Raw genomic sequence first — 57,671 nt, 5'->3', positions numbered from 1 at the left:
GCAGTGTTTAGCCTGAATCTTACTGCTGAACAAAAGACTAAAATTCAGGATATTTTTAAGACTGCCTATCCCCACCGCAAAGGAAAATCTCAAGATAATTCGTAATTTGTCATTCGTAATTATGATTGCATAATGGTTCTAGAAATTTCAAATGAATGGTTGTTTCTGCCGTTTGTACAGTTTTATCAAAACATAATTCAAGAATCATCTGTGAGAATTTAGAAGTAATTATCTGCAACTATGGATATTCGTCCCTTGATTGATTAAATTCTAAATTCTGGATACTGAATTCTTCTTCAATTAAAGTATGTTTAAACAAAAATTGCTCGTCAAGATAGAACTGGCTGTTATAGCCACAATCTTTGTAGGAACTAGTCTCTACACTTCCAAAGCTCTAGGTAAACCACAACCTAGTTCTCAAAAACTGGTGGATGAGGTGTGGCAAATCCTAGATAAAAACTATGTTGATGTCAGCTTTAACCATCAAGATTGGCAAGCAATTCGCCAGCAGTATCTTAACCGTTCCTATAGTTCCAAGAAAGAGGCTTATGGGGCGATTGAAGAAATGGTGGCGAAATTAGGCGATCGCTACACCGAGTTTTTCGACCCACAAGAATTTAAAGCCCTAAATAACGATATTTCTGGCAACCTCAGTGGCGTAGGACTGGAACTGGCACAGAATGAAAAAACTAAAGCCTTAACCGTTGTCGCCCCAATTCAAGGAACCCCTGCTTTTAAAGCCGGTATTTTGCCGGACGATGTAATTGTCCAAATTAACGGTCAAAAAACGCAGGGGATGAAAATTGACGATGCCGTGAAGCGGATTCTAGGGCCCGTGGGAACCAAGGTAGTACTTATGATTCAACGGGGCAATCAATCGCAAACTTACAAACTTACTCGCGCCAATATTGCTATCCATCCTGTAACTTACAACACGCAAACAACAGCAGCAGGCAAAATTGGTTACATTCGTTTGCCAGAGTTTACGCAAACTGCCCCCGCAGAGATGCATCAGGCAATTGAAGCATTAGAAAAACAACAGGTGCAGGGCTACGTTTTGGATCTGCGTTCCGATCCGGGTGGATTGCTGGATGCAAGTTTGCAAATTGCCAGTATGTGGTTGAAGCAAGGAGCGATCGTGTCTTTGGTAAATAGAGACCAAGTGAAAGAGAGCTACAATGCATCGGGCCATCCTCTCACCGACAAACCCTTAGTAATATTAGTTGATAAGGGATCTGCTAGCGCCAGCGAAATTCTGTCGGGAGCGCTACAAGACGACAATCGCGCCACCTTAATCGGGACTCGCACCTTCGGTAAAGGTTTAGTTCAAGCCGTAGAGCCACTAGAGGATGGTTCGGGGCTGAAACTAACGATCGCTAAATACTATACACCGAAAGGTCGAGATATCAATCATGTCGGCATTGCCCCAGATATTAACGTGGCATTAACCGAGGCACAACAGAAAGCCTTAGTGCAAAACCGAACCTTGGCGACATTAGCCGATCCTCAATATGCTAGCGCTGTTGCTGATTTAAGCAAATTGATTCAGTCTGGGGGGAATCATGTGAGTTTACAGCGTGGGAAATGAAGCAGGCAAGGGGCAGGGGACAGGGGGTTTTACCTCAATTGAAGATTCAGACCACTTTTGAATAAGCAGCTCCAAATTGAAAATTTGGTGAGGGTCTTAAACACAAGACCCGTCTGATCGCGGCAGGAAACAATGTTTCGACTCCCAACTCTTGGAGAGGCTGCACTTCGACTTCGCTCAGTGACCACGCCAACGACTACGCGGTAGTTGAATCTCGACTTCGCTCGATTACCGCGCAGTCGAAACTCAGGGTAAGTCGCTCAACAACCGAGCAGTTTTCCTCCTGCCTCCTGCCTTCCTTAATAAACACTGTTGTGAACAAGCTAGGAACTGTATCTTTCTATCATGTCAACCCGCAAAGCCCAACGACTTCAAATTTGTGAACCAGTCCCAGGTTTGCAAATCTTGGTTCAACTCAGCAACACTCCTTTAGTGCGGACAATCATAGCTATTGTTACCCACCATCAGCTAGCAATTGTCGGGTTTGTATTTGTTGCCACCTTGGTTTTTGCTATGCGGGAAAATGCCCCTTGGCTAACAGTACCTAAACAGGTAGCGATTGAATTCTTTTCTGCTGTATCCCAGTCACTAGCTGCTTTATTGGGTGTGTTAATTGTTTTCCTCACTTTTACTAGTCAGTTGATCGCTCAAAGGAGATATGAGGATTACTATACACTTCAAATTCAGATTGACCAACTGATTCGTTTAACTCAGTCTCTTCCCCCCGAACTCAATAATTTTGATGAAACTCTGATCGCACTGATTAACTATTTAGTTCCTTTACATTTAAAGGATTTCCCAATTTGGTCAAATAGCTCTCAGGTGTTATCTTGGGACAAGCTTTTAGATAATTTTAAGAATGAACACGAATTGACGCAAGTGCAGCAACAATGCTCTTTAGCTACCCATTTGCACCAACAACAAATTTTACTTGTCATCAATAACATGGAAGAAATACTGGAAAGATTTTCCCGGCTTTACAATCGCATCCTAGAGATGAGTCGGTTCATTCTCGCGATTGTCAAGCTGTCATTTCTTCTAGGAGTTTCCCTTGTATTTTTACTGCTATTTGGCATTATCGATTTGCAAAGGAAATTTCCCGATCTCAGCCTACCTGTAATTGTTTCATTAGCAATTTGGGTACTGATTGCTCTTTTGGAACTAGTACTTGATACCTGGTTTTTTTATAAAACCCTTTATGGTCCATCAAGTCACTATTTGCACTTTTTCCCGAATAAAAAATACCCCAATTAATAGAATAGGCAGAGGCTAACTCAACATGAGTAACTTAACATCATTCCCAGACACTAAAGCTGCTAACACAAGCAAAGCATCTCAATTTACAACTGATACGGTACGTGCTTATCTTCAAGAAATTGGGCGGATACCTCTGTTAACGCAGGAGCAAGAAGTTTTTTTTGCCCAACAAGTTCAGCAAATGATAAAAATACTTGCTGAATCCGAAAAACTGACTGTTGAATTAAATCGTACCCCCACACTGTCAGAATGGGCTGACCAGATGCAGTTAAGCGAACAAGAACTACTTCAAAAGTTAAATCAAGGGAAAAAAGCCAAGCAGAAAATGATGGCGTCTAATCTCCGGCTTGTGGTGTCAATTGCAAAGCAATATCAGAGACGGAACTTAGAACTGATGGACTTAATTCAAGAAGGTACTTTGGGTTTAGAAAGAGGAATTGAAAAATTCAATCCAACTTTAGGATACAGATTTTCAACCTACGTTTACTGGTGGATTCGTCAAGGAATTACCAGAGCGATCGCCCAGCAAGGACGAGCGATTAGATTACCCAGTCACATCAATGAAAAATTAAACAAAATTAAGCGCGTTCAGCGAGAGTTATCTCAAAAACTGGGTCGCGTTCCTACCACTACGGAAATTGCTCATGCACTTTCTTTAGAGCCTAATCAGATTCGACAATATCTAACTTTGGCTCGTCAAACTGTCTCTCTCGATCTTCAAGTTGGTTCAGAGAAAGATGTAAAGTTAGAAGATTTAATCGAAGATTATAGATATTCTCAAAATGGCTATACTACTGAGCAATCTCTCAATCAAGAGCTGGAAGACTTATTGTCAAATTTATCTAGTCAGCAACAAGAAATTATCAACTTACACTTTGGATTAACAGATGGAAATGAACTTTCTCTAGAACAGATTGGTCAGCGCATGGGTATTAGTCGGGAACGAGTCAGACAGATAGAAAAACAAGCTCTCCACCTTCTATATCGGCAACTAAGAAATAATAAGTAAACGCAGCTAAAAAAGTATCCCTTAAGATAATGAGATATTTTAAACATGATTACTTAAGACGTATTTATAAATATAATTTGTTTGATTTATAATAAACAAAATCATCATGATTTGACAAGGCACATCGAGCAAACCGGAAAAAACGAATTATTTAGATGTGCCGCCTCAAATGAAATTGGGATCGGCGGCAGTTGAGGTAGTAAAGGATTTCACGGTTTTTAATTAACTAAAATGCATTGGAGGTTCTGATGAACCATGAAATTTCTAACGATTTGACAGAGAACAGCATAGAACCAGAGCTACCGCGATCGCCAAAAAAGAAAAAGATTACTTTGATAATTTTGGGCGTGCTATTACTGGCTGGACTAGGTTTTTTTGGCATCTATGCAGGTGCAGCCAAGTCAGACAAAAGTGAAAAATCTGGGCGTAATAAGCAACAAGTTACACCTGTAACTGTGGCAATGGTGACACAAAAAACGGTTCCGATACAATTGCAGGCGATCGGTAATGTGCAAGCGGGGTCTACAGTATCGATTACGCCCCAAGCTAGCGGGCGGATTATTGGCGTTTATTTCAAGAAAGGTCAAGATGTGAAAAAGGGACAACTTTTGTTTACCCTAGATGACCGATCGCAAGCTGCTGCAATCCAGCAAGCTCAAGGTGTTGTAGCCAAAGACCAAGCCTCAGTACAACAAGCTAGAGATGCATTAACTAGAGACTTGGGTCAGGTAGACCAAGCTAGAGCCACTTTAGTCAAAGACCAAGCTTTAGTCCGACAAGCCGAAGCGAATTTAGCTAAAGATCGAGCGCAAGCAGAATTTGCTCAGGGACAGAGCGATCGCTATAGTGCGTTGTATAAAAAGGGCGCGATTAGTTTAGATCAAGCACAGCAATACGTTTCTAATAGTAAATCGGCGACAGCAACCCTACAAGCAGATCGAGAAGCGATCGCTAATGCTGAGGCTGTTTTGAAAAGCGATCGCGTGGCGCTGACTAATGCTCAGGCTGTTGTCAAAGGCGATCGAGCTGCGATCGCTAATGCTCAAGCTGTTGTCGTTTCCGACCAAGGAGCATTAGAAAATACCAAAGTGCAATTATCCTACGCCAAAATTTATGCGCCGATTGATGGTCGCGCTGGCAATATTTTGGTGACTCAGGGGAATGTGGTACAAGCCAACAGCACGACTCCACTTGTTACCATCACCCAAATTCGCCCGATTCAAGTTGCTTTTTCCATTCCTGAAACAAATCTGCCCCAAGTACAAAAGTATATGCAGAATGGCAAGCTGAAGGTAGATGTGACGTTCCCCGATAATCCATCTCGTTCAATACCAGGTGCTTTGACATTTGTCAATAATACGGTCGATAACACCACGGGGACAATTCAACTAATTGGTGACTTTGATAACACTCAGGGACACTTATTTCCCGGTCAATTTGTCAACGCAACGTTAACGCTGACCGAACAACCAAATGCAACGGTTGTTCCTTCCCAAGCCGTGCAGAATGGCCCCGATGGACAGTTTGTTTTTGTAGTTAAGCCAGATATGACGGTAGAAAACGTTCCAGTGACAGTTAGCAGCACCATTCAGGGGCTAGATGTGATTCAGAAAGGGCCGCAACCAGGCGATAAAATTGTCACCGATGGTCAAGCGAATCTCGTTTCGGGTAGCAAAATCCGCATCAAAACAGCCGGCAATGACTCAAATGCAGGTGGAAATTCCCCAAGAAGAGGAAGGGGGCAGGGGGGAGAATCTCCTAAGTCTGGTGGAGGTGAATCATGAACCTTTCGGAACCATTTATCCGCCGCCCGATCATGACGACTCTGGTGATGGCAGCGATTTTGATCTTCGGTTTCATGAGTTATCGCTTGCTGCCCATCAGCGATTTACCAAGTGTAGATTATCCCACAATTCAGGTAAGTGCTTCCCGACCGGGAGCCAGCCCGGAAACGATGGCAGCATCGGTTGCCCGTCCTCTAGAAAAGCAATTTTCCAGTATTGCTGGACTCGATTCGCTCAACTCAACTAGCACTCTGGGACAGACTCAAATTACCCTGCAATTTAACCTCAGTCGAAACATTGATGATGCGGCGCAGGATGTGCAAGCGGCGATATCGGGAGCATCGGGGCAAATTGCTGACGATTTACCCAATCCTCCGACTTACAGTAAGGTTAACCCCGCAGACCAACCGATTCTTTACCTTTACTTAGACTCTCCCACACTGCCGCTTTCCCAGGTAGATAATTATGCCGAGACTTATCTGGCGCAAAAACTATCTACAATCAATGGGGTGGCACAGGTAGCTGTTTACGGTTCCCAAAAGTATGCGGCTCGAATTCAACTCGATCCCCAGCAATTGGCAACGCGGCAAATTGGGCTAGATCAGGTGGCGACGGCGATTCAACAGGGTAACGTCAATTTGCCTACCGGCAGTCTTTCGGGAAATCACAAGAATTTTACAGTCCAAACTAACGGGCAACTTGAGGATGCGGCTGCTTATCGTCAGTTGATTGTCTCTTATAAAGATGGAATGCCTATCTATCTCAATCAACTGGGTAGGATTGTTGACAGTGTAGAAAATGACAAGGTGGCAAGCTGGTACAATAATACCCGCGCCATTATTCTCACCATTCAAAGACAGCCCGGAACCAATACGGTACAAGTCGTAGACACGATTAAGAAATTGCTCCCGGATTTGCGAGATCAGATTCCGGCATCAGTAGAAATTGGGATTCTCTATGATGCATCTCAATCGATTCGAGATTCAGTAGATGATGTCAGATTTACTTTGATTTTGACAATCGCTCTAGTTATCTTAGTAATTTTCATCTTTTTACGGAACCTCTCAGCCACGGTGATTCCCAGTTTGGCATTACCCGTTTCGCTGATTGGCACTTTTGCGGTGATGTATTTGCTGCACTACTCACTAGATAACCTATCACTGATGGCGTTGACCCTTTCGGTGGGTTTCGTAGTGGATGATGCGATCGTCATGCTAGAAAATATCGTCCGTCACATGGAAATGGGGGAACGTCCATTAGAAGCGGCGTTGAATGGATCGAGAGAAATTGGTTTCACAATTCTGTCGATGACACTTTCCTTAGTTGCAGTGTTCATCCCCATGTTGTTCATGAGTGAAGTGCTAGGACGATTATTTCATGAATTTGCTGTGACGATCGCAGTGGCAATTCTCGTCTCTGGTTTTGTGTCTTTGACTTTGACTCCGATGTTGTGCAGCCGTTTTCTGCGTCCCGTGGATCATGCTAATCAAAGTCGGTTATATCAAGCTTCCGAATATGTATTCGATCGCTTCCTCGGTTTGTACGATTGGAGTCTCAAAAAAGTCTTAAAATATCACCGCACCACGATGATTTTATCTGTCGTTCTATTGGTGGTGACAGTTGGGTTGTTGCTGGTAGTTCCCAAAGGCTTTATTCCTAGCGAAGATACCGGACAAATTACAGGCATTACCCAAGCAGCCCAAGATGCATCCTTTGATAATCTTGTTCAGCATCAGCAGACAGTTGCTAACCTGATTCGCGAAGACCCAAATGTAGATGCAGTCAACTCCAATATTGGTGCGGGAGCCAGTGCTAATGGCAGTGGGGCGGCAGTTGCAGCCAATTCTGGAAGTTTATTTATTCGGTTAAAACCGCGATCGCAGCGCCAGTTAGGAGCTGACGAAATCGTGCAAAATTTGCGAACCAAACTCGCCACAGTTCCAGGCATCCAAGTATTCTTACAAAATCCGCCAGCGATACCCATTGGCGCTCAACAAAGCACAGGACTTTATCAGGTTGCACTTCAGAGTTCTGATGTCAAACCCTTACAGGAATATGTTCCTCAACTTGTTCTCAAGATGAAGAACTTGCCAGAACTCCAGGATGTCAACAGCGATTTACAGTTTGCTTCCCAAATTCAAATTGACATTGACCGCGATAAAGCCTCAACTTATGGGATCACCGCCGAGCAAATCGAAAATACCCTTAGAAGTGCCTACGGTTCCTACCAAGTGTCAACTATTTATGCAGCGACCAATGAGTATCAGGTGATTTTGGAATTAGCACCGCAGTTTCAGCAAGATATCAATGCTCTGTTGACTTTATACATTAACTCCAGCACAGGAGTAGCAGTTCCTCTGAAGACATTCGCCAAACTATCTCAGGGAGTCAGCCCGTTAATGGTCAATCATAACGGTCGCATGAACGCTGCTACCATTTCCTTTAACCTCGCTCCCGGTGCGTCCTTGGGAAATGCCAACCAAAAAATTGCAGAACTGATCGATCGGGTGATTCCTAAAAGTATTAGCACCAGTTTTCAGGGTGCAAGCCAGGTATTTCAAAGTTCACTGCCGAGTTTGGGTTTATTGTTAGCGATCGCCATCTTAGTAATTTATCTGATCCTGGGTATTCTCTATGAAGATTTCATTCACCCAATTACAATTCTTTCTGGTTTGCCATCAGCCGGTTTTGGGGCATTGTTAACACTGATATTATTTCATGTCGAACTCAATGTTTACTCCTTTATCGGCATAATTCTTTTAGTGGGCATTGTGAAGAAAAACGGCATCATGATGGTGGACTTTGCAATTGAAGCCCAGCGAGAAGAAGGTAAAAAACCGTCCGAGGCAATTTATCAAGCCTGCTTAGTGCGCTTCCGCCCGATTATGATGACAACAATGGCAGCATTAATGGGAACCTTGCCGATTGCGATCGGATTTGGGGCTGGTTCCGAATCCCGCCGTCCTCTAGGTATTGCAGTTGTGGGCGGGCTAGTGTTTTCTCAGATATTGACTCTGTATTTAACACCCGTATTCTATATCTATATGGAATCGTGGCGGAAGAAGCTTAATCAAGTTAAATTCCGGCGGGTATTTTCATTTTCAAGTGGGCGATCGTAATGTTCAATAATGTGAAAACCAAGACTAAATCTGATTTTCTAAATTATGAATTAAACACTTATGTCAGATATTAAAGATGCATTAACCCGAATTCATTACTGGTTTCAAGAAAATCATCCAGCAAAGATTGCATCATTGGCATCAGGTTTAACTCCATTAGAAATAGATAATGTGTTGAGTACCTTATCTTTTCAAGTATCCCAAGAAGTTCGGGAAATTTATGAATGGTCAAATGGATACCCAATGGATAGCTGTGCAGATGATTGGATATTTTATCCTATGTTTCTTCTAAGTTTAGATTCAGCAGTGTCAGAAGCTAAAACTTGGGTGGAGGAACATGAAGAAATAGCCCTGATGTATAAGTATGCAGGTAAACCTGTCTTGCCAGTCTGTATGTCAGATATCGAGTTTTTAGCCGTTGTCGCGACAGATGATGAACAAACAACTTCTCCTGTAATTCATATCTCCGAAATTGTAGAAATTTCACTGCGATACAGTAATTTAACAGCCATGCTGTTGACTTTAGCAGAATCTTATGAGACTGGGGGATTATTTATCGATGGCAAAGGTTACATAGAGAAAGACGAGAAAAAGTATGCAGATGCATATCGAAAATACAACTCAAAAATTACAGACTTAGCTCTCGAAAGATTTCTGAAAATATTTCCTGAAGATTCCTCTTGGCAAACCGTACAACTACTTCATAACGATTTATATATGAGCAATAGCTATGGAATAGAAATTCCCCCAAATAATCTGAAAAATAAAGTAGTTAATACTCTTCTGAATCTGCTGCAAGACGAAAAATATGATTCCGGCTTTTCTGTAGTATTAGTACTCGAAGAACTTCGAGCAGTAGATGCCTTAATTCAAGGACTTCAACATCCTAGCAAATGGGTTCGGAGTCGGTCGGCATTTGCTTTAGGAAAAATCAAAGCATTTGAGGCTGTGGAGTTTGTATCGCAGCTTTTAGAAGATCCAGATCCAGTTGTTAAAGAAGCAGTGAAAGAGGCGTTAGATATGTTTAGAAATCAGAGATAAAGTTGTTGCACCTATTACAAATCGATCAAATTCACGTTGAAATTATATTTAGCGATGCCTAACGGCAAGGCTGCCGCCAACGCATCCTCACCACATTTCTGGGAGAACAAAACTCATGAACCTTTCAGAACTCTTCATCCGTCGTCCAGTCATGACCACTTTGGTAATGATGGGTATCCTCATTTTCGGTCTCATGAGTTATCTACTGTTACCCATCAGCGCCCTACCCAACGTTGAATATCCTTTTATTTCTGTCTCTGCTAGTCTCCCTGGTGCTACCCCAGAAACAATGGCATCTTCAGTCGCCGCACCGCTAGAAAGACAGTTTACCGAAATTGCCGGACTCAATTCCTTCAATTCCACCAGTTCCACAGGCAGCACTAACATTTCCCTACAATTTGACTTTAGCCGCAGAGTGGAAGATGCCGCCAAAGATGTACAGGCGGCGATTTCAGCCGCCGCCGGACAACTACCTGCCGGAATGCCTCACCCGCCTACCTATCGCAAAGTTAACCCATCTGTCTCACCGGTTCTTTACCTCTATATGTATTCTGAGACACAGCCAATCTCCACAGTAGATGAATACGCAGAGGTAACAGTTGGTCAGCCAATCTCAATGATTGATGGTGTTGCTCAGGTACAGGTCTATGGTCAACAGCAATATGCAGTCCGCGTCCAGCTTGACCCGCGAGAGTTAGCATCAAGGGGAATTGGTCTAAATCAGGTAAAAACTGCAATTCAACAGGGAAATGTCAACTTACCAACCGGCAGTCTCTCTGATACTTACAAAAGTTATACGATTCAGGCGAACGGTCAACTCACCGATGCTGACAGCTATCGCCAGCTAATTGTAACTTACAAAAATGGTGCGCCCGTGCGGCTCCAGGATTTGGGGCAGGTAATTGACAGCGAACAAAACGTCAAAGTCTCCAATTTGTACAGCGATCGCAAAGTAACAAATCGTCATTCTGTTGTTCTCGCTGTACAGCCGCAACCAGGTGCTAATACTGTAAATATTGTTGATGCCATCCAAGAACTTTTACCTACACTCCGCGAACAAGTTCCCAAATCCATTGAAATGGGGATTATGTACGATCGCTCCCAAACCATCCGAGCCTCTGTCAATGATGTGAAATTTACCTTGGTTCTCTCGGTTTGTCTAGTTGTCTTGGTGATTTTCTTATTTTTACGTGACATAACAGCTACCCTAATTCCCAGTTTGGCGTTACCTGTAGCAATTATTGGCACTTTTGCGGTGATGTATCTGTCGGGTTTCTCCCTAGACAACCTTTCACTCATGGCGTTGACCCTCTCTGTGGGCTTTGTGGTGGATGATGCGATCGTTGTGTTGGAAAATATCGTCCGCTATCGAGAAATGGGTGAATCTCCCCTAGACGCGGCATTGAAGGGATCGAGGGAAATCAGCTTCACAATTTTGTCAATGACCCTTTCCCTAGTGGCGGTGTTCATCCCGATTATGTTTATGAGTGGAATAATCGGGAAATTATTTCATGAATTTGCCGTGACGATCGCAGTGGCAATTTTGGTTTCGGGTTTTGTTTCCCTCAGTCTCACCCCCATGTTATGCAGTCGCTTTCTGCGTTCGCATCAACAAAGACCAAATCTGCTATATCGAGTTTCAGAACGGGCATTTGATTTACTACTGCGGGGATATGATTGGACTCTTAAGCCTGTCTTAAGATACCGCTTGATGACACTGATTGGTTCTGGCATTCTGCTGGTAATGACCGTCTATTTGTTCGTCATCGTTCCCAAAGGATTTATTCCTACAGAAGACACCGGACAACTGACGGCCAACACCAAAGGAGCGCAAGATATTTCTTTTGATGATATGCGCCGTCACCAGCAAAAGGTTGTTGATATCATTCGTCAAGACCCTAACATTGAAGCCGTTGACTCGATTGTGGGTGCAAGTGGGCCGAATGCGTCGGTAAACTCCGGGCGAATTACGATTCGGCTCAAGCCACGTTCTCAACGTCAATTGAATGCTGACCAAATCATTCAAGAGTTAACCCCCAAGTTGAGACGTGTAGTTGGGGTTAAAACCTTCCTCCGTTCTCCGCCAGCTATTCCCATCGGCGGACAACAAACCAATTCTACTTATCAATTCACCTTGCAGAGTTTGAATTTACAAGACCTGCGCCAATACGTTCCTAAACTTGTAGATAAAGTCAAAACCCTACCAGGACTCCAGAATGTTGACAGTGATTTACAACTCAGCACTCCTCAAATCCAAGTCAAATTTGACCACAACAAAGCTGCAACCCTTGGGATTACCGCTCAACAAGTTGAACAAACCCTCAGCGCCGCTTATGGTTCTAGCCAGGTTTCCACTATTTATACGCCAAATGACCAATTCTATGTAATCTTGGAAGTCAAACCGGAATTTCAACGAGATCCTAGCGCCCTATCGATGCTCTATGTGCAATCAAGTACTGGAAAACTTGTTCCTTTGAGTGCGATCGCTAATATTAGCCAGAGTGTCGGCCCGCTCACGGTTACTCACGTTGCTCAACTCCCCTCTGCAACTATCTCTTTTGACACACTTCCAGGAACGTCTCTGAGTCAAGCTACAGATGCCATCAAGCAAGCAGCCAGTGAGGTGCTACCCTCAACAATTACACCCAGCTTTCAAGGTTCAGCCCAAACCTTCCAACAATCCTTCAACGATTTAGGCGTGCTGTTGTTGGTGTCTATTGTAGTCATCTATCTGATTCTCGGTATCCTCTATGAGGATTTCATTCACCCAATCACCATTCTTTCTGGTTTGCCTTCGGCGGGTTTTGGTGCATTACTGACGCTGCTAATTTTCCAGGTTGATTTAAATCTTTACTCTTTCATCGGCATAATTCTCTTAGTGGGCATCGTCAAGAAAAACGGGATTATGCTGGTAGACTTTGCCATTGAAGCCCAGCGAAAGGAAGGAAAAAATTCCTTTGATGCCATCTATGCCGCTTGCTTGATTCGTTTCCGTCCAATTATGATGACGACGATGGCAGCTTTAATTGGGACATTACCCATTGCTTTGGGGACAGGAGTCGGTTCAGAAGCGCGTCGTCCTTTAGGGATTGCGATCGTTGGTGGATTGGTGTTTTCTCAGATATTAACTCTGTATCTGACTCCAGTGTTTTACATTTATATGGAGACATGGCGGAAAAAGCTGAGTATGCAGAGTAGGAAAACTGAAAAAAAGCATCTGCCAGCAGTTAAAAGTTAATAATAGTTTTTGGTAAAGTCGAGCATGATTCAGAAGGCAGAAGGCAGGAGGCAGAAGGCAGAAGGCAACCCACCCTTAAAAGAGTGGGATTTAAACAAGGACGTTTTATACCTCGCTGCAAGCAGTCTCAGTATAATTATCAGTTTTAACTGAGCTTTATACCCTGCAACTTTAGTTTTAATTGATACTCCTGAACTTCAGCATAGCTGCCCTCTGCCCTCTGCCTTTCTTGTAAAGCGATCGCTTAGAGTCAATAACTATTGAACAGACTCAAAAACTCTGAACAACTGCAACCGTTTCAATAAACTCAGCTTCTCTGCACAATACGCTGCTGAAAAAGCACGACCAAAAGCAAGAAGGCCCCACGAAGTACGAGCTGCCACCAAGGAGTAATGGTTCCCTCAAGATTTAAAAGGTTGTACATCATTCCTAGTAAAAGTACACCGACTAGCGTCGGAAACACGCTCCCTTGACCTCCTGCGAGAAACGTTCCTCCCATGACGGTGGCGGCGATCGCATCTGTTTCCCAGCCAAAGGCAGCGACGGGCTGACCCGCCCCTAAACGGCCTGCGAGAATAATACCAGCAAGCCCTGACAGCAACCCGCTAAATGTGTAGACTGCCAGCTTTACTCGGTTTGGGTTCACGCCCATGAGCCGAGAAGCCTCCTCGTTATTGCCAATAGCGAATATGTGCAAACCTAATCGGCTTCTGTGCAGCATAAACCAAGCTGCAAAATATAAGAGTGCAACTATCAGCACAGGTACAGGAACCCAACCAATGAATCCTCTACCCAGCCAAATAAATCCCGATGCTGCCGATGATACGGCAATGGACTTTTCCTCGGTGATGCTCAACGCCAGACCGCGTGCAGCGCTGGCAGTGAATAAGGTAACAACGAACGGCTGAAGCCGCGCCTGAGACACAAGAAGACCATTGACTACACCGAGCAACGTGGTGCTAGCAATGCCACTGGCGATCGCCACGAAGCTTCCTTGTCCGGCAAGCATTGCTGTAACAACACCGCCTAGAGCAACAAGGGAACCCACAGACAGATCGATTCCTCCACTCAAGATCACGACAGTCATGCCTAGCGCCACGATCGCCAGCATACTATTCTGTCGCATGATGTTCATGAGATTAACAGGTGTCAGGAACGTTTCATAACGAAAGGATGCGAAAACAGCCAAACTAAAGAGCATGAGTAGCACGCCCTGGGAGGTGAGGAGCTTGGCAAGATGCCGCAAACCCGTAAGCGCAAGAGACCTTGTAGCAGGCATGACGCATTAAACCTCCCTTGGACGCTGCAAAAAAATGGCGAAAAGAATGATTACGGATTTCAAAACTAATGACCAGGTAAAGGGAATCAGCAGCATATTGAAACTTGTGGAAATCACCTGCATGAGCAAGGCCCCGACAACAGTGCCGAGGATATTTGCCCGACCACCAGAGAAGGGCGTGCCGCCAACAACAACAGCCGCGATCGCATCAAATTCTGCGTTGACACCGACCTTACTCGGATCGCCCATGCCCAGCCTCGCTGTTTCGATCAGTCCGGCTAACCCGGCAAGCAGGGCGCTAATTATATAAACTATATATTTCACGCGCTCCGCACGGATACCCGCAAGCCGTGCAGCCTCCTCATTGCCGCCGACTGCAACGATATGACGGCCCAAAAGTGTAGAGCGAATACAGAAGAAAGCTGCCGCGATCGCTACTGCCGCAATTACAACTTGAATTGGTATAGAACCGAGATAGCCCTTTCCCAACGCTTCAAATGTCGGATTGACAAAAGGAACGAGCTTACCGTCCCCGATAACCTGAGCAATCCCACGCCATAAGATCAGAGCCGCCAAGGTGGTAATCAAAGCATCAAGTTTCAGACGCGAGATCAGAAAGCCATTGATAAAACCAACCAACAGAGCCGCGCTCAAAGCGAACAAGATGGCCACAGTCATCCCATACTTAATCAGCAATGCCACAATGACTGAAACCAATGCCATAGTAGAGCCAACCGTCAGGTCGATGCCACGGGAGGCAATGACAAAGGTCATACCAACGGCAACCAACATTGTTGTGGATACTTGCAGCAACATATTCAATGTGTTGCTAATTGTTGCAAAACGCGGTGTGAAGATGGCGTTGGCAACATAGAGAATTAAGAGTGCCGCAAATGCACCGAAGTTTGGGTTCCACAGGGTTCCCCAACCCAGATCGGACTTCTTGCTACTCATTTGTATTTTGCTCTGTTTGGGATTGTCCACCGACGGCTTCCTGACGATCTGCACCTTCTGCCATTGCGTGCAGAATTGCCTTGATGTTCTTCTGCTCGCCACTGAGTTCCGCAATTGACTGTCCGTCACGCAGGACGACGACACGTTGCGAACCTTCAACCAACTCTTCCACTTCTGATGAAATCATCAGAACTCCCAGCCCTTGCTCTGCTAGTTCGGCGATTAGCTGCTGGATCTCGCGCTTTGCACCAACATCGATCCCGCGAGTTGGCTCATCGAGGAGAAGAAGTTTGGTATTCTTACACAGCCATCGCGCCAGAAGCACCTTCTGCTGATTGCCACCCGATAGTTCGTGGATCTTCTGCTCGGCGCTGGCTGCCTTGATATCAAGACGCTGCATGAAACGCTCTACAAGTTCGCTCTGTTGTTTTCTGGAAACAATGCCCCATTGTGTAAGGTTCGGTAGGGCAGCAAGCGTGAGGTTTTCGCGTACCGAAAGCTCAGGAATGATCCCGTCCGCCTTGCGATCTTCAGAAAGGAAAGCTATGCCTGCGTCTATGGCATCATGAGGATCGCGCAGGCATAAAAGACTACCTTCGAGTTTTACAGTTCCACCTTCAAGAGGTTCAGCCCCGAACAAGGCACGCACCGTTTCACTACGACCAGAGCCGAGCAAACCCGCAAGCCCAACGATTTCGCCATGCCGCATTTCAATGGAAACACCATTGAGCCGTTTTTTATATTTGAGAGCTTCCGCCTGGAGCAGCACTGACCGACAAGGCGTGTTTTGCGAGTGTTCTGCAAATGCCGTGACTCCTTGGCTTACCTCTTCGGGTTTACGACCTAGCATAAAACAAACGAGTTCTAGACGAGTCAGCGAAGAGAGCGATCGCGTCACGATGTTGCGCCCATCACGTAGTACCGTGACGCGATCGCACACGGCGTAAAGTTCTTCAAAACGGTGGCTGACGTAGACGATGGATGTTCCTTGCGACTTTAGGCGACGCATGACATCAAAAAGAACAGAAACTTCAGTTTCCGTCAGCGAACTCGTGGGTTCATCGAGGATCAGCACCCGCGCACCAAAGGATATGGCGCGGGCGATCGCCACCATCTGGCGATGAGCAATATTGAGCGAACCAACCACTGAGCGCGGGTCGATATGCAACCCCAGGCGCTCCAGTATATCGGCGGCCTTAGTATTCATTACCCGTCTATCAATAATGCCGAAGCGATGCGGCTCCCTGCCAAGAAAAATATTTTCAGCAACGGTTCGCAAACCCACCAGTTGAATCTCCTGGTAGACGGCTACAATGCCTGCCGCCTGCGCTTCGGTCGGGTTCTCGAATGCAACGGTTTTCTGCTCGTACTCCATAACACCTGAGTCTCGCCGATAAGCCCCCGTCATAATCTTGATCAGCGTTGATTTACCAGCACCATTTTCTCCAACCAGTGCATGGATCTCGCCTGCCTTCAGTTCAAAATCCACGCCCCAGAGTGCTGGCACGCCGGAAAAACTTTTTTTTATACCTGTCATCCACAGGACATTTCGAGTTGCCTGATTCATCGGCTTTACCCAGTTTTTATCTTCATTGCCGAGAGTGGAGATCCTTCACTTCGCACTATAGTAATTTTTTGTCCATCGTGGAGGCTCAGGAAAATTCCAGGTTATCTTTTTTCTATTTTAGGGTGAGAACTACTTATACCAATTCTCTAAAATCCGGCAACATATTCAAACTCCGAAACCTAAACAATATCTGACTTTCTGAATTATGAATTACGAATTAGTATTAGGGTGAGAACTACTTATACTAATTCTCTAAAATCCGGCAACATATTCAAACCCCGAAACCCAAACAATATCTGACTTTCTTAATTACGAATTACGTTAGCGCCAGCGGCAAGCGACGCAGGAGCGTCATTACGAATTACGAATTAGTATTAGTATGCTTCATTTACAAAATCCTTGGCATTGGTAACATCGAAGAGTCTGTCCTTGAGAATAATCCTTGGAGGAATTTTCTTGTCAGCAAAATACTTTTCCATTGTGGCGAAAACAAGTGGGCCAAAACGCGGGTTTGATTCGACACTGACACCAAGCTCACCACGGATAATCGCCTCAAGTGCAGTTTTTTGACCATCGATTGAAGCAACCATCACATCCTTACCAGGCTTCATACCTGCGGATTTGAGAGCTTGGATAGCACCCAATGCCATTTCGTCGTTGTGAGCATACACTGCGGTAATGTCGGCACCCTTGGCCTGAATGATATTTTCCATTACACGTTGGGCCGCAGCCCGTGAGAAATCCGCCGTCTGCGTGGCGATGATTTTCATGTTGGGATAACTAGCGATCGCATTACGAAATCCCTTAGCCCGATCGATTGCAACCGATGAACCCGCTGTTCCTGTGAGTTCCACGATGGATGCCTTACCGTTGGTCGCTTGGGCTAGCCATTCACCAACGCGGCGCCCTTGGGCGATAAAATCCGACCCCAGAAAGCTGACGAAATGTTCGCCTGGTCTTCCTGCTGCTTCACGGTCGATGAGAAAAACTGGTATTTTTGCCGCTCTGGCTGCTTCGAGGGCGGGCGTAAGACCCTCATACTCACGTGGTGCAAGAAATATAACATCAACTTGTCGTGCGATTAGATCCTCAATGTCGGCAAATTGCTTCGATGTCTGCCCTTGGGCATCTGTCATCAGAAAATCATAAGTTTTCTGACGCTTGGCGGCCTCCTCCTTAATGCTGTTCGTTTCGGCAATGCGCCACGGCCCAATGTTCTCCGTTTGCGAAAATCCGACAATTTTTTTTGTTTTTTCGCGTATACAGGCAGACAGCGAGAAAGCCGAAACAACGATCGCAACGTAGGCACTAAATACCAACAACTTTGGCATATAAGCTCCGATATCTGAGTATCCAAAACAGGTTTTCTTCTTCATCGGCTTTGTTGTATGAAACAAAAAAAGACACTCTAACTCCCAGAATACTTTTACAACCTTGTTCTTCTCAGATTTAGCCTTGAGCAGCGTCAGCTTGAGAATGCCATCTTTGTATTTTGCTTGAACCTGTTCATTCTAAACGTGGATAAGTAGCAAAATTACGTGCTAAAACCTGCCATAGCGGAATTCAGTGCGGGTCATGCCTTTTTCTTCCGTTTTGACTTCTAATTTATGCTTTTATGCTCACCCGCGATCAATACTGCTTCTGCGGATACCTGCATCTTAAAACCCGGTTTTTCCAGACCGTTGAGGTAGTATTGCTATCTCACTTCGCAAATCGGGTATATCAACTCTTAAAATAAAAACAAAATACCCGATGAGTATACAGAAGACCTCTTGGCATTTGTGCTTTTTGTACTCTTGGGGAAAAGGGTAAAGGTTAAAGGGAAAAGGGAAAAGGTTAAAGGGAAAGGAAAAATTCTATTCCTTTACCCCTTCCCTTTTCCCCTTCTTGGAACCCCACCTTCCCCTTTTCCCGACAAATGCCAAGAAGTCTAGACTATTCCTGCGGTTTCAATCAAGAAACCAGAGATAAACTGCCATCTGTAAACTTGAAAACGATTTTCAGCACATCAATGACAATAATTTTAGGCACAAAAGATAACAAACAGTCAATATATACATTTCAATTGTTGACTGCAACTCTTTTTGGTGTTAGACACAGCTTAAAAGCCTAAACTTAGTATAGTACATGTGTATGATACGTAAATTCTAAATTATTTTCTTAAATACTAGATTTATGGATTCTTCTCAAATTGAAACAGGTGCGCCTCTTTCTATAGAAATTGCTCAGATTGCTTCACCATCAACAACACTCTCTCCTAGCTCAACACTCAGCCCTCGTATTCCTAAAGATGCTGTTCGCACCAGTTTGAGTGCTTCTACTATCGATGGTATTTTCGCAGCACTTTTCTCTATTGGTACTGGTGGAATTTTGCTAGGTAATTTCTTGGTAGGGTTAGATGCCAGTCCAGTGGTATTTGGTATGGTGAGTTCTATCCCGATGCTGGTAAATCTCTTTCAGCCGATGGGTGCTTATTTGTCTGAACGCAGCACTAGCCGTTTTCAGTATTCGCTTCGCACTCATGGGATTGGTCGGCTACTATGGCTGATTTTAGTAATTGGCATTTTTAGCTTTAGTTGGGGAGGGCTTAATTCCAACCAATTAGTGATATTGTCGCTTTTGATTCTCGTATGCAGCCATTTTTTAGGAGGACTAGGAGCCGCATCTTGGTTGAGTTGGATAGCAATGTTGGTTCCACGGCAATTACGAGGTAGATATTTCGGGCTACGCAATAGCCTTGCTAACTTAACCGAGTTGGTCGGTTTGCCAATAGCCGGTCTAGCCGTATCACATTGGTATGGGGGAGCTATTCAAGGTTATGGGGTGGTTTTGCTCTTAGGCATTATCTTTGGAATTGTGAGCTTGGGGTGTCAGTATTTTCAGGTTGATATAAATCCTCAACTACAAAATACTTATTATGCTAACTCATCTCAAACCAGTGAGATTCAGTCGGACTCGGCACCAAATGAACCTGGTGAGATATCTGAACCAATCTCTCTGCCGCAAATGCCAACTCCTCAAAACCAGATAGATAACAGCATTTGGAAGAACTCTAATTTTTTGGTGTTTCTACTTTATTTCGGCTCATGGACATTTGCTGTTAATCTAAGTGCCCCGTTTTTTAACCTCTACTTGCTAGATACCTTGAGCTTGGATGTGAGTTGGGTAACTTTCTACAACAGTCTGCGAGCAGGAGCACACATGCTAATGCTAATCGTCTGGGGTAGATTAGCAGATAAAATAGGCAATCGTCCGATTCTAATTTCTAATGGAATTCTCATTGCCGTCGTACCCTGGCTGTGGCTAAAGATGGGTTCTAGTCCTCTCGATCTCTGGCTATGGTTGCCGCTGTTACACATTTTTATTGGAGCTAATTGGGGAGGAGTTGACTTGTGTAACAACAATCTTCAGATAGAGATTGCACCAGTGAAAAATCAGTCTATATATTTTGCGATCGCAGCAGCTGTTGCTGGGGCAAGTGGTGCTTTAGGAGCAACTATCGGTGGCTTCATCGCTCAATTTGCTGGGTCTTTTGGCATAGCAGAAGTATTTATTGTATCTGGTGTATTACGATTAGCTTCACTTGTGCCACTCATTGTTAAAAAAGACTTAGGTAGTTAGGATGAAATCTCTTTGTTGCGGATATGAACACAAAAAGTTGTACTCAACTTTGAGATTTATCCACCTATAGGAAGAACTGCTAACTTATCTCTTTACTTTACAGTAAGAAAGATTTATAACTTAGTGACTAAGTTAATGTCAGTAAAGCAGATTCTATAAATCTGTTATTACATAAATCTGACTTTATTCGTTTTTTCGTAATGCTTAAGGTAGACACATCAAAAATTACCACCCAACAAGTTGAAGCTTTCGAGCGAGACGGTGTTATCTGCGTCAAAAATGTTTTGGATGACATCTGGGTAGAACGGATGCGAACAGCCGTTGATAAGAATGTATTAATCCCCGGCCCTTTAGAAGTTAAGGGCATCCCCAAATCAGAAGGTCATGTGGAACATAGCAGTAGCTTATGGCTCACTGATGCTGATTTTCGTGCTTTGGCTTTTGAATCTCCGCTAGCAACGCTCGCCGCTCAAGTCTTGAAATCAGAAAAACTCAACTTTTTGACTGACGGTTTCTTTGTTAAAAAGCCGAAAACAAACAGCCGTGTTGGGTGGCATAACGACCTACCTTACTGGCCCATACAAGGCTGGCAGTGTTGTAAAATTTGGTTGGCTTTAGATAGTGTCAACCAAGAAAATGGTCGATTAGAGTATATCAAAGCCTCTCATCGATGGGGCAAAGAGTTACGTGAAGGATCAAACCCTTCCTGGTTTGTAGAGCCAGAATCGCAGGAAATTTTATCTTGGGATATGGAGCCTGGAGATTGCTTGGTTCATCATTTTCTGACAATTCATCATTCAGCAACCAATATATCAACCACACAACGACGTGCGGTAGTCACAAATTGGACTGGCGATGATATTACTTATTATCACCGCCCGAAAGCATGGCCTTTCAGACCGATTGAAGAAATTGATTTGCCAGAATTGAATTCATTCAAAACCAAAAAACCTGGCGAGCCGATAGACTGCGATATATTTCCGAGAGTTGAACCGCATTACTAATTGGTACAAATGAATAATTCGATCGAGTTAGAAAATAATTTGTACTAGGGACTTGCAAAAAATAAATTATCCCAAATTATTTATAGATTTGTAGGGGCGCAAGACCTTGCGTTCCTACGACGGGATATTTTTTTAACTGAAAATTCTCTAATATTCAACTATCTACCGATTGTGTTTAGGTAGCCTTAAACTTTCTGTAAGTGAATAAATAGTTAAATAAACAATGATTAAGCCTCTATTAGTTAATACCTACGATCCCAAGGGAGGGGCGGGAGCTGCTCGTGCTGCTTATTGGCTACATCAGGAACTACTGAGGTTAGAAATTGATTCTCAGATGCTAATTCAAGATAAAAGAATAGCTGACTCTACTGTGGTCAGTTCTCCCAATAAGGTAGCCGAAACAATCTGGAAAGCTCGTCCGCTTTTAAATGATTTACCACTAAATATTTATAGAAATAGGCAACGTAACCCGACATTTTTCCGGCTGCAATGGCTCCCTAATACAGTTACATCGCAAATTGCTAGACTTAATCCAGACATCATTAACTTGCATTGGATATGTGACGGATTTATACCAATTGAAGCACTGGCAAAATTCAATAAGCCGATTGTTTGGACATTTCATGATATGTGGGCATTCACAGGTGGATGTTGCTATTCTCTAGGATGCGATCGCTATACAAAATCTTGTGGAAATTGCCCTCAACTCAATAGCAAGCAAAGCTGGGATTTATCTCGCTGGGTTTGGCAGCGTAAAATTAAAGCATGGCAAAATCTCAAGCTGACTATTGTCACTCCTAGTAATTGGCTTGCTGAATGTGCTAAATCCAGTTCACTATTTTCAAATAGTGACATCAGAGTTATTCCCAACGGATTAGATATCAACACTTATAAACCGACGGAGCGTCAAATAGCCAGAAAGTTACTTAACCTCCCACAAAATAAGCAACTACTTCTATTTGGAGCAATTAATGGAACTGGCAATCCCAGAAAAGGATTTGAACTATTGCAATCAGCGTTGCAAAAACTCAGTCAGTCTGAGTGGAAAGAGCAGATTGAATTAATTGTTTTTGGTTCATCTCAACCTCAAGAGGCAGTTGATTTAGGTTTTAAGGTACACTACTTAGGCAAAGTTGACGATCGAAATAAGCTCGCACTTCTCTACTCATCTGCGGATGTCATGATTGTGCCATCGATTGAGGATAATTTGCCACTGACTGCTTGTGAATCCCTGTCCTGCGGCACACCTGTGGTTTCTTTTGATTCAACGGGACTCAAAGATATAGTTGAACATCAAAAAAATGGATATCGAGCGCAATGTTTTAGTTGTGATGACTTAGCAAATGGGATTATCTGGGTAATAGAAGACAAAGAACGGCATCAAAAACTTGGCGCGAACGCTCGTGAAAAAGCCGAACAAGAGTATCCGAGCGAGCTACAAGCATATCGTTACTTATCCCTCTTTGAGGAAATGCTTACGCATTAATTTAACAACCACTGACTAGGAATTAAAAACCTTTTAAAAGCGTTGCCCTACAGTCATTTGGGTATCCTATGGCGGGCGTTGGCAAAGCGATCGCAATCTCAACCGACTTTTAATTAACGTGAGTTCGATGAACCTCTCCCTCCCAATCTCCCTCTCCCACGGGGAAAGGGAGGAGCAACGAGAAATTAGGGTTTTGGCTCCCCCTCTCCGTGTCCAAAAAGGGTTGGGGGAGAGGTCAAAAAAGGGCTTGTCGAACTCACGTTAATTAGCGATCGCTCTCCTACCCACTACAAGCAGAAAAATTTATACCGAGAAATTCACGAGCAATTCTGCAATACCTTTTGATTACTGCCCAACGTTTCATTGATAGCCGTGATTAATAACTCATCTAAAGGGATTCCCACTGCTTTCGCCATAGAGGAAATCACACTTTTGGGGGCAAAAGAACAATACAATCCAGCTTCTAAAAACCAAGGTTGTCCCTTTGGGTCGATGCGGAAGTCAAATAAACTGTAGTGGCGACAACCCAAAGCCTGATGACACTTCTTAGCCACTTGCTGAACCTTTTGGGTCATCGGGTCGTTCGGGTCTACAATCCAAGACTTTTTATTATCTTTAGCAGCGAAACCCAAGTTGCCATCCTCTGTTTGTTGGAGTTTATCAGCATGGCTGCGGATGGGTTTGGAGTGGGGGTCTAACAGATACTCTTCAAGGGGTAAACCCACTAGTTCTCCGTCTTTGACAATGATGCCGCATCTAACTTCTCGCCCGAGTTCGATGAATTCTTCTACAATCACCTCTGAAGCATATTCAAATGCTTGCTTAAGAGCAGTGTCATAGTCAGTAGCCTCTTTGACTAAAGCCATCCCTAAAGAGTTATCGGAACTTACGGGTTTGACGATCGCTGGAGGTGTAATTGTCGGAACGTCTCCTTGGCGAAGCAGTTCTCCACGAGGCACTTTTACCCCTGCGGCTTCAACAATTGCTTTAGCTCTGCCTTTGTGCGCCGTTATTGCCATGATATCTGGAGTATTGCCGATGTAAGGGATCTTCAGCAAGTCGAATAAAGCCCGGTATTCAGTCATTCCAGGGATACAAAACATTTGTGGTAACACGAGGTCAATGTTTTGTGCTGTTAGAAACTGTATGGCATCAGCCAGAGTCATCGGTTTAGTATCAGCAATATCTTCAGGGCTGAGGGAGGGAGGAAATCGCCATTGGCGATCGGGTGTGATATATGCAATCTGAAATTCATAGTGCGATCGATCTGCCGTTGCCGCGAGACAGTCTTGAGCATAAAGGCGTGACAAATCACAGTAAAAATCGTTGTATGCAGACCCAACTAAATGAAGGATACGAAGTACTGGCATGATTTATCTTCCTATGTAGTATTAGAATTTATATAGCGGTTCTCAGTTGAGTGGGCCATGAGAACCCCTCTTTGCAAGCAAGGCTACGGTCTATACACATCTTGGTAATGAAACCCAAACCCTGGATTTACCCCCCTTAATCCCCCCTTGCCAAGGGGGGAAATAATCCGGTTCTCCCCCTTGGCAAGGGGGAGTTAGAGGGGGTGGTATGTACACCGTATGCAAGCGAGGAAGGGGCTATGATATACTGAATTCTTCTTTAATTTACAAATTATTTAATCGCCACCTAATTCCACCAGTTTGCCAATGTTGAAGTCTATTTTTACCCATCCTTTGAGTTGTTGGAGATTCTTGAGTAAAAGTAAGGGAATCTGCCAATGATGCAAAGTCAAAAATGGTATAGGGTCATCAAGACTGTAAATAGCATCAGTGCCCCGCACTAGAGTATTAACCGATGTTTGCAATTGTTTCCAAGAACGAATACCAGTTAGTCGCCAGATTTCGTGATATAGAAAGTAAGTCGGCTTGCTACTTGCTAGGGGTTCCAGAGGTGCAGCTAGGGGAGTTTTACCAAGATAGGCGTCTGCAACACCGGGGTGATTGTAGAACATTGTGATTGCCGAATGGGTACGAGGATTGCATTCAATGGCGTAAACTGTACCGTCTTCAGCTTGGATAAAGTCGAAAGAAACTTGTCCAGTCAGTGCCAAACTCTTGACGAAGTGTTGCACCCATTGACGAATTTGGAGATTTTCGACGTTTTCGTAGTTGATTTGAAACGCAGAAGAGTTTGAACAGCAATGCAATCTTAATTCCCCATCCCGCACTGTACTATGTGTGCATAATTCAATACCCGGAATAAACTCTTGCATAATCCAAGGTTTTTCTGGACTGATGGGTAAACTGTTGACAAAGGCTGCTGTCTCTTCTGGGGTGTCGCAGGGAAGTTTGGTTAAATTTAAGCGGCGAACGGAGTCGTAATCAATACTTTTAAGAATATATTTGCGGGTTTCTTGACTAAAATCGAAATTGATAACTTGTTGAGGATCTGTAATTTTAAACGATTTAGGGACAGATAAGCCAAGCGATCGCGCCCGATCGGTAAAGGCAAATTTATCATCCAACATTTTGGTGATATCTGGATCGAAGTGGAAAACTTCGCAGTATTCTGATAATACAGGCTTTGCTAAAGAGTCATAATAGCTAGCTACAGGACTGCATACAGGTACATAAACGTCAACCTTTTCTTGCTTGACGATTTCTACTAGCGCCTGGATATAACCTTCTGGGTCTGATTGCGGAGCCGTAACTGTATAAAAACGACTCACCGCTTTTGAGAATCTATGACCAGACAACCAGTATTTGTGACCTTCAATCAAAATAACTCTGTGTCCTGCGGCATGGAAAGAGCGGGCAAGTTGCAATGCTTTAGTCATCTTGGCTCCGCTCACCAAGATAGTCTGAGGATGAGTAGCTACAACAGCTTTTTTCGGAAACGGCAAACGCACAATGCCCCACAGCAAAGATATCAATACTATCAAAGCATTGAACGGCAAGGCTATTAGTAATAATGTCAGAGTACCGAGAGTTTTGAATAGAGCTACTACCTTAACCCGAACACCTGTTGATGATGTTGGAGATTCAGGCAGAGATAAAGAAATTGATTGTGCCATAAGTCTTTCCTTTGTGTTTATTGTAGAGACGTTGCATTGCAACGTCTCTACAAACTTTGTTACACCACGCGTCTAATTAGCGTTATACCATCTCGGATGGGTAATAGAACTTGCTCGACACGAGGATCGGCGGCGACAACGCGGTTGAACTGAGCGATATCGCTTCACCGTTGGCGGTGCGTTGTTCGGGTGGTAGGTAAACTTGTCCCTGCAACAAAGTGTTATCCACACAGATTAAACCGTCGGGAGTCAGTAAGTTACTATCCAACACGATCTGGAAGTAATCTACATACTCTTTTTTATCGGCATCAATGAAAATCAGATCGAATACTTCTTTTCTAGCAGCCAGCTTATGGAGTGTTTCTAAAGCAGGTGCTACTTCCACAACGATTTTGTTGCCGTGGGGAGACTCACTAAAGCAAGCTTGAGCAAATTCAGCAACATAAGGATCTACTTCGCAACCGATAAGTTGCCCATCACTTGGTAATGCTTCTGCCATTGCTAAAGCTGAATACCCTGTGAACATTCCTACTTCTAGAATGCGCTTTGCTTTGGTGATATGAACAAACATTTTCAATGTCTGTCCTTCCAGATGTCCTGAGAGCATTTCTTGCTCTAATTGACGCACTGTTTCACCATCACTGAAGCGTTTGCTCCAGTCTTCAATGCTTGTTTTTTGCGCTAATGCTGTTAATGCACTCGATTCCGGGGTGGTGTAATCATCCAAGTAGGGATCTAAACCCGCCGCTAATTGAACTCCCTGCCGTAAAGAATCTAATATCTCTACGGGAATGTTCTTCTCTTGGGCTAATTTGAGGGTTTGCTGTAGCTGGGCTACTAAGATGCTATGTGGCGTTATCGGTCTAGCTGTTTCTCGCCCTAAAACACTTGTCATATCTTCACACCCCTACTAGCTTGCCTTTTTGACTTTCAATGTATGCGTCAACCCCTTCTCCGCCACGAGGGTATTTAGTACAAAGACGTTTGTGTTCAGCTAAGGCAGCATCAAGTTCTTCACGAGTCAGATCGTTGGCAAAGAAGCACTCACCAATCGGACGAGGCATAGCTGCGCGTTGTTTGCCATCTCGTGTCAAGCTTATAGACTGAGTAGCATACCAGAGCAAATCCCCATCTAAAAGAGGATGATCGAGTGATAAACCGATACGACTCATCAAGTCTAGGATGCGATCGCGCTCTTGTGTTGAGATATAACCGCGTTGTGCTGCAATGGTTGCAGACAAAGCCATATCTATATTGACCGCATGACCATGATATAGAGGTATCTGAGGTGCTAATTCTAGGGTAGGACTCCAAGTGTGACCGTAGGCGATGACGCGATCGAGGTCTATTTCATGCAAGTTAGGAGTCTCTAACTCCAACATAGTTTTGATTGCTTCATAGTTGACTTTATGAGCAATCTCTTTAATTTCCGGTGTTGCATTCACATATCCAAAGTGAGTCGAAAGCAGTTCTTCGCCATATTCGTATAGCAGTTCAAAGACTTCAGAGTTAGAAACTACCGCAATTTTCACCAACTCTGCCATCCCATTGCGAACTTGAGCGGTTGGCAAGGTTTTCAAGAATGAGAAATCTAAGATTACTTTCAAAGGCGCATGATATGCTCCTAAGCGATTTTTTTCCTTACGATGATTAACTGCAACCTTAATCGCCACACCTGCATCGATTAAACCAATCAACGTGGTAGGAATGCGGATATAGTTGCTCTTGCGACGGTAAGCAGCACAAGCAAATCCAGCCACATCAGTAACTAGACCACCACCGACAACTAAGACTGGTTCTTTACGAACTAAGCCGAAGTTAGAAAAAGCGTCAACAATTTTTTCAAAAGTTGCCAGGGTTTTAGCCGGTTCTGTAATGATGATCGGAAATACTGTCAGTTCAATGTCATAGTGTCTAAAATATGACCTGATTTGATCGCCATAAAGTTCATTAACATTGGCATCAATTACAATCAGACAGCGACCAAATTTTGCGTAGCTATCTGCAATTTCTCGGTTTTCAATATCAAATGCACCGTTCACATAGACAAGACTAAAATCGATTTTTTCGTAACCTTCCACGTGAAACGCAGTTTCGGTAGCTTCAAATGATGCTTGAACTTTATTCATGTGTGTTGACCTGATTTCAATTACAAAATTGTGAGATTTCGGTAATAGTTGCGATTTACCTTTATGAATGCCAGCAAACAACTGTGCTTTTTATCTTTTTAGATAAAAGACAGGAAAAAATTAGCTTTTAATAAAAAGCTAACGTTAATTACTGACTGGCAATGTTTTTAAACACACCATTCATTTGAGTAAATTCTGTAGATGGGTTAATCCTTAATTCGGCATAACCTCAAACAAGTCAACTAGCCTAACTAGCAGTATGTTTGCACAATACTTGCCTGCTTTTTCTGTGGATTGTTGACTTTAAATTTGGGAAATTCATCTGAATTCAGATTTATTCCGCTACATATAAATATAGTGGCTTTCCAACTGTACGATTCTGCAAAAACTCTAGCCTAGACAACTTATTGTACCGTTGCTCTCCAAGCTTAAATTTGAGATTAGAACCATGATTAATCGTTATTTTGCTGTTTATTAGCATTAGTCTCAAACCTTATATTACTAAACTCGCTACATTCTGTTTGTTTCAGAATAACAGTGGAATTTTAGGAAGTTTACCTGAATTTTTATTAACTCCACTATATTTTTCTCTAGCAACTTGCCGATCGTTAAACTTTGCAAAACTCTGATCTTAGTAAACTACTCATATTGTTGATCATTGTCTATCTCTAGGCTGACATTTGATATTACAGAAATAATTAATCCTCATCTTGCTGTTTTTTTTACATTAGTTTCAAACCATAAAATGCCTAAAAACAAAGATGATTCGCTGCATTCTATTCAAAATATCAGTAAAATACCTCTTTTACTAAGTCAATTTACTGCTCAGTAATCAACATACCTACATCAGCAACTCCTGAAAATTCAGAATTTAAATATATTTAAGTTCCTAGTAACAAAAGTTTAACTTTTTTAAGGAATGTTTGTGTATGTTATGGGTTTCTAAGTTTGCTTAAATTGCCTTCTTAGACCTAAATTAAGGCTTTTCAGCTTAAACCAGCAATTAATTTACTAGTTGGTAACTGAAAACTTCAACACAAATCATAACATTACATTAATACAAATCATAACATCTGTAAATATATTTAAGTCAATCCACCATGCGAAGTGGACTGGATAACTAAACATCTAAAAGAGTATGTCTTAAGATAGATGCTTTATACAAAAATATATGAAACAAAGCTATATCTAATATTGTGTCCGACTAAAGACTTATCATTTAGATCGTAGATCGCATTTCTTGCTGGGATAAAGAGGCTTTTGGGATTTTTGCACAGATGCGGTAATCATCAGTAATTAACCGGACTTGATATAACAGATATCTGGTGAATTTACAGCTATTTTCAGGTAAATAGACCACGCAGTAGGGGTGCAAAACCTTGCACTCCTCCGATAGGTGTGGTTCAAATACATGATTTCTGCTGTAATTATGGGTTATGTTGGTCAAAATTCGTCGCTTTTGTTGGTTATAGATGCACGTACATACAATGTTTCACTTTTGCAGGCAGATTCACGGGTAAAAGCTCGCAATTTCCCGAATGAACTCAACAGTAAACTAATTCACATAGATAGTAAAATATTGCCACGATATGCGATCGCCAGTGGCGTACTCTAAGACATTGTGGAATAAACCTGTTTTGTCACTCTTGGAAAATAATCGAAGCAAGATTCTGAAACTATGATTGAGTCAACCTTTGAGCCTCTATTTTCTAATAGTAACTATTTGTAGCCAAAACTTGAAAATTCAAGCTCTGAAAGTCTTTCAGCGATTGGGTTCTCCCAAAGTTACAAAATAAAGATAAGTAGGTCGGCATGAATATTTATAGTTGAGATGAGGCAAAAGGCAGGTGGTCACTGTAGCGTAGTCATAAAGCCTGTGGCATAGCTACGCAAAGGGGCGCAGCCTCTCTAAAAGTTGTGAGGCAGAGGGCAAGAGGGAAGAGGGTTTGAGTCTATTTAATTTTTCTTAACATAGTTTTATTTTTCCACACCGCTCTACTTACACGCTGTTTTATATCATATCTGCGTTCAAAAATTACAATGTTACTGTTATGCTAGATAGCTGTCAAAGGAGGGAATGAGTGCGATCGCTTAGTTGCTTTACAAGAAAAAGTTAAGTATTTATAAATATTGGGATTGAGTTCATAATTAAAGGGCAACCTTAACATAAATAACTCTTAACCTAAGCGTATTGAGTTATGGATTTTAAAGAGTTGCTCAAGAGTTGTGCTTGAGTATTTATCGCAAAAAAATCTATTTAAATTGCTTTTTATAAAATCTTAAGATTTATTAACTTAGTTTAAAAAATCTTGGTATTGACTTCAGAATGTTAAGAGCGATCGCTTTGTAAAGGTTAGTTGATATTAGTTGTCAAATTGCTGGTGAAGTTAGAAACTAAAGAAATACAACACACGCAATTATTTTATGACTGCTATTTCTAACATTGAATTCAAACGGCCAATTTGGCAAACCGCGATCGTATTGACCTTGGGCTTTTGGCTCAGTGCTAGTCTAGTTTTAGACTGGGTAATTATGCCTAGCCTTTATCTTTCTGGGATGATGAGTCAAGCTGGTTTTACGACAGCAGGCTATACGATTTTTTGGAACTTCAATCGGATGGAATTATTATCGGCTGCTGTAGTGTTGACTGGGGCACTAGCTTTGAGCAAAACCCGATATCACTGGAGTATTGGCAGTATTGTTTTATCTGTGCTGCTGCTGACTATCGCTGTGCTTGACACCTATTTCTTAACTCCGCAGATGTGCGCTATAGGAATTCAACTCAACCTATTTGAAGCTGCTGCTGCTATTCCATCGACAATGAATTTACTACACGGTAGTTATTGGCTGCTGGAAATAGTGAAGCTGATAGCTGGTGGTACACTTTTAAGCTGGTGCTGGCGGGAGCAATTTTAAGAAGATGGAGAAAGTATAACGGTGAGAATGTCCACTTATAAATCTCACTCTGAAGACGCAAAGAAATTCTTTGCGTCTTTTTGCGACATATATCTTATGGGTTGATGAATGTGATGTTTACGACAAGCTACGCCTAAGCGTACAATTTTGTATTTATATTTGTGATTTTTCAAACTTAAGATTTTTCGGTTAAATTGCTACCAGACAATAATTCAGTTTTTTCTAAGTGTAATTCCATAAGCAAACATATAATTATCTTTTACTATACATTTTCAGCTTTCCCAGACATTTAAACAAATAAATATTTATAACAATTTTCTGGAAGATGATATTAATTAGTTTTCATGTTTACTTTACTGATTTATCATGAAGTTTAGATGTTTCTACTAATTTTTTTTGAAAATTATAGTAATCTAAGTTTTAGTGAGTATGTTACTTGTTATCTACCATCTAGCTGAAAGCAAGTATTTTGCATGGTATCTACTACTAATCAAGAATTTCCCTGTAAGTTCTTGAATTTGTCACTCCAATTTGTGCAGGGTGGCTATTTGGTTCACACAACATTAAAACCCGTTTCCAGTACTTATGAAGAGATTCCCTTCTGCTGATTTAGTCGCCTGCGCATCTCACCACACACCATCATGGCGGCAATTATCAGCAAACTCATTCTTGGGCCGAGGTTTACCATTATTGTTGTGCAAGCGATCGCTTTGCCAAATCCCAAGACTAAGAGTTGCTCTACAATCACAAACTTAAGTAAGATATTGAACTTTTGGAATGCTTAGTTTTGAATAATACTTTTTTGATTGTGAAGTTGCCCTCAAGAATAAACTTCTTGAAAAAGTACCCGACGACTTTCGTCACGGATATAAAAACATACTTCATCAGCGCGGAATTAATGCTTATAAGTCTTGATGGAGAAACATTTACGTTTACATTACAGTAGATTTTGGTCACTCCAGACTTTAGGATTAGGGACAAAAAACTTTTGCAAGAGAATTCAAGTATCTATAATTTTAGGCGACAAAATACGGATAACAATGATACTTTTGTGACTGATGGGCGAGAGCCAATGGTCTTTGTGTGGCACTTGAGTTACTGTTAGATTGGCTAGATTAGCTAAAGATACAGAAAACCAATCTAATTTTTGAAATACTATATCCTGGCAACTAGTCGGGCAATTTTGCTATTGGTCAGTAGCATTAATTGGTTTAGTTGTAAGTTGTGGATTATAGCTTAACAGAGATTGGTGAATTAAGAGTAGGGGGGTGTGGAATCTCTGTACTAACTCAAATATGACCGCTATATTTATCTGAACAGTGCTTTCAACAAAGTCACGTGAATTCCAAAAAGGTAATTCACTAATTTTGCCTGCAAATGTTAATTTTATTTCAGAGCGATCGCAATGAAGACACTTCCAATTAGTAGATACAGATTTTTTCAAAAGCTCCAGCCCCTACCTTTGTTGAAAAAAATCACTGGTAAGTCGGTTACTGGTTGTTTACAAGTGTTTAGCACATCAGGCTCTTGGTCAATATATGTAGATGAGGGGAAACTAATTTATGCCAGCTACTCAGAGAAAATGTTTGAGCCGCTTTACCGAAATTTGCAACGTTTGAGTCAGCAAATTTCTACTCTTCCTGACGGAATCAAAGATCAGTTGCGGGCGATATTTGAAACTGGTATTGAAAATCAAGCGATACCGAACCCAGATTATCTGGCTATTTGTTGGTTAGTAAATCAGAAATATATCAGTTCTTCTCAAGCAGCAATGCTGATAGAGCAATTAGCCCTAGAAGTTATAGAGTCATTTCTAAATTTAGAGGAGGGAAGTTATGAATTTATTCCTGAGAGTTTTCTAGATGATATGCCAAAGTTTTGTCATCTAAATGTTCGTTTATTAGTTGAACGATGTTTAACGCCCCAAAATGAGGCGGTTTATCGTCAAACATCACCAAGTTATCAATCGGATACCTCACAATTTTTCCGAATAAATGAGCTACAATCTAAAGCCAAAACTACGCCAAAGTTGCCTAAAATACACGGCTCTAAACCAGCAGCTTACTCGATTAATACTAATGCACACAGGGGTCAGCAAATCATCCAACCGCCTGCTGACAGAAAAATCTACACAATCTTGTGTATTGATGACAATCCTACGGTATTGAATGCTATTAAAAGTTATTTAGATGAGCAAACCTTTTCTGTTATCGGAGTCACTGATTCCTTAAAAGCTCTAATGCAGATTATCCGTATAAAACCCGACATAATTTTGTTGGATATATCAATGCCTAATCTCGATGGATATGAACTCTGCTCTTTGCTGCGTAAACACTCATATTTTAAAAATACACCTGTGATTATGGTGTCAGAAAAAGTAGGATTTTTAGATAGAGCTAAAGCGAAGATGGTGAGAGCATCAGGCTATTTAACTAAGCCTTTTAAACAAGGAGATTTACTGAAAGTCATTTTTCAGCATATTGTTTAATTTCTTAATCTAGCAAGTCACTCTATTTAAACAGCCTATTGTTTTAGATATTTAAGGTTGAATATTATCTGCTTCACTATCATTATAATTATAGAATGTTTGATTTAGTTAAAGTTAATTAGTCATTTTTTTATAGAGTAAAATTAATCCAGCAGAATTCAGAATGGGCTGCGCCCCGCTGTGCTAACAGAATTCAGCAGTAAAACACGCTTTATACCTGGGTAACAGATTTAGGGACTTCCAAAGAAAAAAACATTCAATTTTTATTGTGGGGTGGGCGTCTCGCCCGCCCAATGGTTAGGGCGGACAAGATGTCCACCCTACAAGATTGAATAATTTATTTCTTGGTAATCCCTTAGCTGATGTACCTCGCCAACTTGAAATCTGCTACACAAGTTGTTAACAGTGACAAATAATCAGTTAATCTATATATTTTTTAAAATTGGTATTAGTTACAAGCCCTAATCGATAAGTCGGTGGAGTTATTTTTCCTGAAATGTCCAGACTCCTTCATCCCAATCTGATTCTGTTGGGGGTGATTGTAACCAATGCTGACAACGCAACAGATGCAACATAGCAGCTTTGTCTTGGCTGTCTGCTGCCAAAACTAGGGCAAATTCAGCTCTAGCACGGTTAAAATCGCGTCTGAGGTAATATTCGCGTCCTTTGTGATAATGCTCAATCACTTGCAATTTTTCGCTTTCAATTGGATTGGAACGCAAACCCAGTAATTCGTATATGGCTACTGGTTCGTTTCTACCCTTGACACGAATGTAATCTAGTTCCCTAGCCCAAATATTATCTTGGCAAGGTTTAAAAGTGTTATGGCTAATAATAATATCGCAACCATACTGTTTACTAACACTTTCTAATCGAGAGCCAAGATTAACGCCATCACCAATGGCGGTAAATTCCATCCGTTTACTAGAGCCAATATTCCCACTAATCACGGTATCTGAGTTGATGCCAATACCGATTTTAATTCTAGGCTTATTATCTATATGGCGACGTTGATTAAATTCGCGTAGGCGATCGCGCATTTCTAAGGATGTTTGTACTGCCATCCAAGCGTGTTCTTCTAATGGTAGAGGAGAACCAAATACAGCCATGATGGCATCGCCGATATATTTGTCAAGAGTACCTTTATGTTTAAAGACTGCCTCCACCATTGATTCAAAATATTCATTGAGCATACTCACCACTTCTTCTGCTTCTAAGTTTTCTGTTAATGTGGTGTAGCCGCGAATATCGGAAAATAAAATCGAAACTTCTTTGCGATCGCCTCCTAGTTTAGCGTCATCTAATTTCAGCAATTCTTCGGCTAATTCCTGGGTCATATAGCGGTACATCGTACTCTTGAGCCGCTTTTCATCACTGATGTCTTCCATCACTACCAGCGCCCCCCGGACTTGCTCTTGGTCGCTAGCATCGGCTATTGTGTTAATCGATAAATTGATACTATGTTGTTCTGTACCAGTGCTGATAAGTGTGCGATCCGGGTAATATTGTTGACGACCTTTTAAGTCAACTGCATGTAAAGCATCCTGATACCACTTGCTAAAGTCGCCTTCTTTGATGCCGATCGCGTCAGTAACTAATTTACCTTCTAAACGGTCTTCTGGCTCCAGTCCTAGCAAACGCTTGGCACTTTCATTGGCGGCGATAATTAACCCAGTTTTATCAGTGGAAACCACGCCATTGGAAAGACTACGCAGAATATCCCGTTGCATTTGTTCTTGTTGCTTGACTGTGGCAAACAACTGAGCATTTTGCAGCGCGACTCCCGCTTGAATATTAAAAGCTTCCATAAACTCTTCATCGTTGCGGTCAAAGCTAGCTTGGAAGCAGTCGGGAGCTTTGGGCCAATCAGCTGGATTATAAGGGGGAAAATCCCCGGATTTCTTTTTATTTACGAGTTGGGTAACACCAATCAGTTGTTGATCGGCATTAAATACTGGCATACAAAGCAAGCTACAAGTGCGATAGCCATTTTGCTGGTCTAGTTTTTGGGCTGTCTCTGAGTCAGGATCGTAGTACAAATCAAAGCCAATATTTAGCTTTTTGCCAGAAGCCGCGACTATCCCAGCAAAGCCTTTACCTACGGGGACTCGTAACTCTTTGGTTGAACCATCATCCTGAGTGATTTTCGTCCACAATTCATGGCGATCGTGGTCTATTAACCATAGTGTACTGCGATCGGCATTCATCAGTTCCTTGGCTTCATCCATCACCCGCTTCAGAGTGTCTTCTAAGTCAAGACTACTTTGAGAAAGTGACTTGATTGCCTTCATCAGCGCCGCTACTGCTCTTTGTTTTTGAGTGGCTACATAAAAAGAGCGTGAGGACTCTAAAATCAGACAAATCGAAGGAGCAAATTCTTGAAATAATTGTTCGTCAGCACGGCTAAAACCTCTGGTATCAATGCGCTCTGCAAGTGAAGCATCATAATTATTCTTAGATTTTAATTTATTCAGTAATTGCACTACTGCAACTAATTGCCCATGTTCATTTAAAAGTGGCAAAGCTAGCATGGTGTAGGTGCGATAGCCAGTTCTCTTTTCTTGTTCTTGGGCAAAATGCGATCGCGGATCGTTATAAAAATCAAAGGGAATATTGATAACTTGCTTGAAAGTGGCGACTTCACCACCAATACCTTTATTAGCGGGGATACGAATTTCTAAAGAGCGACCGCCCTCGCCCTCAGCTAGAATTGACCAAAGTTCTTGTTTTTCTTCATCCAATAAAAATATAGTCGTTCGGTCTGCCCCTAGTAATTCTCCGGTTTTCAAGGTAATCGAATGCAACATTTCTTGCAGAATGGTTTCAAACCCATGAGAATCCAGCATTGATAGGGTTTGATGGACAATCTGTAATTTTTGCTCGACATCCTTAACGACCTGTTTAAAAGTATCTTGAGTCAGGGGAGCAAGAAACGTAGAAAAAGTTCCTTGTCTTGTGGCAAGAGCACCCACAGGAGCAGAATTTGCTGTTAATTCGAGGTTTTCTTGGTTGTTACCACCAATAATTAAATCGGTGGTTTCCCCATAACTTCCTTGATACGCTGACATAACTGGTATTTTATCTAACAGAATGAGGTTTTAGATTTAACAATGAGATTAAATTTATGTAAGTGGTGTTAAAAGCAACAATTGCTTGACATTATCCATAGTTTAATCGCTTGTTTAGCCAGCGTCATCCTGTGAATAAACGCTCAAGTTGATTACCAACAAGCATGGCTTGACCAAAACCCCTTCCCACTGCCATCAGTAGGGGGTTAGACCCCTCACATAAACGAGAAAACAATATTTTCCACAGGCGAGAGATTGTTAGTGTAGCCTCATAATATTTTCTAGAAACAGACTAATGAGCATTGCTGTATCCGTAAGATATAGTCGATTTATCTGAAAATTACTGCGAAGTTTAAGTAATTATACGCAATTTTTACAGCGACTGCGATCGCTTTTTGTCGCAGATATGTTAGCCGGAAAAAGAAGTGCTGAGTAAAAAATACTAGTACAGCTCATAAACCACTCTATTTGCCTGTTGTGATGCCTGTGTCCAATTACTAGAGCAAACGCATCTTATTTTCTAATAAAAACTAAACATATAAAAGCACATTTTTGCATCAATCTTTTTGGTCTATTCACTCCCTTATTTACATAAAATCATTCAGAATCAGAACTCGAAAAAGGATTTGTACAATAGAAAGAATAAGGATTATCATAATCACGATAGTGAGGTACTGTAAACTTATTATTATCTTCAGAAGCTTTTATTCGGCAATATGGTTCTAAATTGAGGTCTATCATATAATCGTTACCACCTCCTAAAGTAGGTTTAACTTCTTTGGTTTTTTTTGAAACTGAAAAATGACAAACCCATCGATGTACTGGATAAGCATGTGGTTTGTTTGTTAAAATCTCAGCCCTTCCTGGTTTGATATTATCTCCTTTACTCTTGTCAAAAAGAGAGTTATTTTTAGCATATTTTTCCATCTGCACTACTATAGTACTGTGCTTACATACTTCGTTCATTTCCATTTTCTTGTCAGCATTTTTCTTGTTGTACTCTTCATTAATGTATTCGCTAAAAACAGGCGTATATCTCAAATAAATTTCCCTTTTAGATATATTTTTATTTTCATCTTCTATTGAGTATTCACAACTAAATGGTAATAAGTTTACATTCTTACTATCCTCGAATGCTTTATAAGAACCAGTTATAGCCCCTGATTTGTTCTTGTTTTCTAATTCTTCTTCTATCAGTTTTGTGGTCTCTTGACATATTTTATTTTGGTAAGTTGAATCGGAAATTTTATTGATTATAAAATTCTGATATAAATTCCCACTAGTTAAAAATATAATCAAAAAAATTAATGAATTGGCAATAAAAGGGTGATTACTTAAAAAATGTGCAAAAAATGTACTATTTATAAACTTAAAATAAGGTGAATTAGGAAAAATACTATTAAATAAGTTATAAACAATATTATTTTGCTTAGAAGAATTCGGGTCTGGTGTATTAGAAAAATTCGGGTCTGGTGTATTAGAGGAATTCGGGTCTGGTGTATTAGAGGAATTCGGGTCTGGTTTCTTAGGTGTATTGGACATAACGTTAATTTTTAATTCTCTGGATATTTTTTCATTTAATTTAAAACATTGAGAATAAGAAAAACTTAATCTAGTTATCAAAAGTGATGCTCATGCAAATACATTGAGTCTAATGACGACCGATTTTGTTAAAATCCCTATCTGCTTTAATACAATCTACCTTTATTAACGTGAGTTCGATGAACCTCTCCCCAACCCCTCTCCGAGGCGGAGAGGGGCAAAAATATTCTTAGTTGACAACGAAAAAATTAGGGTTTCAAAGCCTCTCTCCCTGTGGGGGAGAGGTTTGGAGAGGGGTTTTTAGAGCCGTCGAACTCACGTTTATTAACTCATTGTAAGTGCCATCAATCATATCGATTCGGCAGTTATTAAACTCGTGATTTTCAGTCACAGTAATTTCTTGTTCGTTGTAATAGTTTTCACTATTCAGACTTGAATACAAATCCTAAATGGTTTATTACGTTTTGCGAGAAAAAAATCTATCTTAGGGAATAGTGAGAATGAGAGACCATTTATACAGTAAATCTTTAAGCGGCTAGACGATGTAGGATAATGCGAGCCATAACAACATATATAGTACTGGCGTGGCAAGGCTAAATTGTTGCAAAAAAATTGTAGGTTGGCTTGAGGAACGAAACCCAACACTCCGATCAATGTTGGGTTGAGCAACGCGAAACCCAACCTACATCTAACGCACTATTTTGAGCTTGTCACGCCAGTAGATAGCATTACATACTTCCCACACATCAGTTGTGCGTTCGCAAAGCATCTCCCCTTGGGAGAGAATACCCTCCAGATTTGGCTGCTGGAATCAGAAGAGCGAGAATTTCCCATTCTAAGTCGCTAAGGTCGGTAGAATAAGCTTTTGCAGCCATTGCGTACTAAATACATACACTGTCTTCAAAGTATCCTATCTTTGCGATTTACCTTAACCCACCACCTTTATATTTACTTTATAAATAGCCTCTAAGGACTAAAGTCCTTACTACCAACTTGCTTATCCATCAATTTAGTCTTGACAGAGTACTACTAGCTTATAGATATTTATTTTTCTACAGATAGAGTTAATTAAAAATATTAAGCACAATATTATCTCAGTCAAACATAAATATAAAATCAGATTCAATCTTTGAATTGAACCCATATATTAGATGGGCTGAAACATTCACCCTCTTATTGGAAATCCACAGGATTATTTTAATGAAAAAATTAAAGACTCAAGTATTTTTAGGTTTGACAGGTGCATTTTTAGCAGTCGGATCTTCCAGTTTGCTAGCTAGAGAAATTCCTATACAGAGTATATCAAACCTCAGAAAGTATTTATTAGCGCAATTAGAAACTAATCCAAATGTCAATGAATATTTGGAGAAAAATAAACCAGAAAGTTATAAGGCTCTGAAAAAACAGTTAGATGCAGCAATTGAGGATGCAAAAAGACCAAGTGAAGATAAAGTAATAAAAAATCTTTGGTCATTGTCAAAAACTAATCCTCAAATCAAGTGGAGAGAAAATAACGGCAAAATTGAATATCTAATGGCGAGTTGGAAATATGTCAAAAACCCAACCGAGGATTGGAAGGTAGGTACAAAAAAAAGCATAGAGGCACGGACTTGGTTAACAGCCGTTCCTCAAGTTAAGGAATTTTGTCAAAATTGTAAGGGGATCGGTATAAATATTCCCGGTAATATTATGCTTTCTCTGAGGTTACAGCAGTATTTAGGCTTAATTTTAAATAGAAATTCAAATAAGACGCATTTTGTCGAAATGTGGGTGAAAGCTGAAGATTTAAGTAGACCATGTGTCGATCCAGAAATTAATGATTCTAGTTGTAATGTTTTTGAGATCCCGATTCCTGCTAGTTATCCGATTTTGCAAGAGATATACACAACTTCTTATGCCGTTGCTAGTCAAGAACATTATCCTTGGACGGGTTTAGGTTACACCTATGATTGGGGAAATCCGAAAAAACCTCGTGAAGGAGCTAGTGAATTTCTGATCGACGGAACTAAAGAAAAACCCATAGAAGTAGAAGTTGTTTCAGTCACCGCGACGAAAGAATATTGTAATAATCAATATTTAACGCTAAAAGATTAGAAATGAGCGCTCATGAAACATCTTGAAGGTAAAGTGGCTTTAGTAACAGGTGCTACGCGGGGAATTGGTAGGGGAATTGCCATTGGCCTTGGTGAAGCAGGTGCAACTGTATACGTTACGGGTCGCAGCCTGAACAACTCCTCTAGTGATGGGGTTTCAGGGAGTCTTAGTGAAACGAAATCAGCCATTGAGGAAGTCGGTGGTGTATGCATTCCCGTCCAAGTAGACCACAGCGACGATGAGCAGGTGCGTTTGCTTTTCGATCGCATTCAAGATGAGCAAAATGGCCAACTCGACCTATTGGTAAATAATGCTTACTCAGGAGTTCAGGCATTAAAAGACGCTCAGGGACAGCCCTTTTGGGATTCTGAACCAAGTCTTTGGGATGCTAGCAACAACGTTGGTCTTCGCAGCCACTATGTTGCGAGTGTTTTTGCAGCTCGGATGATGACTAAGCGTAACTCTGGACTAATTTGTACTATTTCTTCATGGGGTAGTATGTTTTATCTGTTTAATACAGTTTATGGTGTTGGCAAAGCAGCTTGCGATCGCCTAGCTGCTAATATGGCTGTTGAGTTAAAACCCCATAACGTCGCTTCTGTTTCAATTTGGCCGGGTATTGTTGGTACTGAGCTTTTTTCCAGTTTTGCTTCTGAGATGAATCAAACTAATGCTACTGACCCGAAAAACTCATTCTTGAGCGATCGCTACAACTGGGAAACTCCCTTATTTACTGGACGAGCGATCGCTGCACTTGCTAGTGAGCCAAATATAATCCGCCATACAGGACGCGTGCAGATTGTTGCCGAACTGGCTAAGAAATATAATCTTGTAGATGAAAATGGCGATCGGCCCGCATCCCTACGCTCTCTACGTTTTGTATTACCTGCTGCATTGCCTGTACTGAGAAAGTACTCATGGCTCATACCCGATATAAAAATGCCGTGGTCACTGCTGTTATTGAATGCCCTTGGTTCGCCTAAAATTTAATGGGTATTGGGCAATGCCCAATGCCCAATATCTAAACAAACTATCTTGGGATATATAAAACTTTGTATCCTGAATTAATAGGTCTTAATAGTTCTTTTAAAACTGGTGCAAGAAGATTTTCGGTTAATTGTTGATTTAGTTTTAGTTCTAGGTGTTGCAGCCTGTGGCGGACTATTAGCGGCACTTTTGCAACAACCCGTGCTGTTGGGGTATCTCATTGGTGGGATAGTCATTGGGCCAACGGGACTGGGATTGATTAAAGAACTGATTCAAGTCGAGACTCTGGCACAGTTCGGGGTCGCCTTTTTGTTATTCGCCTTGGGTGTAGAATTTTCCTTTGCGGAACTCAAGAAGGTAAAAGCGATCGCTCTTGGTGGAGGTGGACTCCAGATTGCTTTGACGATTTTGGTGACAGTTTTAGTATGCGGGTTAAGCGGAGCCTGGGGAGCCTTACCTGCGAAGGGGATGTTTTTGGGGTGTATTTTGTCCCTGTCTTCCACAGCCGTTGTCCTCAAGTGCTTGATGGAGCGCAACGAAACGGAAACGCCCCACGGGCAAGTGATGCTGGGGATTTTGGTAGTCCAGGATTTGGCACTAGGACTGATGTTAGCAGTCTTACCAGCCCTCAATCAACCAGCAGAAACTATTGGCATTGCTGTCCTCACAGCGCTAGGTTCGATTGCTTTATTTGCTGCTGGGGCTGTCGCTGCGGGGATTTGGCTGATACCGCCTTTGTTGCAACTGCTAGCCCGTACCGAAAGTAAAGAACTATTTTTATTAGGGGTTGTAGCCCTGTGTTTAGGCATTGCCCTGTTGACAGAGCATTTGGGACTGTCCATTGAAATGGGGGCATTTGTCGCGGGTTTGATGATTTCTGAGGTAGAGTACGCCGACCAAACCCTGACTTATGTCGAACCACTGCGAGATATCTTTGCCAGTTTATTTTTTGCTGCCATTGGGATGTTAATTGACCCAGTGTTTTTGTGGAACAACCTAGAATTGATTTTGGGGTTGGTGGCAATAGTTTTTGTCGGTAAATTTTTGATTATCACGCCCCTAGTAAAACTATTCCGCTACCCTTTGAAAACAGCCATCATCGCCGGTTTGGGATTGGCGCAAATTGGAGAATTTTCCTTTGTTCTCGCTAGTGAAGGGCAGTCTTTGGGGCTGGTGTCTCGACAAATATACTTATTAATTTTGGGAACCACCGCAGTCACTCTGATGCTGACTCCTTTTGTACTGCGGTTAGTGCCATTTTTATTTAACTTTGCCGAATCAATGCCTTGGTTAAAACCGTATTTAGAAGAAGATGAGGTGCAGGATGTGTCGGAAGACTTGCCTCTCAAAGACCATGTGGTAGTTTGTGGCTATGGGCGAGTCGGCAAGAATTTGGTGAAGTTGTTGCAGCAACACGACCTACCTGTGCTAGTAATCGACCAATCGGAGAGGAGAATTCAGCAGTTACGCGAGGCTGGGGTGTCTTATGTCTATGGTAATTGCGTCAGTTTACACGTTTTGGAAACTGCCGGGGTGAATCATGCCAAAGGAATGGCGATCGCACTCCCAGATCCCATAAGTACTCGTCTTTGCTTGAAACGCGCTTTAGAATTGCGCCCAGAATTAGATTTGGTTGTCCGTGCTAACCAGGATAGAAATATTGAGGTGCTGTATCAATTGGGAGCCAGGGAAGTTGTACAACCAGAGTTTGAAGCCAGTTTAGAAATGGCAACCTATTTATTAACTGGCTTAGGCTTGTTGTCGCCACCTGTAGTCCAACGAGAAATGCAGCAAATCCGCAACGATCATTATTTAGATTTGCGGCCAGAGCGCTCTGCAACTGAAGTTGCTCGTGATTTGCGCCAAGCCACCCGCGATTTAAATCAGCGTTGGTATCCTTTACCATCTGATTCGCCCTTAATTGGCATGAGCATAGAAGAGGCAGATATGCGCTATTTAACAGGAGCGAGTTTGATGGCAATTCGCCGCGCTAACGGCGAAGAAATTGATTATCCCAATAATCAAACCAAATTGGCAGAAGGCGATCGCTTGTTGGTGGTGGGAGCTAATGAAGAACTGGCAGCTTTGGCAGAATTCGCTAAGGGACAAGTGGCTGTTCCCGGAGAAAATAGTGCTTGTCAGTGGGTTACAGTCAATGCAGACGCGCCAACACAAGGTAAAACCCTTGCAGATTTAGATATCGCCAAGCAATATGGAGTCCAAGTACAGGCGATCCGGCGAGATGGTAAGTTTATCCGCTATCCTGATGGCGGTATGGATTTGCGAGTCGGCGACCAAGTATTGTTATGTGGTGGCTTGACAGGTTTGAGTCAACTACAACAGTTATTTGCGAGCGCTAGTTCAGTACCCCTGTCTATCCCAGTGGTAAAAGCTGGTGAAGCAGAAGCGCTCAAAGACTTTCTACCTGTCGATAGTGTAACTGATTGAACTTTAAGACTCCACAAGCTAAGTGGCTCAATATAGCGATCGCGCCTTTGGGATGGTAGTGACTTGGCTATTTGGGGTGCTTTTTCATATTCTTTTAGGATAATACCCAGATCCAAGATGTTATCTCTGATGCGGACATCATCATAGATTGAGTCATTTGCAGCTCAGTTTCGGTAACAGTCCATCCATAAGAGCTTAAGAGGATGTTTGAAAAGTGGTTGCAGGATAAAGTGACAAATCAAACATGGGGACGGCGATCTTTTGCTCTTGACTACTCTAAATTTTGATTCTCTTTTGCAAAAAAGTATCTAATGGGGTTATCTGCTTGATCTTTGTCAATCGCAGAAGTTTTTAGTCTATTGAATTTGATTACCTTGTTTGATAACTGAGTTTATCTAAGAATTGAGCTTTACTTTTTACAAATTTATTCTGTCTTTACAATACCTTTTCATCTCATATTTTCAGTTATCAGATACTTTGGCGATAATGATAATTACTGTACTGTATTTACAGTACTTTATCCAAAATTATTTGTGAGAAAGCTTTTTAAGGCTTAATGGCAAAAGTCAGATGAAGAGAAGCAATTGCGAAAGTTTCTTACGCGATAATGGTTATAAACTAAGAAAAACTACGTTTTTACATCGTTGTAGCTGTATCTTTTCATTTTTTAAATATTTCTGAAATTATACTTATAATGTTGTACACAAGTTTACGTATTATTACTAGAGCATCTGCTAATTTACTCTGTAAGCTTTTAGGACAGCCTAGTGTTAGTAATTTAGAAACTCAACTCTATGAGAAACAAGTTCAAATTCAGCAGCTAGAAAAGCAAGAAAGGGCGCTTTACCGAGTTATTAGCAAAATTCGAGCTTCTTTTGAATTAGAAACAATTTTTCGTACAGCTACTAAAGAAACTTGCAAGTTACTCCGAGTCGAACGGATTGCCGTTTATCGTTTCTATGAAAACTGGGGTGGAGAATTTGTTAGCGACTTTGAGTTTGCAGAAACTGGATGGGATGATGTAGATACATTAGGAAAAAATACAGTTTGGAATGACTCTTATCTACAAGAAAATCAAGGTGGACGGTATCGTAATAATGAAGCTTTAGTTGTTTCAGATGTTTACGCAGCAGGCTTATCTCAATGCCATATAGAAATTTTAGAACAGTTCCATATTCGAGCTTATGCAACTGCATCAATTTTTGTGGGAAAAAAACTGTGGGGAGTGCTTGCTGCTTATCAGCACTCACAGCCACATGAATGGAAACAATTAGAAATTCAGTTTTTGTCTCAGATTGCAACGCAGTTAGGATTTGCAGTTAAACAAGCAGAATTTTTAGCTCAAGCAGAACAAAAAGCAGTAGAACTGTATAAAGCAAATCAGCAGCAGGATATTCTGTTTAATTTAGTTGCTGAGATTCGTGAATCTCTGAATCTAGACACCTTGTTTAAGACTACTGTACGAGAAATTCGTAAGGCTTTACGGAGCGATCGCGTCAGTATCTTTCGATTTGATCCGGAATCGAACTATACCTCTGGTGAATTTGTCTCCGAGAATGTATTGCCTGACTACGATTCTACGATCGCGATCAAGGTAAAGGATAATTGTTTTGGTGAAAACTATGCAGTTGCTTATCACCAAGGGCGTATACAGGTAGTATCAGATATTTATCAAGCTGGACTAAAAGATTGCCACATTCAACTGTTAGAACAATTTCAAATCAAGGCACAAATTGTTGCACCTTTAATGAAAGGAAAAACTTTATGGGGATTACTATGCGTTCATCAGTGCCATTGTTCGCGCGAGTGGAAAAAATCGGAAATTCAATTTATTCACCAGTTAGCTGCTCAGTTTAATGTAGCTTTAGAACATTCTGAATTATTAGAGCAATTCCGCTCTCAAGCTAATCAACTTGCTCAAGCAAACAATGCTTTAGAACTAGCAAATTCTCAGCTAGAAAAACTTAGTAAGCTAGATGCTCTAACCCAAATCGCCAACCGTCATTGTTTCGATCAGTTTTTAGAGCAGGAATGGGATCGATTAAGACTAAGTGAAAATTATTTATCTTTAATTATATTTGATATTGACTATTTCAAGGATTATAACGATTCTTATGGACATCTAGCTGGGGATGAATGCTTAATACAAGTTGCTCGTGCTGCACAATCTGTATTAAAGCGTCCTACCGATCTACTAGCTCGTTATGGTGGTGAAGAATTTGTTGTAATTTTACCAAATACGAACGAATCAGGTGCGATTAAAATAACCAAGTTGATTCAAAAATCTATTCAAGAGTTAAAAATTCCCCATAAGAAGAAGAATAATTTTCAATATTTTGTGACTGTCAGTTTAGGTGTTGCAATTCAAATGCCAACAGATAAAAGTTCATCTCAAGATTTAATTAATGCCGCAGACAAAGCTTTATATAAAGCTAAAGAACAAGGACGCAATCAGTGGGTTTGTGCTGCAAAAACCTGAGTCTAGTGATGAAAAAATTAAAAATACACAACTTTAATTGTGGGCTTGTATCCCACAATTAATAAAGAATTGCTTCGAGATGCGAGGCGCAAGGCATCTTTATTCCAAGCCCACGGCTTAAGCCGTGGGCTTGAATTTTTAATTTGAGTGAAGCAAGTGATAAGGCAATTTCCGTTAATAAATCTACCGTCGCCGTTGGTTTCGACTTCTCTACGAGACGCTACGCGTAGCTTGCTTCCCCGGAGGGGTACGCTCAACCAACTAAGGGATCGAGAGTTGAGCAAAGCGATGCACTGAGCCTGTTGAAGTGTCGAAACTCGTCAACCTGGGTAGATTCTTTGTGAGAAATCACTTAAAGCGATGGGTTGTGATGTTTCTGCCTCGCTCCTAACTCACTTTCGGCTTGATGTAGGCGATCGCTTGTTTCCAAACGGTGGTTTGCTGACTGTTTTCATCAGCAATAGAGATACACTGTGGATCTTGCCATAAAACTTTTCCTGTGAGTACATCACCAGTCAGCAGCTTTAACTCTACTGGTGTTGTTTGTTTTATCAGGTTTTGGACTTGTCTAATACTGGGTAAAGTGGTGTCAAATTCAGTAAGCATTTTTAGTAAAGATGAACCTACAAGGCAAAATAAAGAGTAACTAATCCTTGATAATTCATCCTTGAAGAAATGGCAATCGAATTTACTAAGTATCATGGTCTAGGCAACGACTTTATTTTGATTGACAATCGCTCGTCATCTTTGCCTGTAGTGACTCCAGAGCAAGCGATCGAGTTGTGCGATCGCCATTTTGGTATCGGTGCTGATGGTGTAATTTTTGCCCTACCTGGAGAAAACGGCACTGACTACACCATGCGGATTTTTAATTCCGATGGTTCAGAACCAGAAATGTGTGGCAATGGCATTCGCTGTTTAGCTGGCTTTTTAGCAGATTTAGAAGGGGAATCCCGGAATCAAGATTCATATCGCATTCATACTTTGGGTGGTGTAATGACTCCCCAACTTTTATCTGATGGTCAAGTTAAAGTAGATATGGGTTTACCCAGGTTACTCGCTAGCGAAATTCCTACCACTCTTGCACCCGCCCAAGAAAAAGTTATTTCTGTGCCGTTAGAGGTGGCGGGGCAAACTTGGGAAGTCACCTGTGTAAATATGGGAAATCCGCACTGCATTACCTTTGTAGAAGATGTCGCAGCAATTGAACTAGAAACCATCGGCCCAAAATTTGAGCATCATCCAGTTTTCCCTCAACGCATAAATACCGAATTTATTCAAGTGGTACGCCGTGACTATTTGAAAATGCGGGTATGGGAACGGGGTGCTGGAATTACCTTAGCTTGTGGTACTGGTGCTTGTGCTTCTTTGGTAGCTGGTGTGCTAACTGGGAAATGCGATCGCACCGCCACTGTAGAATTACCAGGTGGCCCCTTGCAAATTGAATGGTCAGAAATCGACCAACGGGTTTACATGACAGGTCCGGCCCAAAAGGTATTCACTGGTAAACTGTAACCGACTTACTATTGGCATTACTCAAGTAGTAGTGCCATAGAAACAGCGATGTCTGTGGCGGGCTGTGCCATCGTTTCTGATCGCAATTCAATTAATGATTGCAACACGTCCTTGGGTAAAGACGCGATGAATCGCGTCTCTACAATACGGTCTATTTGTCGCATTATTTTTTTCAAATTGGTATTATTTTGGGGAACTGGCGGATGAATCTGTTTCTGTTGGAGATTGAATCTGGCTATTAATTTTAGATTGCACAGCTTCTTTATTAGAAATTGCTAAATATATACCCCCGACAATTAAAGCCAATCCTAACAAGTTAAAAATACTCAAGTTTTCCGAGAAAAGTATCCAAGCAAGAATCGCAACAATCACTGGATTGAGTAGTAAAAGTAAAGAAATAAATCCCGATGAGAAATTTTTGAGGCTGTATACAATTAGCCCATGACCCAAGGCTTCGCAAATAGCAGCTAGCGCAAATACTACTAACCATCCCGACAAAGTAACTGGGAAAACTTGTTTTTCCAAGATTAGTACTACTGGAATCATCAATGAAGTTGCGATCGCACAACGCCACAGAAGAATAGCGATCGTTGAAAACTTATTTCCGATCTGCTCGATAAGTAAAAAGTTTGCTGCATAAAATATCGATGAGATGAGAGCAACAGCATCACCTGTAATATTATTATTAGAACGCAATAAATCTTCAAATCCAACCGCGATCGCACCGATTATAGCTAAGATCAAACCGATGATAAATTTGCGCCCAAAAATTTGATTAAAAAATAGCCATCCTCCTAAAGTAGTAAATAGCGGATTGAGGCTACCCAAGGCATTAGCATTAGCTGCACCAGTCTGAGTTAGCGACCAAGTCCAAGATAATCGACCTAATACATGAACTAGACCCACTGCGATTAAAAGCGCTATCTCTTTGATTGGATAAGGCTGCTGTGGTAGTACAGGCTCATCATCTTTAATTTGAGTCCGTACTTGGTTAATTCCACTCCATAAGCCAAAGATAATAGTCGCTATCCATAAACGATTAAATAATGTAGCAATAGCGCTCATTTCTCTAACAGCAATTTTAATAAATATTGCTGTTGAAGATAAAGCGAATAATGCAATTATTACTATGATTATCGGCAGGATTTTTGAAGTTTTATCATTTTCTGGTGTTAGGCTTAATTGATTTTCTGCCATTTAGTTTATATTTATAATACGAACCGCCGAGTGCGCCAAGGGAGAAGTAGCAATTATTTAGGATTACTTAGGTAATAATGCCATAGAAGTCTTGCCGCAACTGCTCGCCACGGTCGCCAGTGCTGTGTCATGGCTTCTAGTTGTGCTGGTGTAGGACGCGTCGCCAAGTTTTTGAGTTTTTGGAAAGCGATCGCGATCGCTAAATCGCCTTTAGGAAAGACATCAGGACGTTGCAGCGCCATGAGCAAATAAATATCAACTGTCCAGTCTCCGATACCTTTGAGGCGCTTTAACTCAGTTCTGATCGTAGTTTCGTCCATTGTTTGGAGCTTGCTGAGGTCAAGCTGACCAGTTGCGATCGCCTGAGCCAACCCACGACAGTATAAAATCTTTTGCCGACTAAATCCAATCGCTTTTAATTGAGCATCATCCAATATCAGAAAATTTTCTGGCGTCAGAGTTACAACAACCCCACAGAGTCTTGTAAATACTGCCCTTGCAGCCGCTACAGAAACTTGCTGTTCCAGAATTATACACAACAGCGTTGCAAAACCCGCTTCTCTTGACCATATAGGTGGAGGTCCCAGTGTCTCTAAAATCCGAGCCAAATCGCTATCAAGTTTGGCAAGCACCATTAAACCACGGGTAAGACTTTCTTCAGTCAACGATTCTAGTTCAGGTATTTGAGTCATGTTTGTAAAATTTCGACTCTTGTGTAAGCAGTTTTTGTTTGCGCTCAATTCCCCAGTGATAACCACCAAGACTGCCATCACTCCGCAGCACCCGATGACATGGTACAATCACCGCGATCGGATTAGCTCCACAAGCATTACCCACCGCGCGGACTGCTTGGGGTTTGGCAATATCACAGGCGATATCAGTGTAAGTGCGGGTTTCGCCATAGGGAATTTTTTGTAATGCTTCCCAAACTTGTTTCTGAAATGCTGTCCCACGGACATCAAGTGGTAAATTAAGATGCGTTTCACCTCCCGCAATGAAGTCGAGGATTGCTTGTATCCATTCCTTGTGTGTGCGATCGTCAGGTATGATATGCGCTTGGTGAAATTCCTGGTTTAAGATATGTTCAAGCTTGTCTGCTTCATCACCTAGTTTAACGGCACAGATACCCTTCTCTGTTGTTGCCACAAGCAAATATCCTAGCGAACATGGAGCGATCGCATAAACAATGTTGATTGTATTTCCAGCTTGTTGGTAAATTTTTGGTGTCATTCCTAATTGTTTAGGTGCTTTCTCATACAGTTGGCTACTTGAACCATACCCCGTGTTGTAAGCTGCATCAGCAATTTCTTCTCCTGACTGAAGACGCTGCTTCAACCGTTGGCTACGCAGCGCATCTGCATATTGAAAAGGCGATACGCCAATTATCTGCTTGAATATTCTTTGTAGGTAACTAGGACTCATTTCTACCTGAGAGGATAATTCCGATAGGGTTGGTATGCGATCAACTTGTGCTTCAATATATCGACATACTGCTAAGATTTTGGCTGTATTTGGAACTATTTCAGATTGTGGCTGACAGCGCTTACAAGGTCGAAAACCTGCAATTTCAGCATCTTGTACCGACTGGAAAAAACAAACTTGATTCCGATTCGGTTTGCGACTAGGGCAAATAGGTCGGCAATAAATGCCTGTAGAGCGAACACCGTAGAAAAACTTACCTTCAAAAGCAAAGTCTCGATTGAGAACTGCTTCCCATAGTGTTTCTTCTAAAATTTGTGTCTGTTGTAATTGCATTCATCCCTCTCAAATCTATTGCAAGTACCCCACTTGGGATTGCCCATGATTAGTTTTTACCTTTAGGTAAAACTAGATTAAATGTATCGTTCAATTACTTTCTATCTGATTGTTGCGATCGAAGTTGATTATCTCAGGGTATTCTGTCAGCACTCCTAAAGTCATTCGCTCTTTGACAAATGGTTCACCCGATTGGGTGAATGCGATCGCAGCATCCAGAACTACGCTGAAAGTAGAGCCACTTTTTCTGCTGTTTGCGATCGTGCTGACAGCTAAAAACTTTTACAATGGCTATGATTACCTTGAATATTATGCCAATTGCTTATATATCAAAGGGTCTAAGAGTGGATGAAATTGTAAAATCACCGCAGAAACCAGATTTTCTACCAGAGAAGATCCCTCTATTGGAAACAATTGCTGCCAATCTACCGGGAATGATTTTCCAAATTCTGCAACGGCAGGATGGTTCTGTATTTATTCCTTATATTAGTTCTGGTTGTAAATATTTGTATGAATTAGAACCAGAGGCTATACAGCCAGACTTTCAAATGTTATGCAAACTGATTTATCCACAAGATATAAAAGCTTTTACAGAATCTATTGCTGTTTGTCGTACTACTCTTACACCTTGGCATTGGGAAAGTCGGATTATTACGCCTAGTGGCAAACTTAAATGGATTCAAGGTACTTTGCAACCAGAATTACAAGCAGCAGGTGATTTTCTTTGGCATGGTTTGGTTATGGATATTACAGACCGAAAACAAGCCCAAGAAAAATTGGTTGAGAGTGAGGCACGATATAAAGCAATTTTGGATGCTATCCCCGATTTGATGTTTCGCATCAGCCGCGATGGCGAGTATCTAGATTTGAAAAGTGACGGTGCAAATATCACTCTTTCGAGAGAAGAAATAGTTGGAAAAAATCTGCAAGAGTTATTGCCGAGTGATGTTGCAGCCATTAGCCAAGTAGCGATCGCTAAAACTTTAGATTCGGGAATTTTGCAAACTTGTGAATATCAACTACCAACATCTTTGGGAATCAGAGATTATGAGGCGCGGTTGGTAGTTAGTGGTACAGATGAGGTACTAGCAATTGTCCGAGACATCACAGATCGCAAACAAGGGGAAGTCGCCTTACAAAATCTTGCCCAAAAATTTGCTAAAGCTTTTAGTTGCAGCCCCGATTCAATTACCATTAGCACGCTGCAAGAAGGACGCTTTATCGAAGTTAACGACAGTTTTGTGAATCTTTCCGGTTATGGGCGAGATGAGGCAATTGGTAAAACTTCTTTTGAATTAAATCTTTGGGTAAACGATCGCGATCGCCTAAACTTAGTGCAAGAGTTGCAAAGCACCGGAGTTGCTCGTAACTTAGAAATTGATTTTCGGCAAAAATCTGGCGAGATAATTACAACGCTGCTGTCAGCCGAAGTCATTGATTTAAATGGTATTCCTGCCATTTTAGCAGTGCATCACGACATTACAGAACGCAAACAAGTAGAAGCACAATTACGCTTTTGTGCCCAACGCGATCGTTTGTTGGCAGAAACCCTAGTCAGAATTCGATCTTCGCTGAAATTAGAGGAAATTCTTCAAACCACCGTGACGGAAGTCAGGCAATTTCTACAAGCAGATCGAGTTTTCATTGGTTTAAATAATGCTAATTTAGGAGTCAAAACTCTTGCCGAATCAGTAAATCCTAAATATCCATCAGTCTCAGGTTGGTCTACTAATGATGAAGCTTATCTACAAGAATTAAGAAACTTATTAAAAGATAATCTTGTGCGTGTCGTTGAAGACGTAACGCAAATATCAGCATCTCCCAAAGTAAAAGCACACTGTCAAAAATTCCAAACGAAGGCTAGCTTGGCTGTACCAATTATGCTAGGTGACGAATTATTTGGGGCGTTAATTGCCAATCAATGCTCAGGGCCACGTCATTGGCAGCTAATAGAAATTGATTTGTTACAGCAAATGTCAGAACAGCTAGCGATCGCAATTCAACAAAGTCAGATATGCCAAAAGCTAGCAGAACTCAACACTAATTTAGAATACCAAGTCCAAGAACGGACAGCACAGTTGCAGCAGAAAATGCAAGAAGTTGAAAATTTGCATCGTGTCAAAGATGTAGTTTTGCACACAGTTGCCCACGATTTACGAACTTCCGTGATGGGTAACTTGATGGTGTTAAAGAATTTGTTAAATCAGGGAGTGGAGAGCAAGGAAGCAGGGAAGCAGGGAGCAGGGAGCAAGGGAGAATTTTCCCCTCTGCCCCCCGCACCCTGCCCCTCTGCCTCTTCTGCCCAATCTGCAATTCCAATATCTCGCTCAATCATCGAACGAATGATTCAGGGTAACGATCGCCAACTAACAATGATTAACTCATTGCTAGAAATTAATTCCTGTGAAAAACAGGGTATTGAAATCAAACTCGAACCTCTACAACTAAGCACCCTAGTGGGCGAATGTTTCTCCCAGTTGGAACCGATGCTGACACAAAATCAAGCGACTTTGAAGAACTTGGTTCGGGCAGACTTACCGTTAGTAATGGCAGATGGGACTCGATTGCAGAAAGTTTTGGTCAATTTGATCGCACATGGCTTGCAAAATAATCCGCCAGGATTAAATTTTACCCTGAGTGCCACCATTGAAGGGGGAATGATTCGCACTCAGATTCAAGATGACGGTGTGGGAATGAGTAAAGCAGAGTGCGATCGCCTCTTCGATCTGCATGTCCGCGATCCTCAAGATTGCTGCTCTACAAGCATTGGCTTAAAAATGTATCTTTGTCGGAAAGTTATTAAGGCGCATGGCGGCGAAATCGGGGTTATGAGTAACCGCAAGCGTGGGTTAACTTTCTGGTTTACACTACCTTTAGCAACTTCATCCGCAACAAATCGCCCATAAATCACCAAAAAATGAGAGGGTGTTATTTATGGCAATATTAAACCTCTTGCAAAGGTGCTTTTTGCACTCTTGTGGGAAAAGGTTTTGGTTAAAGGGGAAGGGTTAAATACAAAACCTTTACCCTTTACCCCTTCCCCCTTTCCCGACTCTGCAAGAAGTCTATTAAGTAAGGGAAACACCCTCAAGGTATGGGCAAAGTTGCTCGGATGCTAATGGCTACTCCATTGACAACAGTGCAAAGGTGGTGGAGAAAAACCTTTTCTGCACCAACAACAGATGAAATCATTACTCTTTACAGAGTTTGGCGTAACCGTTTTTTGTGGCAAAGATTACGTTTATGGTTATGGCTGGCGCTGATCTGTCTGTTGTCTTTTACTTTGCGAGACATTTACGGCCTGTTTTTTCCTTTTGCAGAGTTGCAGCCGCTCCCAGAAGTACTTAGAACTCAACGCCTGGTAATTAATGTTGCAATGCTTGCAACTATAATTATTTGCCTTGCTTTACATAAAACTAAATTAGGTCGTCATCGTCCAGATTTATTATTTTTGGGGTCTTCTTGGTCACTTAGTTTAGCGTCGCAGTTGTTTGCAACCATCAGAGGTTTCGCACTACCCGATACCATCGGCTGGTCGCTGTTGTTCTTGAGCCAAGCTGTGTTGATGCCTGTTTGCTGGATTCTTCACTTGCTGACTCAAGTAAGTGTGCTGATTTACTATTTTGGTGTGAATACAGTACTTGGGCTAAAAACATCAATCCCCGACCATCCAGGAATATATAATGTAACGTTCATTTTATATATCTTCTGGTTTTGTACTATATGTGACATCGGTGTTTATCTGTACGATCGCCTGCAACGTTCGGAATTTTTCGCCCGCCAAGAACTAGAATCTGCCTACCAAAAACTCAAGGTTGCCGAAGCTAAATATCGCAGCATTTTTGAAAACGCCGTTGAAGGAATTTTTCAAAGCAGTCCCGATGGACATTATATTACGGCAAATCCTGCTTTAGCGAGGATTTATGGCTACTCCTTAGTAGACGAGGTGACAGCAAATTTCACTGATATTGAACAATTATACGTTGACCCGAACCGCCGAGCAGAATTTGTGCGCCTGATGGAAAAGTATGGCAGCGTTTCCGATTTCGAGTCCCAAATTTATCGTCAAGACGGGAGTATTGTCTGGATTTCCGAAAAAGCCTACGAAGTTCGTGACGAAAAGGGAAAACTGCTTTACTACGAAGGTTTGATTGAAGACATTACCCAGCGCAAGCAAACTGAAGAAGAACTACGAGTATTTTTCCATGCAGTTTCCCACGACTTACGCAACCCAGTGCTGGGTACTTTAATGGTGTTGAAGAATTTGCTTGCCCGTTCAGAGGAAAATATTGCGATTTCCCGCTCAATTTTAGAGCGGATGATTCAAAGTAGCGATCGCCAACTGAACTTAATTAATTCGTTGATGGAAACTCATATCAGTGAAATGCAAGGTGTTGTTTTACAACTTCAAGCCGTACAATTACTGACAGTTGTCGAAGCTGCGATCGCTGATTTAGAGCCATTAATAGCACAAAACCAAGCCAAGCTGACAAATCTGGTGGCCGCAGATTTGCCATTAGTGAATGCCGATCCCACGCAACTATGGCGAGTTTTTTCTAATTTAATCGTCAATGCTTTGAAACATAATCCCCCAGAATTGCTTTTGACAATCAATGCTACCCATCAGGATGGCATGATTTATTGTACTGTTAGTGATAACGGCGTGGGAATTAGTCAACAACAAAGCGATCGGCTTTTTGACCTTTACTTTCGGGGTACAGGCATCGGCAATTCTGTAAGTTTGGGATTAGGATTGTATCTGTGTAAGCAAATCATCCATGCTCACGGCGGCGAAATTGGCGTAAACAGTGCATTGAATGCAGGGGCAACATTTTGGTTTACCTTACCAATTAGTAGCCCACAGGATGAAGTTGCTAATTAAACCTTTTTGTTAACGAGAAGAAAGCAAAGGAAGAAAAGAAGTAATTTTGTGACGAAAGAGAAGAGGTACAATTCTAATTTTTATCATTCATCAGCTTCACAAATAACTTACCTAATGCAGAGATACGAACACTGTTATGAACTAGATCATATTTATGAAGATTTTTTCAACAGGTGTGACAAAAGTTTTTCAATTTTTGTAAGCATTTATATCTAGCAGTTAGGTTTGCATAAATATTATCGAATTTGTGATTAGTCAGGAAAAAATAAACGGATAGAACAACAAAATCCGGGTAAAAGTGGCGATGTGATTTCATCATCGCCTAACAAAGTAGCAACTAAAACCAACTGTGCTTTTTCTCGCCGATAAACTTCGACTTGTTTAGTAAACCGATCGACAATCCAATACTCACGCACGCCTTGAACTGAATAAAGTTTCAGTTTTGCTTCTTTGTCTCGAAGTTCGTTTTGTTTACCTGGGGATAAAACCTCTATTACTAACTCTGGTGCGCCTGTCAAATGTCCCGCTTCATCTTCAATTTGTGCCAGTCGTTCTCGACTTACCCAAACTACATCCGGTATAACGCTATCTGCTTGCGAAAAAATCACTCCTGGAGCCACAATTGTTTCCCCTAAACCACTCGAATCTGACCAAACATCGAGTTGTCGGAATATTTTGCCACAAACTTGTTGATGACGGCGGTGAGGTGTGCGAGCCACAAAGAGTTCTCCATTAATAATTTCATAGCGCGTCCACTCGTTTTCGGGTAGAACCTCTAAATCGTGAATTGTCCAGCGTACTCCCTCAATGGCTTGGTTCATGATTGTCCCCGTTTGGCTCGTTGCCTTTGTTGAATTTTATCTTTTCTTCTGGCAAGGCAGATATTGTATTTAAATTAGAACCATAATGAAAAGCAAAAGTTCAGGCTAAACTCTGTATGCTGACATTTACCCAACTTAAACCACCTAATTACGATGCTGCGGTTACTTTTACTCTGGCGCTAACAGCAGAAGAACGCACCCGCAGCCGTCATCGCTTTGAAACGGCAGATGGTAAGGTTGTGTTTTTACATTTACCCAGAGGAACTGTTTTACACGATGGCGATATTCTACAAGAAGAAACCCATAGCAGTTTAATCAGAATTACTGCCAAACCAGAACTAGTAATAACTGCTTTTGCCCAAACATCACTTTTGTTATTACGGGCAGCATACCATCTAGGAAATCGCCATGTACCAGTAGAAATTACTCCAACTTATTTACGCTTATCTTCAGATTCAGTTTTACGCACTATGTTGGAACAATTGGGGTTAGAAGTTAAAGAGGAAATTTTACCATTTCAGCCAGAATTAGGAGCTTATGGACAACACCATCATGCTCACTGATAGTCATCTTTTGAGTATTTTACAGTTGGCTAGCCCCGCTTTACCTGTAGGAGCATATAGTTATTCTGAAGGTTTGGAAATGCTGGTAGAAAATGGTACGATCGCTAACCACACACATCTCAAAGATTGGTTAAAAGCAGAGTTGCTCTACGGGGCAATTCGGTTAGAGGCGGCGGTGATGGTACGATCGCAGCAAGCTGTAAAAATAGGTGATATTGAGTCGCTACGCCGTTGGAATTTGTGGCTATCGGCTGCTAGGGAAACAGAAGAATTACGCGCCTCTAGTTGGCAGATGGGGCGATCGCTGATCCAATTACTTGGTAAACTAGAATCGCAGATTATGCCTATTACCTATGCTGTAGGTAATCCTTGCAATTATGCGATCGCTTTTGGTATTGCCGTTGCCCATTGGCAAATCAGCATCCAAGCCGCATTACTCGCATATCTGCACAGTTGGGCAAGTAATTTGATTACTGCTGGCGTGAAACTGATCCCCCTTGGGCAAACAACAGGACAGCAGTTATTGCTAGATTTGCAACCACTACTCAGTGCTGCGGCATTAGAAATTCTCGCGTTGGATGACGATCGACTCGCCTGCTGTAGTTGGGGTTTGTCGCTGGCAAGTATGCAGCATGAAACGCAGTATACAAGGTTGTTTAGGAGTTAGTCATTTGTCATTGGTCATTGGTCAAAAACTAATTCCCAATAACCATGTCCCAAGCAACAGTGACTAAGAAAAAATGACAAATGACAAAGGACAAATAAAAATGAATGCATTTCGAGTAGGGGTTGCAGGA

The 57,671-nt window shown here is 41.8% G+C and carries 40 protein-coding genes and 2 pseudogenes (2 of these 42 cut by a window edge); 25 read left to right on the top strand and 17 right to left on the bottom strand.

The window, feature by feature from the left end:
* From NSTC731_RS12690 to NSTC731_RS12655, 8 genes are all read left to right on the top strand, one after another.
* Positions 1–105: the 3' end of a hypothetical protein gene (locus NSTC731_RS12690; RefSeq protein ID WP_445631117.1), read on the top strand. It extends 273 nt beyond the left edge of the window; only the last 105 of its 378 coding nucleotides appear in the window; the start codon falls outside the window, past its left edge; it ends in the stop codon at positions 103–105.
* A 202-nt stretch (positions 106–307) separates the two neighbouring features.
* On the top strand, positions 308–1,588 hold the full coding sequence (locus NSTC731_RS12685; protein WP_445631116.1) for a S41 family peptidase: 1,281 nt from the start codon (positions 308–310) through the stop codon (positions 1,586–1,588).
* A gap of 345 nt (positions 1,589–1,933) precedes the next feature.
* The gene (locus NSTC731_RS12680) at positions 1,934–2,842 is read left to right on the top strand and encodes a hypothetical protein (RefSeq protein ID WP_445631115.1); all 909 of its coding nucleotides are present in this window, start codon (positions 1,934–1,936) and stop codon (positions 2,840–2,842) included.
* 25 nt (positions 2,843–2,867) lie between these two features.
* Entirely contained in the window at positions 2,868–3,854 is a 987-nt protein-coding gene (locus NSTC731_RS12675; RefSeq protein WP_445631114.1) for an RNA polymerase sigma factor, RpoD/SigA family, read from the top strand.
* A gap of 248 nt (positions 3,855–4,102) precedes the next feature.
* A complete protein-coding gene (locus NSTC731_RS12670) occupies positions 4,103–5,638 on the top strand; it encodes an efflux RND transporter periplasmic adaptor subunit (RefSeq protein ID WP_445631113.1) in 1,536 nt (511 codons plus the stop codon).
* Positions 5,635–8,757, top strand: coding sequence for an efflux RND transporter permease subunit (locus NSTC731_RS12665; protein WP_445631112.1), 3,123 nt, complete (start codon positions 5,635–5,637; stop codon positions 8,755–8,757). The genes NSTC731_RS12670 and NSTC731_RS12665 overlap by 4 nt, the downstream gene beginning before the upstream one ends.
* A gap of 60 nt (positions 8,758–8,817) precedes the next feature.
* Complete coding sequence (locus tag NSTC731_RS12660) at positions 8,818–9,798, top strand: HEAT repeat domain-containing protein (protein WP_445631111.1); 981 nt, start codon at positions 8,818–8,820, stop codon at positions 9,796–9,798.
* Positions 9,799–9,913: 115 nt separating this feature from the next.
* Entirely contained in the window at positions 9,914–13,036 is a 3,123-nt protein-coding gene (locus tag NSTC731_RS12655; RefSeq protein ID WP_445631110.1) for an efflux RND transporter permease subunit, read from the top strand.
* Between the two features lie 307 nt (positions 13,037–13,343).
* Here the strand turns inward: NSTC731_RS12655 and NSTC731_RS12650 are convergent, their stop codons facing one another.
* The 4 genes from NSTC731_RS12650 to NSTC731_RS12635 form a co-directional block, all read right to left on the bottom strand.
* Complete coding sequence (locus tag NSTC731_RS12650; protein ID WP_445631109.1) at positions 13,344–14,162, bottom strand: ABC transporter permease; 819 nt, start codon at positions 14,160–14,162, stop codon at positions 13,344–13,346.
* Positions 14,163–14,321: 159 nt separating this feature from the next.
* On the bottom strand, positions 14,322–15,269 hold the full coding sequence (locus NSTC731_RS12645) for an ABC transporter permease (protein ID WP_445631108.1): 948 nt from the start codon (positions 15,267–15,269) through the stop codon (positions 14,322–14,324).
* Entirely contained in the window at positions 15,262–16,836 is a 1,575-nt protein-coding gene (locus tag NSTC731_RS12640) for a sugar ABC transporter ATP-binding protein (protein ID WP_445631107.1), read from the bottom strand. Before NSTC731_RS12640 ends, NSTC731_RS12645 begins: the two co-directional genes overlap by 8 nt.
* 374 nt (positions 16,837–17,210) lie before the next feature.
* Positions 17,211–18,212 (bottom strand): ABC transporter substrate-binding protein, encoded by a 1,002-nt coding sequence (locus NSTC731_RS12635; RefSeq protein ID WP_445631106.1) that lies wholly within the window; start codon positions 18,210–18,212, stop codon positions 17,211–17,213.
* Between the two features lie 799 nt (positions 18,213–19,011).
* Between NSTC731_RS12635 and NSTC731_RS12630 the strand changes: the two genes are divergently transcribed.
* The 3 genes from NSTC731_RS12630 (at position 19,012) to NSTC731_RS12620 (ending at position 22,947) form a co-directional block, all read left to right on the top strand.
* Entirely contained in the window at positions 19,012–20,457 is a 1,446-nt protein-coding gene (locus NSTC731_RS12630; protein WP_445631105.1) for an MFS transporter, read from the top strand.
* Between the two features lie 200 nt (positions 20,458–20,657).
* Positions 20,658–21,461, top strand: coding sequence for a phytanoyl-CoA dioxygenase family protein (locus NSTC731_RS12625; protein WP_445631104.1), 804 nt, complete (start codon positions 20,658–20,660; stop codon positions 21,459–21,461).
* A gap of 223 nt (positions 21,462–21,684) precedes the next feature.
* On the top strand, positions 21,685–22,947 hold the full coding sequence (locus tag NSTC731_RS12620; protein WP_445631103.1) for a glycosyltransferase family 4 protein: 1,263 nt from the start codon (positions 21,685–21,687) through the stop codon (positions 22,945–22,947).
* Positions 22,948–23,264: 317 nt separating this feature from the next.
* Here NSTC731_RS12620 and NSTC731_RS12615 read toward each other — a convergent pair whose 3' ends face one another.
* The 4 genes and pseudogenes from NSTC731_RS12615 to NSTC731_RS12600 form a co-directional block, all read right to left on the bottom strand.
* A complete protein-coding gene (locus tag NSTC731_RS12615; RefSeq protein ID WP_445631102.1) occupies positions 23,265–24,317 on the bottom strand; it encodes a D-alanine--D-alanine ligase family protein in 1,053 nt (350 codons plus the stop codon).
* Positions 24,318–24,592: 275 nt separating this feature from the next.
* Positions 24,593–25,990: an ATP-grasp domain-containing protein gene (locus tag NSTC731_RS12610; protein WP_445631101.1), complete on the bottom strand. Its 1,398-nt coding sequence runs from the start codon at positions 25,988–25,990 to the stop codon at positions 24,593–24,595.
* 59 nt (positions 25,991–26,049) lie between these two features.
* Positions 26,050–26,885, bottom strand: a pseudogene (locus NSTC731_RS12605) (O-methyltransferase).
* A 4-nt stretch (positions 26,886–26,889) separates the two neighbouring features.
* Positions 26,890–28,119 carry a sedoheptulose 7-phosphate cyclase gene (locus tag NSTC731_RS12600; RefSeq protein WP_445631100.1) on the bottom strand — a complete coding sequence of 410 codons (1,230 nt, stop codon included), beginning with the start codon at positions 28,117–28,119 and terminating at the stop codon, positions 26,890–26,892.
* Between the two features lie 1,411 nt (positions 28,120–29,530).
* Between NSTC731_RS12600 and NSTC731_RS12595 the strand changes: the two genes are divergently transcribed.
* The 3 genes from NSTC731_RS12595 to NSTC731_RS12585 all read left to right on the top strand — a co-directional run bounded on the left by NSTC731_RS12595 (position 29,531) and on the right by NSTC731_RS12585 (position 33,523).
* The gene (locus tag NSTC731_RS12595; protein WP_445631099.1) at positions 29,531–29,734 is read left to right on the top strand and encodes a hypothetical protein; all 204 of its coding nucleotides are present in this window, start codon (positions 29,531–29,533) and stop codon (positions 29,732–29,734) included.
* An 809-nt stretch (positions 29,735–30,543) separates the two neighbouring features.
* Entirely contained in the window at positions 30,544–31,035 is a 492-nt protein-coding gene (locus NSTC731_RS12590; RefSeq protein ID WP_445631098.1) for a hypothetical protein, read from the top strand.
* A 1,405-nt stretch (positions 31,036–32,440) separates the two neighbouring features.
* Entirely contained in the window at positions 32,441–33,523 is a 1,083-nt protein-coding gene (locus tag NSTC731_RS12585; protein WP_445631097.1) for a response regulator, read from the top strand.
* A 482-nt stretch (positions 33,524–34,005) separates the two neighbouring features.
* Here NSTC731_RS12585 and NSTC731_RS12580 read toward each other — a convergent pair whose 3' ends face one another.
* The 3 genes and pseudogenes from NSTC731_RS12580 to NSTC731_RS12570 form a co-directional block, all read right to left on the bottom strand.
* Complete coding sequence (locus NSTC731_RS12580; protein ID WP_445631096.1) at positions 34,006–36,591, bottom strand: GAF domain-containing protein; 2,586 nt, start codon at positions 36,589–36,591, stop codon at positions 34,006–34,008.
* 597 nt (positions 36,592–37,188) lie between these two features.
* On the bottom strand, positions 37,189–38,133 hold the full coding sequence (locus NSTC731_RS12575; RefSeq protein ID WP_445631095.1) for a hypothetical protein: 945 nt from the start codon (positions 38,131–38,133) through the stop codon (positions 37,189–37,191).
* A 706-nt stretch (positions 38,134–38,839) separates the two neighbouring features.
* A pseudogene (locus NSTC731_RS12570) lies at positions 38,840–39,008 on the bottom strand (transposase); the annotation flags it as partial.
* Between the two features lie 325 nt (positions 39,009–39,333).
* Between NSTC731_RS12570 and NSTC731_RS12565 the strand changes: the two are divergent.
* The 4 genes from NSTC731_RS12565 to NSTC731_RS12550 all read left to right on the top strand — a co-directional run bounded on the left by NSTC731_RS12565 (position 39,334) and on the right by NSTC731_RS12550 (position 46,141).
* A complete protein-coding gene (locus tag NSTC731_RS12565; RefSeq protein WP_445631094.1) occupies positions 39,334–40,227 on the top strand; it encodes a hypothetical protein in 894 nt (297 codons plus the stop codon).
* Between the two features lie 12 nt (positions 40,228–40,239).
* The gene (locus NSTC731_RS12560) at positions 40,240–41,217 is read left to right on the top strand and encodes an SDR family NAD(P)-dependent oxidoreductase (RefSeq protein ID WP_445631093.1); all 978 of its coding nucleotides are present in this window, start codon (positions 40,240–40,242) and stop codon (positions 41,215–41,217) included.
* A gap of 105 nt (positions 41,218–41,322) precedes the next feature.
* Positions 41,323–43,662 carry a cation:proton antiporter domain-containing protein gene (locus NSTC731_RS12555; RefSeq protein WP_445631092.1) on the top strand — a complete coding sequence of 780 codons (2,340 nt, stop codon included), beginning with the start codon at positions 41,323–41,325 and terminating at the stop codon, positions 43,660–43,662.
* 694 nt (positions 43,663–44,356) lie between these two features.
* Positions 44,357–46,141: a diguanylate cyclase domain-containing protein gene (locus NSTC731_RS12550; RefSeq protein ID WP_445631091.1), complete on the top strand. Its 1,785-nt coding sequence runs from the start codon at positions 44,357–44,359 to the stop codon at positions 46,139–46,141.
* Positions 46,142–46,528: 387 nt separating this feature from the next.
* Here NSTC731_RS12550 and NSTC731_RS12545 read toward each other — a convergent pair whose 3' ends face one another.
* A complete protein-coding gene (locus NSTC731_RS12545) occupies positions 46,529–46,747 on the bottom strand; it encodes an Hfq-related RNA-binding protein (protein ID WP_445631090.1) in 219 nt (72 codons plus the stop codon).
* Between the two features lie 69 nt (positions 46,748–46,816).
* Here NSTC731_RS12545 and dapF point away from each other — a divergent pair, with 69 nt between their 5' ends.
* Positions 46,817–47,656, top strand: coding sequence for a diaminopimelate epimerase (gene dapF / locus NSTC731_RS12540; protein ID WP_445631089.1), 840 nt, complete (start codon positions 46,817–46,819; stop codon positions 47,654–47,656).
* Positions 47,657–47,673: 17 nt separating this feature from the next.
* Here dapF and NSTC731_RS12535 read toward each other — a convergent pair whose 3' ends face one another.
* Genes NSTC731_RS12535 through ada form a run of 4 tightly spaced genes read right to left on the bottom strand, consistent with a single transcriptional unit; the run spans position 47,674 to position 50,608 of the window.
* Complete coding sequence (locus tag NSTC731_RS12535; RefSeq protein WP_445631088.1) at positions 47,674–47,820, bottom strand: hypothetical protein; 147 nt, start codon at positions 47,818–47,820, stop codon at positions 47,674–47,676.
* A 19-nt stretch (positions 47,821–47,839) separates the two neighbouring features.
* Positions 47,840–48,853 carry a DMT family transporter gene (locus NSTC731_RS12530; protein ID WP_445631087.1) on the bottom strand — a complete coding sequence of 338 codons (1,014 nt, stop codon included), beginning with the start codon at positions 48,851–48,853 and terminating at the stop codon, positions 47,840–47,842.
* A gap of 53 nt (positions 48,854–48,906) precedes the next feature.
* On the bottom strand, positions 48,907–49,545 hold the full coding sequence (locus tag NSTC731_RS12525; protein ID WP_445631086.1) for a DNA-3-methyladenine glycosylase family protein: 639 nt from the start codon (positions 49,543–49,545) through the stop codon (positions 48,907–48,909).
* A complete protein-coding gene (gene ada, locus NSTC731_RS12520) occupies positions 49,529–50,608 on the bottom strand; it encodes a bifunctional DNA-binding transcriptional regulator/O6-methylguanine-DNA methyltransferase Ada (protein ID WP_445631085.1) in 1,080 nt (359 codons plus the stop codon). Before ada ends, NSTC731_RS12525 begins: the two co-directional genes overlap by 17 nt.
* Before the next feature lie 124 nt (positions 50,609–50,732).
* Here ada and NSTC731_RS12515 point away from each other — a divergent pair, with 124 nt between their 5' ends.
* From NSTC731_RS12515 to NSTC731_RS12505, 3 genes are all read left to right on the top strand, one after another.
* The gene (locus tag NSTC731_RS12515) at positions 50,733–50,960 is read left to right on the top strand and encodes a hypothetical protein (protein ID WP_445631084.1); all 228 of its coding nucleotides are present in this window, start codon (positions 50,733–50,735) and stop codon (positions 50,958–50,960) included.
* On the top strand, positions 50,953–53,514 hold the full coding sequence (locus tag NSTC731_RS12510; RefSeq protein WP_445631083.1) for a PAS domain S-box protein: 2,562 nt from the start codon (positions 50,953–50,955) through the stop codon (positions 53,512–53,514). Before NSTC731_RS12515 ends, NSTC731_RS12510 begins: the two co-directional genes overlap by 8 nt.
* Positions 53,515–53,702: 188 nt before the next feature.
* Complete coding sequence (locus NSTC731_RS12505) at positions 53,703–55,490, top strand: PAS domain-containing sensor histidine kinase (RefSeq protein ID WP_445631082.1); 1,788 nt, start codon at positions 53,703–53,705, stop codon at positions 55,488–55,490.
* A gap of 251 nt (positions 55,491–55,741) precedes the next feature.
* On the opposite strand, the gene NSTC731_RS12500 is transcribed toward NSTC731_RS12505, so the two are convergent.
* Positions 55,742–56,311: a Uma2 family endonuclease gene (locus NSTC731_RS12500; protein WP_445631081.1), complete on the bottom strand. Its 570-nt coding sequence runs from the start codon at positions 56,309–56,311 to the stop codon at positions 55,742–55,744.
* A gap of 116 nt (positions 56,312–56,427) precedes the next feature.
* On the opposite strand from NSTC731_RS12500, the gene ureE reads away from it, so the two are divergent.
* From ureE to ureG, 3 genes are all read left to right on the top strand, one after another.
* Positions 56,428–56,874, top strand: a complete 447-nt coding sequence (gene ureE, locus NSTC731_RS12495; RefSeq protein ID WP_445631080.1) for an urease accessory protein UreE — start codon at positions 56,428–56,430, stop codon at positions 56,872–56,874.
* Complete coding sequence (locus NSTC731_RS12490) at positions 56,849–57,541, top strand: urease accessory protein UreF (RefSeq protein ID WP_445631079.1); 693 nt, start codon at positions 56,849–56,851, stop codon at positions 57,539–57,541. The genes ureE and NSTC731_RS12490 overlap by 26 nt, the downstream gene beginning before the upstream one ends.
* A gap of 100 nt (positions 57,542–57,641) precedes the next feature.
* Positions 57,642–57,671, top strand: partial view of an urease accessory protein UreG gene (gene ureG, locus NSTC731_RS12485; RefSeq protein WP_322713846.1) — the start only. It continues 567 nt past the right edge of the window; only the first 30 of its 597 coding nucleotides appear in the window; its start codon is at positions 57,642–57,644; the stop codon falls past the right edge of the window.

This window comes from Nostoc sp. DSM 114167 (genome assembly GCF_052692655.1).
Note: the sequence above shows the minus strand (reverse complement) of the source record. Positions and strands in the feature narration are given on the sequence as shown.

Coding starts and splice junctions, on each gene's coding strand:
- NSTC731_RS12535 (WP_445631088.1), bottom strand. CDS start 47,820: ATGCGACAAATAGACCGTATTGTAGAGACGCGATTCATCGCGTCTTTA.
- NSTC731_RS12650 (WP_445631109.1), bottom strand. CDS start 14,162: ATGCGACAGAATAGTATGCTGGCGATCGTGGCGCTAGGCATGACTGTC.
- NSTC731_RS12665 (WP_445631112.1), top strand. CDS start 5,635: ATGAACCTTTCGGAACCATTTATCCGCCGCCCGATCATGACGACTCTG.
- NSTC731_RS12685 (WP_445631116.1), top strand. CDS start 308: ATGTTTAAACAAAAATTGCTCGTCAAGATAGAACTGGCTGTTATAGCC.
- NSTC731_RS12585 (WP_445631097.1), top strand. CDS start 32,441: ATGAAGACACTTCCAATTAGTAGATACAGATTTTTTCAAAAGCTCCAG.
- NSTC731_RS12670 (WP_445631113.1), top strand. CDS start 4,103: ATGAACCATGAAATTTCTAACGATTTGACAGAGAACAGCATAGAACCA.
- NSTC731_RS12525 (WP_445631086.1), bottom strand. CDS start 49,545: ATGACTCAAATACCTGAACTAGAATCGTTGACTGAAGAAAGTCTTACC.
- NSTC731_RS12630 (WP_445631105.1), top strand. CDS start 19,012: ATGGATTCTTCTCAAATTGAAACAGGTGCGCCTCTTTCTATAGAAATT.
- NSTC731_RS12625 (WP_445631104.1), top strand. CDS start 20,658: ATGCTTAAGGTAGACACATCAAAAATTACCACCCAACAAGTTGAAGCT.
- NSTC731_RS12560 (WP_445631093.1), top strand. CDS start 40,240: ATGAAACATCTTGAAGGTAAAGTGGCTTTAGTAACAGGTGCTACGCGG.
- dapF (WP_445631089.1), top strand. CDS start 46,817: ATGGCAATCGAATTTACTAAGTATCATGGTCTAGGCAACGACTTTATT.
- NSTC731_RS12600 (WP_445631100.1), bottom strand. CDS start 28,119: ATGAATAAAGTTCAAGCATCATTTGAAGCTACCGAAACTGCGTTTCAC.
- NSTC731_RS12675 (WP_445631114.1), top strand. CDS start 2,868: ATGAGTAACTTAACATCATTCCCAGACACTAAAGCTGCTAACACAAGC.
- NSTC731_RS12620 (WP_445631103.1), top strand. CDS start 21,685: ATGATTAAGCCTCTATTAGTTAATACCTACGATCCCAAGGGAGGGGCG.
- NSTC731_RS12490 (WP_445631079.1), top strand. CDS start 56,849: ATGGACAACACCATCATGCTCACTGATAGTCATCTTTTGAGTATTTTA.
- NSTC731_RS12635 (WP_445631106.1), bottom strand. CDS start 18,212: ATGAAGAAGAAAACCTGTTTTGGATACTCAGATATCGGAGCTTATATG.
- ureE (WP_445631080.1), top strand. CDS start 56,428: ATGCTGACATTTACCCAACTTAAACCACCTAATTACGATGCTGCGGTT.
- NSTC731_RS12680 (WP_445631115.1), top strand. CDS start 1,934: ATGTCAACCCGCAAAGCCCAACGACTTCAAATTTGTGAACCAGTCCCA.
- NSTC731_RS12500 (WP_445631081.1), bottom strand. CDS start 56,311: ATGAACCAAGCCATTGAGGGAGTACGCTGGACAATTCACGATTTAGAG.
- NSTC731_RS12550 (WP_445631091.1), top strand. CDS start 44,357: ATGTTGTACACAAGTTTACGTATTATTACTAGAGCATCTGCTAATTTA.
- ada (WP_445631085.1), bottom strand. CDS start 50,608: ATGCAATTACAACAGACACAAATTTTAGAAGAAACACTATGGGAAGCA.
- NSTC731_RS12530 (WP_445631087.1), bottom strand. CDS start 48,853: ATGGCAGAAAATCAATTAAGCCTAACACCAGAAAATGATAAAACTTCA.
- NSTC731_RS12580 (WP_445631096.1), bottom strand. CDS start 36,591: ATGTCAGCGTATCAAGGAAGTTATGGGGAAACCACCGATTTAATTATT.
- NSTC731_RS12590 (WP_445631098.1), top strand. CDS start 30,544: ATGACTGCTATTTCTAACATTGAATTCAAACGGCCAATTTGGCAAACC.
- NSTC731_RS12660 (WP_445631111.1), top strand. CDS start 8,818: ATGTCAGATATTAAAGATGCATTAACCCGAATTCATTACTGGTTTCAA.
- NSTC731_RS12615 (WP_445631102.1), bottom strand. CDS start 24,317: ATGCCAGTACTTCGTATCCTTCATTTAGTTGGGTCTGCATACAACGAT.
- NSTC731_RS12640 (WP_445631107.1), bottom strand. CDS start 16,836: ATGAATCAGGCAACTCGAAATGTCCTGTGGATGACAGGTATAAAAAAA.
- NSTC731_RS12575 (WP_445631095.1), bottom strand. CDS start 38,133: ATGTCCAATACACCTAAGAAACCAGACCCGAATTCCTCTAATACACCA.
- NSTC731_RS12505 (WP_445631082.1), top strand. CDS start 53,703: ATGGGCAAAGTTGCTCGGATGCTAATGGCTACTCCATTGACAACAGTG.
- NSTC731_RS12645 (WP_445631108.1), bottom strand. CDS start 15,269: ATGAGTAGCAAGAAGTCCGATCTGGGTTGGGGAACCCTGTGGAACCCA.
- NSTC731_RS12565 (WP_445631094.1), top strand. CDS start 39,334: ATGAAAAAATTAAAGACTCAAGTATTTTTAGGTTTGACAGGTGCATTT.
- NSTC731_RS12610 (WP_445631101.1), bottom strand. CDS start 25,990: ATGGCACAATCAATTTCTTTATCTCTGCCTGAATCTCCAACATCATCA.
- NSTC731_RS12655 (WP_445631110.1), top strand. CDS start 9,914: ATGAACCTTTCAGAACTCTTCATCCGTCGTCCAGTCATGACCACTTTG.
- NSTC731_RS12595 (WP_445631099.1), top strand. CDS start 29,531: ATGATTTCTGCTGTAATTATGGGTTATGTTGGTCAAAATTCGTCGCTT.
- NSTC731_RS12545 (WP_445631090.1), bottom strand. CDS start 46,747: ATGCTTACTGAATTTGACACCACTTTACCCAGTATTAGACAAGTCCAA.